61 protein-coding genes and 3 pseudogenes are annotated in these 51,455 nt (G+C 40.0%); 51 read left to right on the top strand and 13 right to left on the bottom strand.

Annotation, left to right across the window (positions count from 1 at the left end):
• The first annotated feature begins 85 nt into the window (after positions 1-85).
• The 7 genes from A2003_RS13115 to A2003_RS13145 all read left to right on the top strand — a co-directional run bounded on the left by A2003_RS13115 (position 86) and on the right by A2003_RS13145 (position 6,900).
• Complete coding sequence (locus A2003_RS13115; RefSeq protein WP_286687479.1) at positions 86-916, top strand: inositol monophosphatase family protein; 831 nt, start codon at positions 86-88, stop codon at positions 914-916.
• A 449-nt stretch (positions 917-1,365) separates the two neighbouring features.
• Complete coding sequence (locus A2003_RS13120) at positions 1,366-3,261, top strand: DEAD/DEAH box helicase (protein WP_286687480.1); 1,896 nt, start codon at positions 1,366-1,368, stop codon at positions 3,259-3,261.
• Between the two features lie 422 nt (positions 3,262-3,683).
• Positions 3,684-4,502, top strand: a complete 819-nt coding sequence (locus tag A2003_RS13125) for an ABC transporter ATP-binding protein (protein WP_004909426.1) — start codon at positions 3,684-3,686, stop codon at positions 4,500-4,502.
• Positions 4,499-5,275, top strand: coding sequence for a lipid asymmetry maintenance ABC transporter permease subunit MlaE (mlaE, locus tag A2003_RS13130; RefSeq protein ID WP_004909424.1), 777 nt, complete (start codon positions 4,499-4,501; stop codon positions 5,273-5,275). The genes A2003_RS13125 and mlaE overlap by 4 nt, the downstream gene beginning before the upstream one ends.
• On the top strand, positions 5,275-5,949 hold the full coding sequence (gene mlaD / locus A2003_RS13135; protein ID WP_004909422.1) for an outer membrane lipid asymmetry maintenance protein MlaD: 675 nt from the start codon (positions 5,275-5,277) through the stop codon (positions 5,947-5,949). The genes mlaE and mlaD overlap by 1 nt, the downstream gene beginning before the upstream one ends.
• 19 nt (positions 5,950-5,968) lie before the next feature.
• Positions 5,969-6,601 carry an MlaC/ttg2D family ABC transporter substrate-binding protein gene (locus tag A2003_RS13140; RefSeq protein WP_004909421.1) on the top strand — a complete coding sequence of 211 codons (633 nt, stop codon included), beginning with the start codon at positions 5,969-5,971 and terminating at the stop codon, positions 6,599-6,601.
• 11 nt (positions 6,602-6,612) lie between these two features.
• Entirely contained in the window at positions 6,613-6,900 is a 288-nt protein-coding gene (locus tag A2003_RS13145) for an STAS domain-containing protein (RefSeq protein ID WP_004964385.1), read from the top strand.
• 54 nt (positions 6,901-6,954) lie between these two features.
• Here A2003_RS13145 and A2003_RS13150 read toward each other — a convergent pair whose 3' ends face one another.
• Complete coding sequence (locus tag A2003_RS13150) at positions 6,955-7,482, bottom strand: hypothetical protein (protein WP_112987459.1); 528 nt, start codon at positions 7,480-7,482, stop codon at positions 6,955-6,957.
• A 1-nt stretch (position 7,483) separates the two neighbouring features.
• Positions 7,484-8,497: a magnesium and cobalt transport protein CorA gene (locus tag A2003_RS13155; protein ID WP_112987458.1), complete on the bottom strand. Its 1,014-nt coding sequence runs from the start codon at positions 8,495-8,497 to the stop codon at positions 7,484-7,486.
• 150 nt (positions 8,498-8,647) lie between these two features.
• Between A2003_RS13155 and A2003_RS13160 the strand changes: the two genes are divergently transcribed.
• Together A2003_RS13160 and A2003_RS13165 are read left to right on the top strand one after the other, a co-directional pair.
• Positions 8,648-9,232 (top strand): LOG family protein, encoded by a 585-nt coding sequence (locus A2003_RS13160; protein WP_004964372.1) that lies wholly within the window; start codon positions 8,648-8,650, stop codon positions 9,230-9,232.
• Positions 9,233-9,241: 9 nt separating this feature from the next.
• Positions 9,242-9,628 (top strand): NUDIX hydrolase, encoded by a 387-nt coding sequence (locus A2003_RS13165; RefSeq protein WP_005403262.1) that lies wholly within the window; start codon positions 9,242-9,244, stop codon positions 9,626-9,628.
• Here the strand turns inward: A2003_RS13165 and A2003_RS13170 are convergent.
• Together A2003_RS13170 and recG are read right to left on the bottom strand one after the other, a co-directional pair.
• On the bottom strand, positions 9,618-10,277 hold the full coding sequence (locus A2003_RS13170) for a ComF family protein (protein WP_112987457.1): 660 nt from the start codon (positions 10,275-10,277) through the stop codon (positions 9,618-9,620). The two genes, A2003_RS13165 and A2003_RS13170, sit on opposite strands and share 11 nt — an antisense overlap.
• Entirely contained in the window at positions 10,270-12,315 is a 2,046-nt protein-coding gene (recG, locus tag A2003_RS13175) for an ATP-dependent DNA helicase RecG (RefSeq protein WP_112987456.1), read from the bottom strand. The genes A2003_RS13170 and recG overlap by 8 nt, the downstream gene beginning before the upstream one ends.
• A 19-nt stretch (positions 12,316-12,334) precedes the next feature.
• On the opposite strand from recG, the gene A2003_RS13180 reads away from it, so the two are divergent.
• Together A2003_RS13180 and A2003_RS13185 are read left to right on the top strand one after the other, a co-directional pair.
• Entirely contained in the window at positions 12,335-13,153 is an 819-nt protein-coding gene (locus A2003_RS13180) for an NAD-dependent epimerase/dehydratase family protein (RefSeq protein ID WP_112987455.1), read from the top strand.
• A 124-nt stretch (positions 13,154-13,277) separates the two neighbouring features.
• Positions 13,278-14,258 carry a putative solute-binding protein gene (locus A2003_RS13185; protein ID WP_112987454.1) on the top strand — a complete coding sequence of 327 codons (981 nt, stop codon included), beginning with the start codon at positions 13,278-13,280 and terminating at the stop codon, positions 14,256-14,258.
• Between the two features lie 59 nt (positions 14,259-14,317).
• On the opposite strand, the gene plsB is transcribed toward A2003_RS13185, so the two are convergent.
• Entirely contained in the window at positions 14,318-16,873 is a 2,556-nt protein-coding gene (gene plsB, locus A2003_RS13190) for a glycerol-3-phosphate 1-O-acyltransferase PlsB (RefSeq protein WP_112987453.1), read from the bottom strand.
• Positions 16,874-17,152: 279 nt separating this feature from the next.
• Between plsB and A2003_RS13195 the strand changes: the two genes are divergently transcribed.
• Both A2003_RS13195 and A2003_RS13200 read left to right on the top strand, forming a co-directional pair.
• The gene (locus A2003_RS13195) at positions 17,153-18,025 is read left to right on the top strand and encodes an acyl-CoA thioesterase (RefSeq protein WP_004909395.1); all 873 of its coding nucleotides are present in this window, start codon (positions 17,153-17,155) and stop codon (positions 18,023-18,025) included.
• A gap of 141 nt (positions 18,026-18,166) precedes the next feature.
• Entirely contained in the window at positions 18,167-19,408 is a 1,242-nt protein-coding gene (locus A2003_RS13200; protein WP_112987452.1) for a dicarboxylate/amino acid:cation symporter, read from the top strand.
• A gap of 59 nt (positions 19,409-19,467) precedes the next feature.
• On the opposite strand, the pseudogene A2003_RS13205 reads toward A2003_RS13200, so the two are convergent.
• From A2003_RS13205 to A2003_RS13230, 6 genes and pseudogenes are all read right to left on the bottom strand, one after another.
• Positions 19,468-20,411, bottom strand: a pseudogene (locus tag A2003_RS13205) (metal-dependent hydrolase).
• Positions 20,412-20,539: 128 nt separating this feature from the next.
• Positions 20,540-21,316 carry a ribosome biogenesis GTP-binding protein YihA/YsxC gene (gene yihA, locus A2003_RS13210; protein WP_112987451.1) on the bottom strand — a complete coding sequence of 259 codons (777 nt, stop codon included), beginning with the start codon at positions 21,314-21,316 and terminating at the stop codon, positions 20,540-20,542.
• A 78-nt stretch (positions 21,317-21,394) separates the two neighbouring features.
• Positions 21,395-21,847, bottom strand: coding sequence for an RrF2 family transcriptional regulator (locus A2003_RS13215; RefSeq protein WP_004964344.1), 453 nt, complete (start codon positions 21,845-21,847; stop codon positions 21,395-21,397).
• Between the two features lie 77 nt (positions 21,848-21,924).
• Complete coding sequence (gene hmpA, locus A2003_RS13220; RefSeq protein WP_112987450.1) at positions 21,925-23,136, bottom strand: NO-inducible flavohemoprotein; 1,212 nt, start codon at positions 23,134-23,136, stop codon at positions 21,925-21,927.
• A 136-nt stretch (positions 23,137-23,272) separates the two neighbouring features.
• A complete protein-coding gene (locus tag A2003_RS13225) occupies positions 23,273-24,820 on the bottom strand; it encodes a helicase HerA-like domain-containing protein (protein ID WP_112987449.1) in 1,548 nt (515 codons plus the stop codon).
• A 19-nt stretch (positions 24,821-24,839) separates the two neighbouring features.
• On the bottom strand, positions 24,840-26,033 hold the full coding sequence (locus A2003_RS13230; protein ID WP_112987448.1) for a PLP-dependent transferase: 1,194 nt from the start codon (positions 26,031-26,033) through the stop codon (positions 24,840-24,842).
• Between the two features lie 167 nt (positions 26,034-26,200).
• Here A2003_RS13230 and A2003_RS13235 point away from each other — a divergent pair, with 167 nt between their 5' ends.
• The 29 genes and pseudogenes from A2003_RS13235 to rplQ all read left to right on the top strand — a co-directional run bounded on the left by A2003_RS13235 (position 26,201) and on the right by rplQ (position 40,705).
• Complete coding sequence (locus A2003_RS13235) at positions 26,201-26,929, top strand: type 1 glutamine amidotransferase (RefSeq protein ID WP_112987447.1); 729 nt, start codon at positions 26,201-26,203, stop codon at positions 26,927-26,929.
• A 227-nt stretch (positions 26,930-27,156) separates the two neighbouring features.
• Positions 27,157-27,468 (top strand): 30S ribosomal protein S10, encoded by a 312-nt coding sequence (gene rpsJ, locus A2003_RS13240; RefSeq protein ID WP_000070912.1) that lies wholly within the window; start codon positions 27,157-27,159, stop codon positions 27,466-27,468.
• Positions 27,469-27,525: 57 nt separating this feature from the next.
• On the top strand, positions 27,526-28,164 hold the full coding sequence (gene rplC, locus A2003_RS13245) for a 50S ribosomal protein L3 (protein WP_004909372.1): 639 nt from the start codon (positions 27,526-27,528) through the stop codon (positions 28,162-28,164).
• A gap of 11 nt (positions 28,165-28,175) precedes the next feature.
• Entirely contained in the window at positions 28,176-28,778 is a 603-nt protein-coding gene (gene rplD, locus A2003_RS13250) for a 50S ribosomal protein L4 (RefSeq protein WP_004909368.1), read from the top strand.
• Positions 28,775-29,095, top strand: a complete 321-nt coding sequence (rplW, locus tag A2003_RS13255) for a 50S ribosomal protein L23 (RefSeq protein ID WP_004877633.1) — start codon at positions 28,775-28,777, stop codon at positions 29,093-29,095. Before rplD ends, rplW begins: the two co-directional genes overlap by 4 nt.
• An 11-nt stretch (positions 29,096-29,106) precedes the next feature.
• Positions 29,107-29,931, top strand: a complete 825-nt coding sequence (gene rplB / locus A2003_RS13260) for a 50S ribosomal protein L2 (RefSeq protein WP_004909365.1) — start codon at positions 29,107-29,109, stop codon at positions 29,929-29,931.
• A 13-nt stretch (positions 29,932-29,944) separates the two neighbouring features.
• Positions 29,945-30,220, top strand: a complete 276-nt coding sequence (rpsS, locus tag A2003_RS13265; protein WP_004641066.1) for a 30S ribosomal protein S19 — start codon at positions 29,945-29,947, stop codon at positions 30,218-30,220.
• A gap of 11 nt (positions 30,221-30,231) precedes the next feature.
• Positions 30,232-30,561, top strand: a complete 330-nt coding sequence (gene rplV, locus A2003_RS13270; protein WP_004683272.1) for a 50S ribosomal protein L22 — start codon at positions 30,232-30,234, stop codon at positions 30,559-30,561.
• 1 nt (position 30,562) lies between these two features.
• Positions 30,563-31,379 (top strand): annotated as a pseudogene (rpsC, locus tag A2003_RS13275) (30S ribosomal protein S3).
• A complete protein-coding gene (gene rplP / locus A2003_RS13280; protein ID WP_004641059.1) occupies positions 31,319-31,732 on the top strand; it encodes a 50S ribosomal protein L16 in 414 nt (137 codons plus the stop codon). The pseudogene rpsC and the gene rplP overlap by 61 nt, the downstream one beginning before the upstream one ends.
• Positions 31,732-31,929 carry a 50S ribosomal protein L29 gene (rpmC, locus tag A2003_RS13285; protein ID WP_004909358.1) on the top strand — a complete coding sequence of 66 codons (198 nt, stop codon included), beginning with the start codon at positions 31,732-31,734 and terminating at the stop codon, positions 31,927-31,929. The genes rplP and rpmC overlap by 1 nt, the downstream gene beginning before the upstream one ends.
• Positions 31,926-32,183 carry a 30S ribosomal protein S17 gene (gene rpsQ / locus A2003_RS13290; protein ID WP_004657679.1) on the top strand — a complete coding sequence of 86 codons (258 nt, stop codon included), beginning with the start codon at positions 31,926-31,928 and terminating at the stop codon, positions 32,181-32,183. Before rpmC ends, rpsQ begins: the two co-directional genes overlap by 4 nt.
• 92 nt (positions 32,184-32,275) lie before the next feature.
• Positions 32,276-32,644 carry a 50S ribosomal protein L14 gene (gene rplN / locus A2003_RS13295; RefSeq protein WP_004657680.1) on the top strand — a complete coding sequence of 123 codons (369 nt, stop codon included), beginning with the start codon at positions 32,276-32,278 and terminating at the stop codon, positions 32,642-32,644.
• A 9-nt stretch (positions 32,645-32,653) separates the two neighbouring features.
• A complete protein-coding gene (rplX, locus tag A2003_RS13300; protein WP_004909354.1) occupies positions 32,654-32,971 on the top strand; it encodes a 50S ribosomal protein L24 in 318 nt (105 codons plus the stop codon).
• Between the two features lie 15 nt (positions 32,972-32,986).
• Positions 32,987-33,523, top strand: a complete 537-nt coding sequence (gene rplE, locus A2003_RS13305) for a 50S ribosomal protein L5 (protein WP_004909351.1) — start codon at positions 32,987-32,989, stop codon at positions 33,521-33,523.
• Positions 33,524-33,532: 9 nt separating this feature from the next.
• A complete protein-coding gene (gene rpsN, locus A2003_RS13310) occupies positions 33,533-33,838 on the top strand; it encodes a 30S ribosomal protein S14 (protein WP_001074624.1) in 306 nt (101 codons plus the stop codon).
• Between the two features lie 11 nt (positions 33,839-33,849).
• On the top strand, positions 33,850-34,245 hold the full coding sequence (rpsH, locus tag A2003_RS13315; RefSeq protein ID WP_004909347.1) for a 30S ribosomal protein S8: 396 nt from the start codon (positions 33,850-33,852) through the stop codon (positions 34,243-34,245).
• 13 nt (positions 34,246-34,258) lie between these two features.
• Complete coding sequence (gene rplF / locus A2003_RS13320; RefSeq protein ID WP_005403248.1) at positions 34,259-34,792, top strand: 50S ribosomal protein L6; 534 nt, start codon at positions 34,259-34,261, stop codon at positions 34,790-34,792.
• 14 nt (positions 34,793-34,806) lie between these two features.
• A complete protein-coding gene (rplR, locus tag A2003_RS13325) occupies positions 34,807-35,157 on the top strand; it encodes a 50S ribosomal protein L18 (RefSeq protein ID WP_004641044.1) in 351 nt (116 codons plus the stop codon).
• A gap of 2 nt (positions 35,158-35,159) precedes the next feature.
• The gene (gene rpsE, locus A2003_RS13330) at positions 35,160-35,657 is read left to right on the top strand and encodes a 30S ribosomal protein S5 (protein WP_004657688.1); all 498 of its coding nucleotides are present in this window, start codon (positions 35,160-35,162) and stop codon (positions 35,655-35,657) included.
• A gap of 6 nt (positions 35,658-35,663) precedes the next feature.
• Positions 35,664-35,840, top strand: coding sequence for a 50S ribosomal protein L30 (gene rpmD, locus A2003_RS13335; protein ID WP_000849088.1), 177 nt, complete (start codon positions 35,664-35,666; stop codon positions 35,838-35,840).
• Positions 35,841-35,843: 3 nt separating this feature from the next.
• The gene (gene rplO, locus A2003_RS13340; protein WP_004909340.1) at positions 35,844-36,284 is read left to right on the top strand and encodes a 50S ribosomal protein L15; all 441 of its coding nucleotides are present in this window, start codon (positions 35,844-35,846) and stop codon (positions 36,282-36,284) included.
• Positions 36,285-36,329: 45 nt separating this feature from the next.
• Positions 36,330-37,649, top strand: coding sequence for a preprotein translocase subunit SecY (secY, locus tag A2003_RS13345; RefSeq protein ID WP_171053828.1), 1,320 nt, complete (start codon positions 36,330-36,332; stop codon positions 37,647-37,649).
• Between the two features lie 20 nt (positions 37,650-37,669).
• Positions 37,670-37,786 (top strand): 50S ribosomal protein L36, encoded by a 117-nt coding sequence (gene rpmJ, locus A2003_RS13350; RefSeq protein ID WP_000867907.1) that lies wholly within the window; start codon positions 37,670-37,672, stop codon positions 37,784-37,786.
• A gap of 107 nt (positions 37,787-37,893) precedes the next feature.
• Positions 37,894-38,250, top strand: coding sequence for a 30S ribosomal protein S13 (gene rpsM / locus A2003_RS13355; protein WP_000090815.1), 357 nt, complete (start codon positions 37,894-37,896; stop codon positions 38,248-38,250).
• Between the two features lie 19 nt (positions 38,251-38,269).
• Positions 38,270-38,656, top strand: a complete 387-nt coding sequence (rpsK, locus tag A2003_RS13360; protein WP_001040166.1) for a 30S ribosomal protein S11 — start codon at positions 38,270-38,272, stop codon at positions 38,654-38,656.
• Between the two features lie 12 nt (positions 38,657-38,668).
• Positions 38,669-39,295: a 30S ribosomal protein S4 gene (rpsD, locus tag A2003_RS13365; RefSeq protein ID WP_004909337.1), complete on the top strand. Its 627-nt coding sequence runs from the start codon at positions 38,669-38,671 to the stop codon at positions 39,293-39,295.
• A gap of 18 nt (positions 39,296-39,313) precedes the next feature.
• On the top strand, positions 39,314-40,321 hold the full coding sequence (locus tag A2003_RS13370) for a DNA-directed RNA polymerase subunit alpha (protein WP_004660372.1): 1,008 nt from the start codon (positions 39,314-39,316) through the stop codon (positions 40,319-40,321).
• A gap of 18 nt (positions 40,322-40,339) precedes the next feature.
• A complete protein-coding gene (rplQ, locus tag A2003_RS13375) occupies positions 40,340-40,705 on the top strand; it encodes a 50S ribosomal protein L17 (RefSeq protein ID WP_004641032.1) in 366 nt (121 codons plus the stop codon).
• Between the two features lie 114 nt (positions 40,706-40,819).
• Here the strand turns inward: rplQ and A2003_RS13380 are convergent, their stop codons facing one another.
• Positions 40,820-41,371: a hypothetical protein gene (locus tag A2003_RS13380; protein WP_112987446.1), complete on the bottom strand. Its 552-nt coding sequence runs from the start codon at positions 41,369-41,371 to the stop codon at positions 40,820-40,822.
• Positions 41,372-41,743: 372 nt separating this feature from the next.
• On the opposite strand from A2003_RS13380, the gene A2003_RS13385 reads away from it, so the two are divergent.
• Both A2003_RS13385 and A2003_RS13390 read left to right on the top strand, forming a co-directional pair.
• Positions 41,744-43,234 carry a flavin-containing monooxygenase gene (locus tag A2003_RS13385; RefSeq protein WP_112987445.1) on the top strand — a complete coding sequence of 497 codons (1,491 nt, stop codon included), beginning with the start codon at positions 41,744-41,746 and terminating at the stop codon, positions 43,232-43,234.
• Between the two features lie 120 nt (positions 43,235-43,354).
• The gene (locus tag A2003_RS13390) at positions 43,355-43,855 is read left to right on the top strand and encodes a DUF2059 domain-containing protein (protein WP_112987444.1); all 501 of its coding nucleotides are present in this window, start codon (positions 43,355-43,357) and stop codon (positions 43,853-43,855) included.
• A gap of 47 nt (positions 43,856-43,902) precedes the next feature.
• Here A2003_RS13390 and A2003_RS13395 read toward each other — a convergent pair whose 3' ends face one another.
• Entirely contained in the window at positions 43,903-45,075 is a 1,173-nt protein-coding gene (locus A2003_RS13395; protein ID WP_004909327.1) for an acyl-CoA dehydrogenase family protein, read from the bottom strand.
• A gap of 184 nt (positions 45,076-45,259) precedes the next feature.
• Between A2003_RS13395 and A2003_RS13400 the strand changes: the two genes are divergently transcribed.
• The 7 genes and pseudogenes from A2003_RS13400 to A2003_RS13430 all read left to right on the top strand — a co-directional run.
• A complete protein-coding gene (locus A2003_RS13400; RefSeq protein ID WP_004909323.1) occupies positions 45,260-45,517 on the top strand; it encodes an FAD assembly factor SdhE in 258 nt (85 codons plus the stop codon).
• Positions 45,504-45,899: a hypothetical protein gene (locus tag A2003_RS13405; RefSeq protein WP_129261603.1), complete on the top strand. Its 396-nt coding sequence runs from the start codon at positions 45,504-45,506 to the stop codon at positions 45,897-45,899. The genes A2003_RS13400 and A2003_RS13405 overlap by 14 nt, the downstream gene beginning before the upstream one ends.
• Positions 45,900-46,110: 211 nt before the next feature.
• Positions 46,111-46,317 (top strand): hypothetical protein, encoded by a 207-nt coding sequence (locus tag A2003_RS13410; protein ID WP_171053826.1) that lies wholly within the window; start codon positions 46,111-46,113, stop codon positions 46,315-46,317.
• 360 nt (positions 46,318-46,677) lie between these two features.
• Positions 46,678-47,760 carry a hypothetical protein gene (locus A2003_RS13415; RefSeq protein WP_286687481.1) on the top strand — a complete coding sequence of 361 codons (1,083 nt, stop codon included), beginning with the start codon at positions 46,678-46,680 and terminating at the stop codon, positions 47,758-47,760.
• A gap of 88 nt (positions 47,761-47,848) precedes the next feature.
• Entirely contained in the window at positions 47,849-48,418 is a 570-nt protein-coding gene (gene rrtA / locus A2003_RS13420; RefSeq protein WP_004951830.1) for a rhombosortase, read from the top strand.
• A 153-nt stretch (positions 48,419-48,571) separates the two neighbouring features.
• A complete protein-coding gene (locus A2003_RS13425; protein WP_099948049.1) occupies positions 48,572-50,782 on the top strand; it encodes a TRAP transporter large permease subunit in 2,211 nt (736 codons plus the stop codon).
• 405 nt (positions 50,783-51,187) lie between these two features.
• Positions 51,188-51,455, top strand: a pseudogene (locus A2003_RS13430) (TRAP transporter large permease subunit); the annotation flags it as partial.

The raw sequence follows: 51,455 nt of genomic DNA on the forward strand, positions 1-51,455 counted from the left end.
CCTAAAAGCCCTTATATTTGATAGAATGTAAGGGCTTTTATGCATTATTCTTTGTCAAAATCTTCAAATTTGTAGTGGGTGTTCAATGGAACCTATGGTGGTTATGGCTGCGCGTGCGGCTCAAACAGTTGGTCAAGAGCTTTTAAAGGCACATCAAAATCGTCATAAACTCGATTTACAAGTTGAAGAAAAAGGCATTGATGGTCCAGTAACACGTGTTGATCGTTATTTGGAACAACTTACAATAGATACACTTCGCAAAAGCTATAAAAATCATAGCTTCCTTGGTGAAGAGTTTGGTATGCAAGAAGGTAAAGGTCACGACGCTGATTGGTGTTGGGTGATTGATCCTTTAGATGGTACTCAAAACTTTATCAATGGTTTCCCTCACTTTTGTATTTCTATCGCTGTACAACACAAAGGCGTGACACAACACGGTGTGATCTATGATCCAGTACGTGATGAGTTATTTTCAGCTAGTCGTGGTCGCGGTGCAGTGATGAATCAACGCCGTATTCGTGCAAATGTCAAAGATACTTTAGATAAAACATTCCTAGCAGTCGGTCATCCTTATCACGCGAAGCGTAATGGTGAAATTGTTTCTTATGCAGAACAACACTTTGCTTCGTTATTGGCAGTCACAAAATCTGGTGCTCAAATTCGTCGTGCAGGTTCAGCCGCTTTAGATTTGGCATATGTTGCTGCGGGTCGTTTTGATGGTTTCTTTGAATTAGGTTTAAAACCATGGGATATCGCTGCAGGCGAATTAATTGTTAAAGAAGCGGGCGGTGTGGTTGTGGATGCTCGTGGTGGTAATGATTCAATGGAAAATGGTCAAGTCATTGCTTGCTCAATGAAAATGTTAAAACCACTAATGCAAGCAGTAGTTCCAGCATGGAGCGAAGCTGCAAAATAAATTTTAGATTAAAAAACCCTCAATAATTTGAGGGTTTTTTATTATGATCTGATCATAATGAAGGAGTTATTTTTATAATTTCATCTTCTTTAATCGGTCAGATACAAATAATAAAGGTGATCCAGTAGAAAAACCTATTAAAAAGGGTGACTTTTAAAATTATTCTGCTATAATCCGCCCACGCACTTAAATTCCAGTTCATTACCTGAACATTCAGTTCTATTCATATTATGCGCACGCTGTCCATAGAGAGGACCACATCTTGCGCCCAAATCGCTTAGCGATTCTTCAGGTTGAGGCAGTAATCAAGCGTGCGTTAGTCCACATCGTCGTTATTCGGATTGCCGCTGAATTTCATATATTTTCAGCTTGAGTCGCTTTGCCGCTTTTTGCCGATGTCTATTTTTTGTATTTATTAAAATGGAGCACCCATTAGGGTGAAACTCTCTATGAGCAAAACTTTTGCCGAATTTTCTTTGCACGAAACCTTACAACAAGCCCTAGAAGGTTTAGGTTTTACTAGTCCAACTCCTGTGCAAGAACAAGCGATTCCAGCTGCGTTAGAAGGAAAAGATCTATTAGTTTCTAGCCAGACTGGTTCTGGTAAGACAGCAGCATTTTTACTCCCAACATTAAACGCTTTAACTGGTCAAGAAACTTTCGTGCCATTTAAAGAGCGCATGAAAGCGATTACCCAACCAAGCATTTTAGTTTTATGCCCAACGCGTGAATTGGCTCAACAAGTAAGCCAAGATGCGATTGCATTTGTACGTCATATGAAAGGTGTTCGTATTGCTGCAATTATGGGTGGTATGCCTTTTGGTAAGCAAATTCAACAGCTTAAAGGCGCGCAAGTTATTGTTGCTACTCCAGGTCGTTTACTTGACTTGGTTAATCGTCGTCAATTGAAACTTGATAAAGTTGAATCTTTAATCGTCGATGAAGCTGACCGTATGCTTGATCTAGGTTTCTCTGAAGATCTAGAAGCAATTGGTGAGTTAGCTGCAAACCGTAATCAAACATTAATGTTCTCTGCTACTTTTGCTGATCGTATTATTCGTCTTGCTGAACGTATGATGAATGATCCACAACGTATCGCAATCGAAACAGGCCACAGTACTAATACTGATGTAACTCAAACATTACATTGGACTGATGGTTTTGAGCATAAGAAAAAATTACTTACACACTGGTTATCTGACGAGTCAGTAGATCAAGCTGTTGTATTTGCAAGCACGCAAGAAGATACAGACATGCTTGCTGAAGAATTGGCTGAAGCAGGCCACTCAGTTGTTGCATTGCATGGTGCTATGCCACAAACAGTTCGTAACCGTCGTTTACGTAGTATTCGTGAAGGTCGTGCAAAAATCTTAGTTGCAACTGATGTTGCGGCACGTGGTTTAGACGTACCAACCATTTCTCACGTAATTAACTTCGGTTTACCGATGAAAAATGAAGACTATGTACACCGTATTGGTCGTACAGGTCGTGCGGGTCGTACAGGTCAGGCGATTACACTTGCGACTTATCGTGAGCGTGGCAAAATCCGTGCTTTAGAAGATTATTTAGATGCACGTTTAAATGTGTCTGAAATTGAAGGTTTAGAGCCATCTCCACCTCCTGCACGTTCAGGTCGTGATGGCGGCGGTCGTGGTCGCGGTGGTCGTGATGGCGGCGGTCGTGGTCGTGGTGGTTTTGGTGGCGGTCGTCGTTTTGAAGGCGAAAGCAATTTCAAACGTCGTGAAGGTGGTGATGATCGTCCACGTCGTAGCTTCGATGATAAACCACGTGGTGAACGTCCATCATTTGGTGGTGAAGATCGTCCACGTCGCGAATTCAATTCTGATCGTCCACGCCGCGAAGGTGGTTTTGATGATCGTCCAAAGCGTACATTTGGTGGTGAAGATCGTCCACGTCGCGAATTCAATTCTGATCGTCCACGCCGCGAAGGTGGTTTTGATGATCGTCCAAAGCGTACATTTGGTGGTGAAGATCGCCCACGTCGTGAATTCAATTCTGATCGTCCACGTCGTGAAGGTGGCTACAACGATAAACCACGTTTTGACTCGAATGATGACAACCGTGGTAATCGTGTAGATTATAAACCACGTCGTGAAGGTAGCTTCGGTGATCGTCCAAAACGTGATTTTGGTGATCGTCCAGCACCTCAACGTGAAGGTGGCTTCGGTGACCGTCCAAAGCGTAGCTTTGGTGGTGAAGATCGTCCAAAACGTACATTCGGTGGTGAAGACCGTCCTAAGCGTAAATTTGGTGAAGATCGTCCAGTACGCGGTACACGTGAAGAAACTTTCGGTGGCGACCGTCGTCGTAAAAACGACTTCTAATCGTTAAAAAACGATAAAATGAAGAAGCCAGTTGAAAAACTGGCTTTTTTATTACTTGATATTCATGTAGAATCTGGAAAAATGTGTTTTAGTTCAAATTTTATATAAAAAATGAATAATATTAAGCAAAATAACAGTTTTGTTGCTCAAGCATGGTCTTTCGTTTGCAATGAAGGGCTACCGTGTCTATTTGTCATTCTCATGTTATGTAATGGATTATTCTTTGCATATGCATTGTTTGATGAAAACAATTCTGACAGTTTTAATGCCAATAATACGATGCATGTTGCGAGTGAATCCGCGTCTAAGAATAACTACATAAATTAAATAATCTTGATACATCCCTTATCAAAATAAAAACAAGTGCTTAATCTTTCAGTGTATAGTATGCGTGCATAAAAAGTGCAGGAATGAATGCCCTTATGAATAATAAAACTCCTCGCGATACTGAAGCCTTAATTGAAGTTAAACACTTGAGCTTTAATCGAGGGGAACGTGTCATTTATGATGATGTTTGTCTCAAAATTCGACGTGGTCAGATTACTGCAATCATGGGGCCGTCAGGTACAGGTAAGACAACATTATTAAGACTCATTGGTGGACAATTAACTCCTGATCGGGGTGAGGTTTTAATCGATGGTAAAAATATAGCAGCAATGTCTCGTCCTGAGCTATTTACAGCTCGTGCGCGTATGGGAATGTTATTTCAAAGTGGTGCGCTGTTTACTGATATGTCGGTATATGAAAATGTTGCATTTCCGATACGAGCTCATACGAAGTTACCTGAACATATCATTGCAGAGCTTGTTGCCTTAAAGCTTGAATCTGTTGGTTTACGCGGTGCAGAACAATTAATGCCATCAGAACTTTCTGGAGGTATGAATCGTCGTGTTGCTTTAGCACGTGCGATTGCACTTGATCCAGAATTGATTATGTATGATGAACCTTTTGCTGGGCAAGACCCGATTGTGAAAGGTGTTTTAACTCGATTAATTCGTTCTTTACGTGAAGCATTAGATTTAACAACGATTATCGTATCGCACGATGTGGCAGAGACCTTATCGATTGCTGATTATATTTATGTTGTTGCTGAAGGTAAAATTCAGGGTGAAGGTACACCTGAACAATTAGAAAATCATGCTTCACCATTTGTGCGCCAATTTTTAACAGGATCAGCTGAAGGACCTGTCGAATATCAATTTACTCATCAAGCTTATTTAGATAACGAGGTTCGTCCATGAATACGATTGCCTGGTTAGGTAGACTCGTTATTGAGCGGGTGAAAGGCATTGGTGCAGCGTCACTAATGTTGATTCAGATTTTATTTTCAATGCCATCCAAAGGCGGATTTCAGCGTTTTATCTACCAAATGTACCGTGTCGGAGTGATGTCATTATTGATTATCTCTGTCTCTGGTTTATTCATTGGTTTGGTACTGGGTTTACAAGGCTATTCGATTTTGGTGAATGTCGGTAGTGAAGCAATGTTAGGGACGATGGTGTCTTTGACATTACTTCGTGAGCTTGCACCTGTAGTCGCTGCATTATTATTTGCAGGACGTGCTGGTTCGGCGCTTACTGCTGAAATCGGTTCGATGAAACAGAGCGAACAGCTTGCCAGTATGGAAATGATTGGTGTTGATCCGTTAAAGCAAATCGTTTCACCACGTTTATGGGCAGGTATTGTAAGTTTACCGATGCTGACTGTCATTTTTGCTGCAATTGGTATTGTCGGTGGAAAATTAGTTGGTGTTGATTTCCTCGGAGTGGACGAAGGTTCATTTTGGGGTGGAATGCAAAGTAGTGTGCAATTTGGACATGATGTTGTTAATGGCATTATCAAAAGCGTAGTGTTCGCATTGATTTGTACATGGGTAGCGGTATATCAAGGTTATGCCTGCGATCCAACTCCAGAAGGTATTGCGACGTCGATGACGAGAACGGTCGTGTATTCTTCACTTTGTGTATTAGGTTTTGATTTCGTGTTGACTGCGGTCATGTTCGGAGGGATTTAATGAAATCACGTACTAGTGAGCTGGCCGTAGGTATTTTTGTCATTATCTTCGGTATCGCTCTATTTTTTCTTGCAATGAAAGTCAGTGGTTTAGTTGGCACAAATTTACGTGATAGCTACAGCATGACAGCGCAGTTTGACAATGTGAATGGTTTAAAACCACGTGCAAAAGTTACGATGAGTGGTGTAACGATTGGTCGTGTTGAATCTATTACATTAGATCCAATCACACGTTTAGCGACTGTGAAATTCGAATTAGATGGTAAGTTAACGAGCTTTAATGCTGAGCAGTTAAAAGAAGTTCAGAAGAATGCACTTGAGGAATTACGCTATAGCTCTGATTATCAACAAGCTGATGCTGCGAAACAAAAAGAAATGGAACAGCAACTGATCGGTAACATGACCTCCATCACGAGTCTGGACGAAGATGCTTATATAATGGTAGCAACCAATGGCTTATTGGGTGAAAAATATTTGAAAGTCGTACCAGGTGGTGGTGTCAACTACTTGAAACGTGGTGACGTCGTTTCAAACACTCAAGGCACAATGGATTTAGAAGATTTAATCAGTAAATTTATTACTGGTGGTGCGGGTAAATCCACATCAAGCTCATCAACAGAAAGTTCAGCTTCTCAACCTGCTACGGATGATGCAGAACCTTCGTTTGTTGAGTAATTCAGGTTAGGAGATTGAAGTGAATACATTATTGAAACAGACACTGACAGCAAGCGTATTATCGACAATGCTTGCGAGTGCCGCTTTTGCAGCGCCAAAAGAGACCCCACCTGATTTCGTAAAACGTGTTGCAGATGGTTTAATTACTCGTTTGAAAGCTGATAAACCGAAGTTGCAAAACAATCCAGCTTTGGTCAGAACGATTATCCGTCAAAATCTTGATCCATATGTAGATTCGCAAGCATTTACTCGTATCGTATTGGGTACTTATGCAAATAACCAATACACGAATGCTGCACAACGTGCTCAATTTGAGAAAAACTTCCGTGAAGTGATTATCGAAAACTATGGTGGTGCTTTCGCGAAATATACTAATGAAAGTTATACAATGCGTCCGTTTAAGTCGACTAACAGCAAAAATCCTGTGGTGACTTTAGACTTTATGCATAATGGTGAGAAGATCCCTGTGTCATTCCAATTAACGGACAAAGGAGATCAATGGAAAGTGCGTAATATCAATGTTTCTGGTATTGATCTAGGCTTACAATTCCGTAACCAGTTTGCTGCTACAGTTCAGCGCAATGGTGGAAATATTGATAAAGCGATTGCGACCTTTAAACCAGATGCTGATGCAGCTGTAAATAAAAAATAAGTAGGTGACGGGTGATTCAATATATCGACCAACAACTCGTCGTTCCTAAGACGATTGATTTTGAAAATGCAGAGCAAGTTTATCAATCAGGTTTAGCATATATTCAGCAACATCAAAGTTTTCCTTTAGTTGTTGACCTTGCTCAGCTTGAAAATGGTAATACTTTATCTTTGGCTGTTTTGGTGCAATGGTTACGTCAAACTCCAGAGAGTAAAGGATTACATTTTAAAAATGTTTCTGAAAAGATGTTAAAGATCATCCAAGCTTGCCATCTACAAGATGACTTGAAGTTAATTTAATTGATTTTGTGGATTAGAAAAAGAGAGCTATTTTAGCTCTCTTTTTTATTGGTATTATTTGGGATAAGCTGAAAAAAGAGCTTCGCAAGTTGGATATTTTTGATGTAGTTTTTTTAAATAAAAGCTTTCGTCATGTTCTAAAAAACCATCTAGTAATCTGATAGATGATTCATTATTACAGCCTTTAATTCTTCTATTCCATGCGGTAAATGGTGCAATAGGAAGATCAATCGATATGGTATTTTCTTTGCAATCTAATAATGCTAAAGAAACAATTTGATATTTTTGGGATGTATTATGATTTGATGGGTATGCTAAGCCCATAATTAAGTCATTCGTTTTTATCGTTTTAATTGGAAAATCACTCATCCATTCTTTAGGTCTTGGTGAAATGATTTTAGATAACAAATTTTTAAATACAAAGTCAGGGTGCTGTAATTTAAATTTAGTATGATTAATTGAATTGATCTTCTGAACAGACTTAACGCGGGCAATAAACACATCATTAGGGGAAAGCGGTGCGCAGGCAAAAGTTGTGGGTATCGAAAGAGTTATGCCTATACAAAGGAATAACCCTTTCATTTTATATCCATTTCTTCCATCTGAAGTAGACCATTGGTAGTACTAAGAAAGCCATTAATATGCCAGCGACGATGAGAAAGCTTAAACTTCCGTGAGCAAATGGTAATTCATCTGTATTCATCCCATAAATACTTGCAATCAGCATAGGTGGTGCAAGCATACTTGGTAAAATAGAGAATCGACGAATCGTGTCATTCTGTTCAGTGTTAATGAACCCAGAAGTGGTATCGAGTAAGAATCGTACTTTTTGGAATAAGAAAGCATCGTGCTCGACCAGTGAGCGTACATCCTCGCTTAATTCTCGAATATCTGCATCATAGATATGACTGCCTAATGCACGCGGGCGAGATAAAAAGGTAAGAACTCGACGCAAATCAATCAAACATAATTGTGCTTTTCCAAGCATATCTTCTTGTTGTGCTAGGCGTGTAATCATGTCATCTAGATCTAAGATCTTTTCACGATGATGATTATTGAGTACTTCTGTGGAGTATCTTTCTAAGTCTTTGTGGATATCTTCTAAGATATCCGCAAGTTCATCAAGCTTTGCTTCTAGTAACCCTAATAAGATCCACGTCGGATCTTTATAGTCCATATCATAGTCATTGCGACGCGCACGGGCACGGAATGCACGGAAAGCGACGAGCTTCTCACCACGCATGGTAAATAAACGATCTTTATGCAAAATAAATGCGACGGTTTGTACCATTGCAAGCATATGTAATGAGTCGTCAGTATCACCATCTACCTGATAATTTTTATTCTTTGTTAAAAAATATGTGCTGATATGCAAAATACCATCATCATCACGGTAAAATCGTGCGGATGAGGAAATGTCTTCAAGTGATTTAAGAGTAGGTAAGTTGCGCTCATAAGCATCAAGTACCCATTGTTGTTCTTCTTGTGATGGAGCGATTAAATCAATCCAAACTAATTCAGGATGCAGATCAAAACTCCCATTGATCGTTGCATCTTCTAGACTACCGCGCTCTGTGGCATAAAAGGCTTCAAGCATGTCTTTTTTCCTCGCGCAGTTTATGAAAGTCAGCGTGTATTTTAGACAAGGATTGAACTAAAAACACTTGCCTAAACGCTATTTTGTCAAAAATCTTGTTTCATAGCCTACTTTATCAGCATGACAGTTATATAAAACGGTTTTAATTGTATGAATTCTATATGTGTTTTTTGCGGTTCTTCTCTCGGTAATGATGTGGTTTATGAACAAATCACTCAAGCAACAGGTCAAATAATTGCTGAACAAGGTTTGACCCTTGTTTATGGTGGTGGTCGTTCTGGCTTAATGGGTGTGGTTGCCAATAGTGCGCTTGAAGCAGGTGGCAAAGTGATTGGTGTTATTCCTGAAGCTTTGGTTGATCGTGAGCTTGCGCATGCTGAACTTAGCGAACTATATGTTGTGAAAGATATGCATGAACGAAAAACCAAGATGGCTGAATTGGCAGATGGTTTTATTGCATTACCTGGCGGTGCAGGGACTTTGGAAGAAATTTTCGAGCAGTGGACATGGAATCAATTAGGGATTCACCAAAAGCCTTGTGCATTTTTAAATATTAATGGCTTTTATGATGATCTGATTAAAATGTTACAAACTTCAGTTGAGCATGGTTTTAGCCAAGCTCGATTTGTAGATACCTTGATTGTGTCTGATAATATTCATGATATTTTAGCGGCATTTCAGAAATATCAACCCGCAGTTCCGAAATGGACGTCTCGCAATGAAATTCAAGCTTGAGGATAACCTTTGAAAACAATCACTGTCGCTGCTGCCATTATCATGAATGACAAAAATGAGTTGTTATTGGTAAGAAAAAAGAACACGCGTGTGTTTATGCAAGTTGGCGGAAAGCTTGAACCCAATGAAGCGCCTGAAATAGCAATTCAGCGCGAAATTTTAGAAGAGATTGGGTCTACTTGTGACATCAAGCAGTATTTGGGGCGATATGAGACAGCAACAGCAAATGAACCTGATCATCAATTAATTAGCCATCTGTTTGTTGTCGAACTCCATCAACAACCTGAAATTGCGGCTGAAATCGCGGAAATGAAATGGATTGATTTACATGAAGAGTCTATTTTGCTTGCACCATTAACTACCGAGGTTGTCATTCCTTGGTGTCTTAAGCAATAACATCATGATTTGCCTGTTTAACACCACCAGCGGCTAAACAGGCTGAGTATATATGTTGGCACCCCAACTGTTTTAATACTAGACTGAGGGCATTGATAGAGCTGCCTGTGGTCACGACATCATCAATAATCAGCACTTTTCTATAAATCAATTGAAGATGTGTTTTAGCGACAAATTGATCTTCTATATTTTCCAGTCGCTCTAAGCGGCTTAAACCTTTTTGAGAATGTTGGGCTAGTCGTTGCACGGGCTGCCATACTGGAATATTCAATACTTTGCTCAGTTCCTTAGCGATTAAAAGTGATTGATTGAAACCTCTTTCCATCAGTCGATCATTTGAAATAGGCATTGGTACGATGGCATGTACTTTTGGCAGCTTAAGTTCCAGTAATAGTCCGCTAAGTAATCGAAGATGATGTAACTGTTGCTCGTATTTAAATTGTTGAATGAGTTGGCTGATCGGATATTCATAATGACAGGCAACAAGTATATCTTGCTGATGTCGTTCGATTTTATGTTTTAACCATGGTAATTGTTGCCAGCAACTTTGACAAACACCATGGTGTGCTCTGACACCAATATCGCATAAGTGACATGCTGTGAAATAATCAGCAACTTGTTGTGCTCCTCGGCTCAATAATTTAAACATAAGCGTATCGAGGTGCTTCAGGTAGCCAGCGTTTTAATAGTCCTTCAGCATGTTGTGGATAATCTTTGAGTAATTGTTCAGCAACATAATGTGCTTGGGTGAGCAAATGGTCATCACGTTCTAAGCGTGCGACACGAAACCCCATATCACCAGTTTGCTTGGTACCTAGTAATTCACCTGGACCACGTATTTCCAAATCTTTTTCAGCGATCACAAAGCCATCGTTGCTTTCACGCAAGATGGAAAGACGTTCTTGTCCATTTTGTGATAGTGGCGTTTTGTAGAGTAGGGCACAAAAACTAGCTGTTGCACCGCGACCAACTCGACCACGTAACTGATGTAATTGAGAAAGTCCAAGTCGTTCCGCATTTTCAATCACCATAATGGATGCATTGGGCACATCGACACCCACTTCAATCACTGTGGTGGCAATCAAAAGTTGTGACTGGTTGTCTTTAAAGGCTTGCATGACAGCTTGCTTTTCATCAGCTTTCATTTTGCCGTGTACTAATCCCACATTTAGATCAGGGAAGCGTTCTTTAATTTCTTGAAAAGTTGCTTCTGCTGCTTGGGCATCCAAGGTTTCAGATTGTTCAACTAAAGTGCAAACCCAGTAGGCTTGTTTACCTTCACGACAGTTGCTGGCGATACGTTGTAAAACCTCTTCTCGACGATCAAGAGGAATCGTGACAGTTTGAATCGGGGTTCGTCCAGGTGGTAGCTCGTCAATGATTGAGGTATCTAAATCACCATAAGCACTCATTGCGAGTGTGCGTGGAATAGGGGTCGCTGTCATCACTAATTGATGTGGTGTAAATTGATCAACGCCTTTATTGCGTAATGCAAGTCGTTGATCTACCCCAAAGCGGTGTTGTTCATCAATAATCACTAAGCCTAACTTCGAGAATTCTACATTGTCTTGGAATAGGGCATGCGTTCCGACAACGAGTTGTGAGTGACCTTCTTTAATTTCCTGCTCTGCTAAAGTTCGTGCTTTACCTTTTTGTTTACCTGAGAGCCAAGCTACTTTTATGCCTAAAGGCTCAAACCAACGTTTGAAATTTAAATAGTGTTGTTCAGCCAAGATTTCGGTGGGTGCCATCAGCGCCACTTGCCATTCAGCTTCTAAAGCATGGCATGCTGCAACGGCTGCAACCAATGTCTTACCTGCACCCACATCTCCTTGAACTAAACGCAGCATGGGTTGTTCTTGCTTCAGATCATGTAGAATTTCTTTAGAAACCCTTTTTTGTGCGTTGGTCATCTGGAAAGGCAGGGCATCTAAAAGGCGCTTTGCTAAAACTTTGCTGCTGCTAAAGCGAGGTGCTGCTATTTGTCGAATATAAGCACGACGTGTAAGTAAGCTGATTTGATGCGCGACCAGTTCTTCAAAAATCAATCGTTGCTGTGCAGGATGTGAGCCTTGATTGAGTTGTACCATATTGGCATCAATCGGTGGTTCGTGAATATAGTGCAGAGCTTCTTTTAATTCGTAGCCATTACTGTATTTGGCGGGCAGTAATTCAGGTAAAGCATCGCTATGATGTTCCAGTGCTTGGCGAACATATTCACGCAACTTAGGTTGTGTTAGACCTTCAGTGCTTGGATATATCGCTGTTAACTGAGTTTTGGGTAATGCGGTATGTTGTTGAATAACTTGTATTTCAGGATGATAAAGTTCTAAGCCTCGTGCACCGATACGCACTTCACCAAAGATTCTTAAACGAGCACCTGGTTTTATACGATCCGTTAAACCTTTATAAATATGATAAAAGCGTAAGGTGACTTTGCCAAAATCATCTTGTAGCAATGCAGCAAAGGATTTCTTTTTTCCTGGTGGGAAATCAATAGATTTAACTTCCCCCTCAAGCAAATAACTACGTCCAACAACCAGCTGATTCATTGGAATAATAGTGCTACGATCTTCATAGTCACGCGGAAGATGAAACAGTAGATCATCCGTGCTAAAAATATGGAGCTTTTCTAGTAGGCTTGCTGCGGCAGCACCAACGCCTTGTAATTGCTGGACTGAAGTCATTTTTTGGTCAAGGATCGGTATGCATATTTTATTTATTGGTTATGGTAAAACATCTCAGCGTGTCGCTAAACATTTATTTGAGCAAGGTCACCACATTAGCACAATTAGCCGTACTGAAAAAACAGATCATTACGCAACACACCATATTCAAGATGCCCATCATCTTGATTTAAGTGAATTTGAACCAATTGATGTGGTGTATGTGATTCTTTCACCAAGTGAAAGTGGAATTGATGCTTATCAACATATCTATGTCGATAGTGTGGAACCAATTGCTAAAGCTTTACAACATCATCCTGTCAAACGGATCATTATCGTCTCTTCAACACGCGTTTATGGTGAAAACTCAGGAGAGCTTGTGGATGATGAGTCTGATATACGTCCAATAGATGAACAAGGTAAGCTATTACGAAAAATGGAGTTATTATGGCAATCCTACTATCCACAACAGGCTGTGATTGTTCGTCCAACAGGTATTTATGGTGTATCCGTTGAGCGTTTAAAAAAGCTTGCCCAGCGTACACAGAGCTATCCGACGATTCACTTTAGTAATCGTATTCATATAAATGATTTAGCTCGATTTTTAGCTTTGTTGGCGACTTTGGAAAGTCCTGAATCAAGTTATATTCTCAGTAATAATAGACCTATAGCGATGCATGAAATTTTGCTTTGGTTTCAGCGAAAATTAGGTTTGACAGCATTGAAATTGGAGTCTGAACAGCACACTGGAAAGCGTATTTATGCGACTCGAATTGCTAAAACTGGTTTTGAATTTGACCATTTGATTTGCTTTAATGACTATGAAGCCGCGCTGTTCGTACATATTAATGAAAAATAATTAGATTAAACTGCGATCATGATTGAAGAGTTGGTATGAATCTTGATAGATACTTACCAACACATTCCGTTAAGGAACTGCCTAAGTTTGCACGTAGTTTACAGTGAGGCGTTGAAGGTTGTATATGAGAAAAATAATTTATTTAATTTTGCTGTTATTTATGGGAACAACAAGCTGGGCTGGTGAGCAGGTTTGGTGTGTGTTTGAGCCATTGAGTTCCAAAGGCGATATCAGCCGTCGTCTGCAAGATATACGTTTGCATGCCATGCAAAGCCAAGTTCAATTAAAATTCAGTTATTTTAAAATTGAAAAAGATGCGATTCAGGCTTTTGAGCAAAATAAATGTACAGGTTTAGTCGCATCAAACTTTAATACCTACCGCTACAACTCATTTATGGGAAGCACTGGTGGAATTGGCTTAATTTCGAATAATCGTGTTGCACGAATGTTTTTGCAACTCATGAATAATTCGAATGTTGCAAAAAGAATGATCAGTTCGAAGTATGAAGTGGTTGGTATGATTCCAATCGGAACGGCATATATGATCATGAATACTCAACAGATCAGTAAAGTATCCCAACTCAAAAACAAGCGCATAGGGATTCTAGAAGATAACCCACCACAACAAGCTTTAGTCCAAAGTGTTGCTGCTAAAGCGACTTATGTTGATTTTTCAAATGCAATTGATTTATTTAAACAACATAAGATTGATATTCTAGCAGCGCCTGCTTATGGAATTTTGCCTTACAATCTCAAGAAAGAGTTTGGTGAAGCAACACAGGTTGTGAATTTCCCAGTTGCTTATTTTGCAAGGAATATTGTGATTAAACCAAAATCATATCCTGCAAATTTTGGGCATCATGTTCGTACATGGTTTGTCAAAAATAGTAATGTATTGGCCGCACAGGCGATTCAATGGGAAAATCACTTGCCTGCTTATTACTGGGCGGATATTTCAGACTTTGAGAAACAAGGTTATGAAGCATTGGTTGCGAAAATCCGTAATCGATATGTTGAACAAGGATACTACGATGCTTTTTTTGTAGAATTGATTAAACGACTTCGATGTATCGATGACCCAAAATATCTTGAATGTCGCAAATGACACAGATAAAAAAGCCAAATCTTAGATTTGGCTTTTTTGTTTCGAGATGAACGTTGAGATTATGATTTCTTACGTTTTAGACGGCGTTTCGCTTGCTGAGAAGCCATTGCTTCCAAGGCGGCAGCTAATTCTTCATCACTAAACGTAGTAATATGTTGCAGCATCTGTAAAGTGGTTTCATCTAGAACCAGCTGAGCACCTGCAGCCATTTCACTAAAGTTATCATCATATTCGATGAAGCCTTGCTCGTTGTTGCGAATATAGTTTTGCTGAGTCAGAACTTTAATAAAGCTTTGGAATAGTGCCTTATCAAAGAATTCTGGCGAATTGAATTCATATAACACCGATAAGCGCTGACCTAATAAGTGGCTTAACTCCTCAACTTGTTTGGTTGAGATATTGCCTGAACCTCGCTGTGTGATCAGTGCCAACGTCATATAATAACGTTCAAGACTTTGTTTTACTGGCATTGCCAAGGTCAGTAATTTTTGGTGCTCTTCACTGTTTGGAGTAGGGCTAAATAAGTTACCGTCATGGTCTTGGAAAATTAAACCAATTTGAACCAAAGCATTTACATAGCTGTCGATATGTTGTTGCAACTCAGAAGCTTGCCACTTCATAAACAATTCAGCTTTTAAGAATGGATACAAAGTACGAATTACATTACTTAAATCTAATTTATTGATCTTTCCGTTGTGTTCCACTAAAGATGCAACAAGTGAAGGTAAAACAAAAGCATGCAAAATGTTATTACGGAAGTAAGTCAACAATACCGCTTGATTGTCTTCAATCGCGATAATATCACCAAGCACATGGTGAACACGTTTGATCAGTTTTAATTTCAAGCCATAGGCAATAATTTCTTTGCCAGATAATGAAGTCACTTGAGTGCGTTCATCATAAGGATGTTGAGTCGCTAAATCACGATAAATATCAAGTTGCTTAGCACAAATTTCTTCATCAAGCGTATGCTTCGGCGTTGCCAATAAGATCAGAGATAATAATGAAACAGGGTTAATGACAACCGCACGGTTAATATTTTCTAAGATTAGATTTGCTGAGCTAGAAACGACTTTCGAAATTTCAGCTGGAATAGGTGCATCATTTTTCTCGATTTGGATATTTTCTGCTTGATGCTGCTTCAAAATATCATCTAAGAAAACAGGCTCACCAAAATTCACATGTACCTTACCAAAAATACGTTCGATTTTGCGTAAGGTTTTTAAGATACCAAAAATAGATTCTGCTTCTTTAGGCTTACCTTGCATCTCGCCAACGTAAGTTGAACCTTCCATCAAGCGTTCGTAACCGATATAGGTTGGCACGAATACAATTGGTTTGGCACGTCCACGTAGATGACCATGAATCGTCATGGCTAACATACCTGTTTTAGGTGGCAATAGGCGTCCCGTTCGTGAACGTCCACCTTCAATAAAGTATTCAATCGGGGTGTTGCGCGACAAAATGCTGTAAAGATATTCTTTAAATACAGATGTATATAGTGCATTACCGCGGAAAGAACGACGAATAAAGAATGCACCACCGCCACGAAGTAATTGACCTACAAATGGAAGATTGAGGTTGTCGCCAGCAGCAATATACGGGATCATCAAGCCACGTTTATAAATCACGTATGACAATAATAAGTAGTCGATATGACTGCGGTGACACGGTGTGTAAATGATTTCATAGTCTTTTGCGAGTTCACGAACTGTACTGAAGTTATGAACTTCGACACCATCGTAAAGTTGTGTCCACAAACGGGTTAATGCCATATCAGCAAAACGAACGGCTGAAGCTGAGTAGTCGGATACGATTTCATTAACGTATCCGATAGCACGTCGTTCAGCTTCGAGCATACTGATTTTGTGTTGAATACTTTCACGACGGATTGCATCTTGAACATCACGAGATTTGACCACTGACTGCATGACGTTACGACGATCCGACAAGTCAGGGCCCAAAACAACTTCACGTTGCTGATCTAAATAAGTATCTAATGAGCTAGCGATATAAGTCGCAGGAGAGAGATTTGGGTGGTTGGTCTTGGCATAATCTACCAACTCTCTCAATGATTGAGGCTCATGGAATTCCAAATAAGACTGGCGACCATGTAAGCCGATATTCATAAGTTGTTTAACAGTACCTGGTGTTGCCCAAGTATCTGAAAATAGTAATTTGAACCAAGAATCTTCTTTATCAGGCGCACGTCCCCATAATACCGTAACAGGCACGAGTTCTATTTCAGTTTCAGGATGTTTTTCGAGGGCTTCAATGAGATGTAAAAGTTTGCTAGGAAAAGTTTGAGTATTAAAGTAATTATTTTCGTTATGATGAAGGAATAATACTGAGTTCTTTTCCTGATATGATCCAAAACTCAATGGGTCTAGTGCAGGTTTCAGATGAAGGCGACGAGTTTCACCATCGACAACAAGCGCATTACTGCGTGAATAGTTTTGTAAAACATAGCATACAATTTTATTTGAATCGGTTGTATCCTGCTCTGTTTTGGTGGATTCTGTAGGAACTTCACCAAGAACATGTGGGGTAACCACAAGGTCAAGTAACTTACTCGAAAGTTGACGATACATTTGACCAAATCCAGTCTTGGACATTACAGACTCCTAAATAATAATCCTGACATATAGCCATGATGAACACGACATTCTGCGATATTCTTACATAAAACGATATGCTATTTTCTGACAAAATATAGCGTATTTGGTAGATTTTATCGTTAAAAATCGTATTTTTAGCGGTTATAAATAAGGATTAATGTGACGGACAAATCATTTTATCCTGAGCATCTTTATTGGAATTTGTGGCACAATCAAAATCATCAACTAATATAACAATTCGTTGATCTCTCCTGATTGATGTTGGAAGGTTATTACATGAATGCTTTGACTCAAGAACTTGTTGAACTTTTGACCTTAGAAAGAATAGAAGATCATATCTTTCGGGGTAACAGCCGCAATTTGGTTGGTAAACGAGTATTCGGTGGACAGGTTCTTGGTCAAGCATTAAGAGCTGCTTCGTATACTACAGATCGTCCTGCACATTCGTTGCATGCTTACTTTTTATATGGTGGGGATGTAAATGCACCCATTATTTATGAAGTTGATCCATTGCGTGATGGAAAAAGTTTTGCAAGTCGTCAAGTGCGAGCAATTCAACATGGGCGTACAATTTTTTCAGCGATGGTATCTTTTGCCAATCCTGAAGAAGGTTTGAACTATCAACATAAAGAGCCTGAGTATCCAGCTCCAGAAGCACTGAAATCAGAAAAAGAACTGAAAGAAAGTATGTTGAATTTCGTGCCTGAAAATGTTCGCGCCAGCTTTATGCGCGAACGTCATGTTGAAATTAAACCAATTCAGCCTATGAATCCGTTTCAACCTCAGCCAGAAGCTCCTTTTTACGCACACTATATTCGTACTCATGATCGAATCCCATCGAACATTGATGAAATTTCACTTCATCAAGCGATTGTTGCGTTTTATTCTGACTTTACCTTGATGACAACAGCATTGCGTCCTCATGGTCTGTCTTGGATTTCCCCAAATCTACAATGTGCCAGTATTGATCATACGATTTATTTCCATCGACCTCTGCGTGCAGATGATTGGATGTTGTATGACATGGAGGCAACGATTAGTGCAAGTTCTCGTGGCTTGAACTTTGGAAAAATGTGGCAAAACGGACAATTAGTCTGTAGTACAGTACAAGAAGGTTTGATTCGGCTCAGAGAAATAGAAACGCAATAATGTGAAATTATTCTGCATGAAATCGTATTAAAGCCATCATTATGATGGCTTTTTTGTCATAAGCTTGTGACAAAAAATTGCTCGATTCTTAGATTTGAGCATGCCATAGTAGCTGTACTGCATTCATTTTTAATACGCACAATGAATTTAAATACCCAAATTTTAATTGCAGCTATCGCGGGAGTAGGGTTAGGACTTTTATTGACTAGCTATCCTCAGGCTGATTTTGCTCAAACAACGTTATATGTTTTAGGTATTTTAAGTAGCATTTTTATTGGTTTGTTAAAGATGTTGCTGATCCCTTTGATATTTAGTTCTATCGTTGTAGGGGTTTCAAATTTACAAGCTGGAGGGGAGTTTGGTCGAGTTTGGAAGATTACCGCCTTGAGTTGTATGACTACTACAACGCTTGCATTGATCTTAGGGATTGGCTGTGCACATCTTTTTGATGTTGGGAAGGGGGTTGATATCACACTTTTTCAGTCAGCAATGCAAAATCATCAAACGCCTGATACGCTTACACCTTCTAGTTTTCTTACCAATTTTATTCAAAATACCTTAATCAATCCTTTTAAAGCATTTAGTGAAGGGAATGTACTCGCTGTTGTGGTTTTTGCACTTTTCTTAGGCGTTGCTCTCGTTAAAGGTGGTGAGCGTTTTAATACAGTTCGTCAACTCAGCCAACAATTCTTTGAAATGATGATGATGCTTGTCAGTTGGGTAATGAAACTCGCGCCACTTGGGATTTTTGCATTATTGGCGAAGTTGATTGCGACTGAGGATTTATCTGTATTAAGTCGTCTTGCTGAGTTTGCATTCGTGGTGACTGGGACAACGATTTTTCATGGCTTGGTGGTTCTACCTACACTGCTTTGGATTTTTGGAAAAATGAATCCTCTGACGTTCTTCAGAGGTGCGCGAGCTGCATTGGTGACGGCATTTGCAACAAGCTCTAGTTCAGCGACCATGCCACTGAGTATGCGTTGCGCACAAGAGAATTTAGGGGTAAGACCGCAAACGGCAGGCTTTGTAATTCCTTTGGGTACGCAGTTAAATATGGACGGTACCGCACTTTATGAGGCTGCAGCTGCACTTTTTATTGCCAATTTAATGGGTTTGGATTTAACCCTAACCCAACAGTTTATTGTCTGTCTCACCGCAATGATTGCATCATTAGGTGCGCCAGGGATTCCAAGTGCGGGCATGGTAACGATGATAATGGTGTTGCAATCAGTTGGTTTACCTGCGGAAGCGATTGCAATTTTACTGCCGATAGATCGGTTGCTGGATACCGTTCGAACGGTAGTTAATGTACAGGGAGATATGATGATCAGTGTGGTTGTCGATCGTTATGCAAAGCAAACGGAAATAGAGCCAAGTTAATCGAGTTGTACGGACATAAAAAAAGCAGGAGAAAACTCCTGCTTTTTCTTTCTCTTCACTTATGCAGCATGTTGTAGTGCACGCTTAGCAGCAGGTGAATTATTTAAATAATTCACAGCATCTTGGGTACTTCCTTCTTTCACAGGATCATACCAAGGCATCAAATAATCAATTTGTTGTGATACTAGCCAGATTGGATTTGGAAGAATTTGATTGTCTTTACGACCAATCTTATACCATTCTAACCATATCCATGGTTTGAATATACTTGGTTTTTTATCTGCAAAACGAGGGTCTTGGCTCATGATGTGAGCAGCACCATCTACCCACAAACCAAGTACCAGAACGATTACCGCAACGCTGAGGTAGTAACGTGCAATATAGCTACCACCTAAATGACGATAAAGATCAAATGCAACGGTACGGTGCTCGATTTCTTCAGAACCATGCCATTTAATTAAATCGATCATCTCAGGATCAGCACCAAGTTCTTCCCAACGTTTGTTGTAGAGTGCGTATTTACCAAGAACACACGTCATGTTCTCAACGGTTGCAATCACACCTAGACGGAATAAATCCCATTGATGATCTAATATTTTAGGAACTTCTTTACCAAAAGGCTTATCAGCTAAAGCTTTGGTAAATAAGAAATCCATGATGCCTAAGTTGCGTTGAATATCGATGTTGCGTTGGTTGAGATATTCTTTATTCGCAGAGGTATGAGCAACAGCATGCATCGCTTCTTGACGAATAAAAGCTTGTACATCTTCTTTTAATTTTTCATCAGTGATTTCGGGAAGTACTTTGTTGTACAAACGGCAAAACCAGAACTCACCAGCAGGCAAAATATTATTAATTTCGTTAATAAAATAGCTAGCAAAAGGTTGATTTGGAATCCAATCTACAGGGGTTTTTCCCAATCAAATTTTACTTTTCGAGGGAGAATTTTATAGTCAATCGAAGAACCAAGAACTTTGTTCTTCACAAATGATAGTAATTTCATCTTTAGTCCTAATCGATAGTGCAATGAACCAACACTAAGCAGTATATGAAAACTACCTAGTGTTTGTGTTTAGCAATTCAGGACAATTAAAAATTATTTTATGCATCAAGTTGCATGAAATGCATAATTTATTCTTTATCGTCAATTTCTGATGCTTCTGGGATTTGATCGAGGTCAAATTCCACCGTTTGATCAAGTGTGTAATTTAAACGACCACCCATAACGCTCGCTAATTCCTCTAGACCAATTCGGTTAAGAGAAGAGAATAGTTGTATTGAGAAGTCGAGCTTCATTTTTTTCAATTGTTGTTTAACGTCGAGCAAGGTTTTATTTGCTGGACCTCGATTCAGTTTATCCGCTTTAGTGAGAAGAATATGAACAAATAAATGACGAGAATGCGCCCATTCCAACATCATTAAATCAAAGTGTTGTAAAGGATGGCGGATATCCATCAATAAAACTAAGCCTTGTAAGCTTTTGCGATGAATCAAATAATTTTCTAGTTCTTTTTGCCAAACAATTTTCATTGCTTCTGGTACAGCGGCATAGCCATAACCAGGTAAGTCTACCAAACGTTGATCAGGGTTACCCAAGCTAAAAAAGTTGATCATTTGGGTACGACCTGGTCTTTTTGAAGCACGTGCCAATTGCTTTTTATTAGTTAAGGCATTAATCGCACTCGATTTTCCCGCATTTGAACGACCTGCAAATGCAATCTCATAGCCTGTATCTTCAACGCACAAAGCAAGTTTTGGTGCACTCATTAAAAATTCAGCTTGGCGTAACCAATTCAAAGACTGTACTGCATAAGCGGTTAATGCAGGATCAGTCTTTTTCTCATAACTGATTTTTTCTTTAGGTGCGAGTCTAGCTTTGGTGTCTTTCGATTTTTCACTACGGTGCATAGAAGCTTACTTTTGAATTTGAATAGCAATAAGCATTATAAAGGATGTATTGGATTCGTGCGAATCTTCATCCTAAATCTAAGCTTTTTGGACCAGTTCTAAGAATGTAATATCTGATCGAGTGGAAGATGGGAGTATGCCGTGTTGAACCACTTCACCCAAAGTATATTGATCTAAGCTATGATAAAAGCTTTCAAGTGCTTGATCGAGAATGCCTTTCAGACCACATTGAGAGCGCAAGACGCAAGGGGGGCTATTGCATTCCACAATTTGCTGATGACCTTGTAAAACACGGACAATTTCACCAAGTCGAAGTGTCCGTGCTGAGGGATTTAATCGAATTCCACCGCCTTTGCCTCGTGTAGTAACAATCCATTGTTGTTTACCCATGAAATGTACAATTTTAACGAGGTGGTTTTGTGAAACATGCAAATCTTTTGCAATATCAGCAATAGTGTAAGGTATCTCGCTCGGGCGAGCGACATACATCAGGATTCTGAGTGCATAATCTGTAAATTTATTGAGTTGCATTGTTTCACTCAATCTATTGCGATAAATAGAAAAGGCTAGTCTATCATAGGCTAGCCTTATACAAAACGCAGCATCAATTAGCTAAGTTTTACACCACCTGTGCCAAATGCTTCGCTATGAATATTTTCAGCAGGAATGCCTCGTGCAACAAGTGCTTTGTGTTGTTCAGCCATAAATGGCATCGGACCACATAAATAATAATCAGCAGTTGTTGGCAATAGTGCTGCATCCATAGATGCTAAATCTAAACGACCAGCTGCTTCATAATCCACACCGAATACATCCCCATCATGTGGAAATTCATACGCCGTAAATGTGCTTAGACGAGGGAATTTAGCTTTAAGATCATGAATATGTTGTTTCATAGCATGAACTTGACTGCTACGACATGCATGTATAAACGTTACTGGTTGTGGCATATCTAAAGTAACCAATTGATTCAGCATAGCAATCATTGGGGTTAAACCTACACCACCACTGATAAATACATTACGTTTTTTACTATCTATCAGATAAAAGTTACCTGTAGGAGCAGAAACTTCGATTTCAGAACCTTCCGCTAAACTATGTAATGTATTTGATACCCAGCCTTCGGCAAGCTCACCTTTCGCATCTTCACGTTTCACTGAAATACGTAAATAATCTGCTTGTGGGCTTGTTGATAAAGTGTATTGGCGAGGTTGTCTCAGATTGAGTTCTGGGACAAAAACACGTACTGAAATATATTGGCCAGCTTCGTAGTTTGGTAAATCACCGCCATCGACAGGTGCTAAATAAAACGACGTAATTTCATCACTTTCAACCACTTTTTTAGCGATTTTAAAATTACGCCATCCTAACCAACTGCCTTTAGTTTGTTGATGTTGGTCGTAGATCGCTTTTTCAGTGCTGATAAACAAATCTGCTAGTTGTCCATAAGCAGCGGCCCATGCCGCAATCAAAGGATCTTCCATTGAGATATTCAGTACTTCACTGATCGAATGTAATAAATTTTCACCCACAATACTGTAATCAGGCGCTTGGATATTGAGGCTGACATGTTTATGAGCGATCAGTTCCACCACAGGCAAAAGCACAGATGGATCTTCAATATTTTCTGCGTACGCTAAAACAGCTCCTGCGAGTGCTTGAGCTTGAGCACCACTGCGTTGATGACCCATGTTAAAGGTTTCTTTGAGTGCAGGATTATTTCCTAACATACGATTATAGAAATAACCTGTTAATGCGACACCATTTTCACGTAAGACAGGAACAGTTGCTTTTACGAGTTCAATTTGCTGTGGAGTCATGAGTGATCTCTCTGGACTATCATTTTATAAGATATATTTAAAATACACCTTATAAAATGTATTTGCAATACATCTTATAATAAAAACCATAAAAAAGATAAGGGATAATTAATTATCCCTTATTTTTGAGATTTTTTTATTTTCCGAATAATGAGCCGAGTAATCCACGCACTATTTTTTGTCCAGTGCTACCACCTAAGCTTCGGGCAGCACTTTTTGCAAATGTACCGACAATGTCTTGTGTGAGCTTTTCACGATCACGTTGCGCTTTTTCTGCCGCTTTTTGTTGCTCTTTGGCAAATCGCTCTTGTTCTTTTGCTTGTTGCTTTGCGAGGGTTTCTTGTTCCTTTACTTGCTGCTTAGCGAGTTCGTCAGCTTGCTTTTGCTGAGACTGTTGTAATACTTTTTTCTGTAAAAGTTCGTAAGCGCTGTCACGATCTAAGGCTTGATCATAAACCCCAGCAACAATACTTTGCCCCATCATCACCTGTCGTTCTTCAGGGGTGATTGGGCTAAAAGAGGAATATGGGGGCATCACCCAACCACGCTCAACAATCTGAGGGGTGCCTTGTTCATCCAAACAACTAATCAAAGCCTCACCTACAGCTAGTTCAGTAATCGCTTGATCAACCTTAAAATCAGGATTGGCTCGGAAAGTGTCGGCTGCGGTTTTGACCGCTTTTTGATCTTTAGGTGTAAAAGCACGTAAAGCATGTTGTACTCGATTCCCGAGTTGACCTAGAACACTTTCTGGTAAATCAAGTGGGTTTTGAGTGATAAAGTAGATTCCTACACCCTTCGAGCGAATTAAACGAACCACTTGTTCAATTTTCTCTTGCAAAGCTGGACTAGCATTGGAAAACAATAAATGTGCTTCATCAAAGAAGAAGACAAGTTTAGGCTTATCCATATCGCCAACTTCGGGTAGTTGCTCAAATAATTCTGAGAGCATCCAAAGCAAGAATGTTGCATAAAGTTTTGGGGTATTCATCAACTTATCTGCAGCGAGAAGGTTGATATAACCATGACCTTGAGTATCTGTTTGAATAAAATCTAGAATATTCAAACTTGGTTCACCAAAAAACTGATCTCCACCTTGATCTGCTAACGCAAGCAGATTGCGTTGTATCGCACCAATACTGGCAGGAGAGAGATTGCCATACTCATTTTTCAGTTCAGCAGCATTTTCACTGACATAAGTTAGCATCGCCTTTAGATCTTTAAAGTCGATGAGGAGAAGGCCTTGATCATCTGCGATTCTAAATACTGCGGACAATACACCTTCTTGTGTATCGTTTAAATTTAGCATCTGCGCTAATAATAAAGGGCCTATTTCAGAAATAGTGGTTCGAATAGGATGTCCTTGTTGGCCAAATAGATCCCAGAAAATAACAGGTGAAGCTGCAAATGGAACAGAATCCAGATGCAGACTTTTAATGCGTTCATCAAATTTGGGGCTGCTTGAACCTGCTTTGGCTAGGCTTGAAACATCACCTTTCGCATCTGCTAGAAAAACAGGGACGCCGATACGAGAAAAACTCTCAGCAAGTACTTTTAGAGTTACTGTTTTTCCTGTACCGGTTGCACCAGCAATCAGACCATGGCGGTTAGCAAATTGAGAATGTAGAACAATATCTTGTGTTGTATCTGTGGTTTTTTTTGCAATTACGATGGGTGTACTCATTCTTCACCTATTATAAGAGTTATTCCAGTTGTTTTAATGCGTTTTGAATATCTTGAATTAAATCCGCAGGATCTTCTAGTCCTATACAGAAACGAACCAATAAACCTTGTTGTAAATGTGTATTTTCCAATGCACGCATCTGTTTTAAATCATAGAGCATCACCAAACTTACAGGGCCACCCCAACTAAAACCAAGTTTGAATAGTTTTAAGTTATCGCAAAATCTACGCACTGCATGCATATCATATCTTGAATCAAAGATTACACTTGCCAAGCCAGCACTCTTGCCTGTGGTGCAAACCTCTTTCCAAAATTGATGTCCAGCTGAATCAGAAAGACTTGGGTGTAAAACTTGAATAAATTGGGGCTGTTGTTTTAGCCAATCTAATAATCTTAGTGTGCTTTGAGATTGCTGTTCATAACGCAGCGACATATGCGCCAAACTACGTTGAATTTGCGCAGTATCATCACCTGAAACAGATATGCCTTGGGTTGCATGCATGCGATAAAGTTTATGATGTAAATGTTGATCGCGCGTTACAACCGAGCCCATGAGGATGTCTCCGCCACCACTTGGATATTTGGTAAGGGCGTGTACTGTTACATCAACCGATAAATGTTCATCAGAGAAATCAAATGCATTAAATGCCAGACCAGCCCCCCAAGTGTTATCGAGGGCGATGAGAAGATTAAATTGCTTGGCTTTTTTGACTAGTTTTTTTAAATCAGGAAATTCTAAACTGACAGAACCAGCAGCTTCGAGCCAAATTAACTTTGCTTTTTCTGAAGGTGTGAAACTATCAATATCAATCGGATTATAAACTTTAACTTGAATGCCATAACGAGTTTGAAGGTTGTTGAGGTGCTCTAAATTTGGACCATAAATATTATCTGCAACCCATACCTCATCGCCTGAATTTAAAAGAGTACTGTTAACTAAATTGATCGCAGATAAACCACTCGGTGCCAGTAAGCTAAACAAACCGCCTTCAATATGCGCGATGTTATCGCCAAGCGTAAATGTTGTTGGTGTGCCATGTGTGCCGTAGCTATAGTCATAGGGATCTGTCCAATGACGATCAAAAAGGTGCGATGTGCTTTTAAAAATAATGGTAGATGCACGATATAGGGGAGGTTGAATAGTTTCTATATATTGAGGGGCTTTTCTTGGTGCGTGAATAAGGTTGGTTTGTGCATTTTGGTGCTTAGTCATGGTGCTAAATCAAATCAATAGATGGATTTAGGTTAAGAGAAAAACAACAATTCTGCTAGTTGTTCAGGTGTTTTGTACACAATCGTTACAGATCAAATAGATTGAATGAAACTGGCTTTATTTTTGCTAAGACTTAGTATCATTCTAACGATAATAGGTTTTAGCGCATGAAGTCGCATTTAAGAGTGCATTATTTTCAGCACATCGCAGGTGAAGGTTTTGGTAGTTGTTACAATTTCTTGAAAGCACATAAAGCAAAAATCACGGCAACAGAGTTTTTTGCTTTGCCTGTCGACCTGCCATTGGAATTGGAAGCATTGCCACATGTAGATGAGGTGGATTTGTTAATTATCATGGGTGGGACGATGAGTGTGAATGATGAAGCAAATTACCCATGGTTAAAATTGGAAAAAAGATGGTTGCGTCGTTATTTGGCATCAGGAAAGCCTGCTATAGGCTTATGTCTCGGTGGGCAGTTAATTGCAAATGCACTTGGTGCTGTGGTTAGCCGTAATCAATATCAAGAGTTGGGGTGGATGGATGTTGGTCGAGCTTCACACATACCTGAAAATTGTTTTCAAATTCCAGAGAAAATTAACATTATGCAATGGCATAGCGAGACCTTTGAAATACCTAGAGGTGGTATCCGTTTAGCAGAAAATGAAGTATGTAGAAATCAACTTTATCAAATTGGACGTAATGTTTTAGGTTTTCAATTTCATCCTGAAATGACGCCACATGCATTGCAATTGTTGATTGAAAATGAAGAAGACATGGCTGTATTTAATGGGGAATTTGTTCAATCAATCGCTGAGCTCAAAAAAACAAACCAAAATAAATTTCAACAAGGCAACGATTTGCTTAATCAAGCAATTGAATATGTTGTAAGCGCTTAAATTGATTTTTTAACGGTAAAAAATAAAAGAAGAATTGCATAAGACTTAAACAATCGCTATAATGGGCGACCCTCAAATGGAGGGCGTTTTCTACGAAGAAAGTAGTTAACGCATTACAGTCGTGGCATCGATCACGACCATAGTGATTTTCACTGCCCTTGACACTTGCCAAAAGGTGAGGTGCGTCATGGGTGATTCTTTATATATTTGGCTTGGAGTTTACTGGTATGTCTAACCAGAGAATTCGTATCCGTTTGAAGTCTTTTGATCATCGTCTGATTGATCAATCTGCTCAAGAGATCGTAGAAACCGCTAAGCGTACTGGCGCACAAGTGTGTGGTCCAATTCCGATGCCTACTCGCATCGAACGCTTCAACGTTCTTACTTCACCACACGTCAATAAAGACGCTCGTGATCAGTACGAAATCCGCACTTATAAGCGTTTGATCGACATCGTTCAACCTACAGATAAAACTGTTGATGCATTGATGAAGTTGGATCTTGCTGCTGGTGTTGATGTTCAGATCGCTTTGGGTTAAGGCTTTCGGTTAATTAACTCTAAGTTAATTAAGCCGCTTTTTTAGAGGTTTATGCACATGGCTATTGGTTTAGTCGGTCGCAAATGTGGTATGACTCGCATCTTTACAGATGCTGGTGTATCTGTACCTGTTACAGTTATCGAAGTCGATCCAAACCGCATTACGCAAATCAAAACACTTGAAACTGATGGTTATCAAGCAATTCAAGTAACTACTGGTGAACGTCGCGAATCGCGCGTAACTAGCGCTCAGAAAGGTCACTTTGCGAAAGCTGGTGTTGCTGCTGGTCGTTTAGTTAAAGAGTTCCGTGTTACTGAAGCCGAGCTTGAAGGTCGTGAAGTTGGTGGTTCTATCGGTGTTGACTTGTTCACAGTTGGTCAAATTGTTGACGTAACTGGTCAGTCTAAAGGTAAAGGCTTCCAAGGTGGTGTTAAGCGTTGGAACTTCCGTACGCAAGATGCTACACATGGTAACTCTGTATCTCACCGTGTTTTAGGTTCTACAGGTCAAAACCAAACACCTGGTCGCGTGTTCAAAGGCAAGAAAATGGCTGGTCACTTAGGTGATGAACGCGTAACAGTTCAAGGTCTTGAAATTGTATCTATTGACGCTGAACGTTCAGTTTTAGTTGTTAAGGGTGCTATTCCTGGTTCAACTGGCGGCGACGTTATCGTGCGTCCTACCATCAAGGCCTGAGGGGAAATACTGTGAATTTAAAAACTGTTTCCGGCTCTGCTGTTGAATTGTCTGAAGTTGCTTTCGGACGTGAATTTAACGAAGCTCTTGTACACCAAGTTGTTACAGCTTACTTAGCTGGTGGTCGTCAAGGTACTCGTGCTCACAAATCACGTGCAGATGTTTCTGGCGGTGGTAAAAAGCCATTCCGTCAAAAAGGTACTGGTCGCGCTCGTGCTGGTTCTATTCGTAGCCCAATCTGGGTAGGTGGTGGTAAAACTTTTGCTGCTCGTCCACAAGATTGGTCTCAAAAAGTTAACCGCAAAATGTACCGCGGTGCAATGCAATGTATCTTAGCTGAACTTGTTCGCCAAGATCGTCTTGTATTAGTTGAAGAGTTTGCTGTTGCGGCTCCAAAAACTAAAGAATTGCTTGCAAAACTTAACGACTTAAATGCAACTCGTGCATTGATCGTTACAGATGCTGTAGATGAGAACTTGTATCTTGCAGCTCGCAACCTCCCACATGTAGATGTGGTGGATGCAACTGCAATTGATCCTGTTAGCTTGATCGCATTCGATAAAGTTGTCATGTCTGTAGCTGCTGCTAAGAAAATTGAGGTAGAACTCGGATGAACAACGAACGTTTATATCAAGTCCTACAAGGACCAGTATTCTCAGAAAAAGCACAAGTTTTAGGTGATACTGCTGGTGTTCAAGTATTTAAAGTTGCATTAAATGCAAACAAGCTTGAAATCAAGAAAGCAGTTGAGCAGCTCTTTGGTGTTGAAGTTGTGAAAGTAAATACAACGATCACTAAAGGTAAAACAAAACGCTTTGGTCGTACATTAGGACGTCGTTCTGATGTTAAAAAAGCATACGTCACCCTGAAAGCTGGCCAAGATGTAGAAATGGCTGACTTGGGCGATACCGCTGAAAACGCAGCGGAGTAAGGACGAAAATTATGCCGATTCAAAAATGTAAGCCAACGTCTCCAGGACGTCGCTTTGTAGAGAAAGTGGTTCATGACCATCTTCACAAAGGCGCACCTTATGCACCGTTGGTTGAAGCTAAAAAACGTACTGGTGGTCGTAACAACAACGGTCACATTACGACTCGTCACGTTGGTGGTGGACACAAACAACACTATCGTCTCGTTGACTTTAAACGTAACAAAGATGGTATTCCAGCGACTGTAGAGCGTATTGAATACGATCCTAACCGTACTGCACACATTGCATTAGTTTTGTATGCTGATGGTGAGCGTCGTTACATCATCGCACCTAAAGGTTTGCGTGCTGGCGATAAAGTACAATCTGGTAACGATGCTCCAATTCGTCCAGGTAACTGCTTACCGCTTCGTAATATGCCTATCGGTTCTACACTTCACAACGTTGAACTTAAAATCGGTAAAGGTGCTCAATTAGCACGTTCTGCTGGTACTTCAGTTCAGTTGTTAGGTCGTGATGGTTCTTACGCAATCGTTCGTTTACGTTCTGGTGAAATGCGTAAAATCCACGTTGAATGTCGTGCTGTAATTGGTGAAGTTTCTAACCAAGAAAGCAACCTTCGTTCATTGGGTAAAGCTGGTGCTTCACGCTGGCGCGGTGTTCGTCCTACTGTTCGTGGTATGGCGATGAACCCGGTTGACCATCCACACGGTGGTGGTGAAGGGCGTAGCAAAGGTATTCAACCTGTAAGTCCATGGGGTCAAAAAGCTAAAGGGTACAAGACACGTACCAATAAGCGTACGACTAAGATGATTATTCGCGACCGTCGCGTCAAGTAAAGGAATCTGAATAATGCCTCGTTCATTAAAAAAAGGTCCATTCGTCGACGCACACTTGTTCGCTAAAGTTGAAGCAGCAATTGCAGCTAACAACCGTAAGCCGATCAAGACTTGGTCACGTCGTTCAATGATCCTTCCAGATTTTGTTGGTTTAACAATTTCTGTTCACAATGGTCGTAACCATGTTCCAGTAATTGTTACTGAGCATATGGTTGGTCATAAGCTTGGTGAATTCGCACCAACTCGTACCTATCGTGGTCACGGTGTTGATAAGAAGTCTAAACGTTAATAGGTGCTATGATGGAAGTAACTGCAAAATTACGCGGTGCCGCTATCTCGGCACAAAAAGCACGTTTAGTTGCTGATTTGATCCGTGGTAAATCGGTTGCGCGCGCGCTAGATATTTTGAACTTCAGCAACAAAAAAGCAGCTGTGCTTGTTAAAAAAGCGCTTGAATCTGCAATTGCAAATGCTGAACACAACAACAGCTTAGATGTTGACGATCTTAAAGTAACTACGATTTACGTTGATGAAGGTATGAGCCTTAAACGTATTTTGCCACGTGCTAAAGGCCGTGCGGATCGTATTACAAAGCGTACTTGTCACATCACCGTTAAGGTAGGGGTTTGATATGGGTCAGAAGGTTCATCCAATCGGTATCCGCCTAGGTGTTGTGAAACGCCATAACGCTAACTGGTATGCGAGTCCGAAACAATACGCTGAATACTTGCTTAAAGATCTTCAAGTTCGTGAGTTTTTAACTAAAAAACTTAAGAATGCGATGGTAAGCAATATTCTTATCGAACGTCCTACAGGCGCTGCTAAAGTAACTATTAGCACTGCTCGTCCTGGTATCGTTATCGGTAAAAAAGGCGAAGATATTGAGAAATTACAGCGCGAACTCACCAACATTATGGGTGTTCCAGCGCAAGTTAGCATCAACGAAATTGATCGCCCAGACTTAGATGCTCGTTTAGTTGCTGAAGCAATCGCTTCTCAATTAGAAAAGCGTGTAATGTTCCGTCGTGCTATGAAGCGTGCGGTTCAAAACACTATGCGTGCTGGCGCGAAAGGTATCAAAGTTGAAGTTTCTGGCCGTTTAGGTGGTGCAGAGATTGCTCGTACTGAATGGTATCGTGAAGGTCGTGTTCCTTTGCATACTCTTCGTGCTGATATCGACTATGCAACTATGCGTGCTGAAACAACTTACGGTACGATCGGTGTTAAAGTTTGGATTTTCCGTGGCGAGATCTTAGGTGGCATGAAACAAGTCATGAACCCTGCTCCTGCTGAAGAGCGTCCAGCTAAACGTGGTCGTGGTCGTGGTGAAGGTCAAGAGCGTCGTGGTCGTCGCGGTGACCGTGCTGCTGACAAGGGAGAATAATCCATGTTGCAACCTAAACGTACCAAATTCCGTAAAGTGCACAAAGGCCGTAACACTGGTCTAGCGCATCGTGGTAGTACAGTATCATTTGGTTCGATTGCGATTAAAGCGACTGAACGTGGTCGTATGACTGCGCGTCAAATCGAAGCTTGCCGTCGTACCATTAGCCGTCGTATTAAACGTGGTGGTAAAATCTTCATCCGTGTGTTCCCGGATAAACCAATTACCGAAAAACCATTAGAAGTTCGTATGGGTAAAGGTAAGGGTAGCGTGGAATACTGGGTTTGCCAGATTCAGCCAGGTAAGATCCTGTACGAAATTGAAGGTGTGAACGATGAATTAGCGCGTGAAGCTTTTGCTTTAGCTGCTGCTAAACTTCCGTTTAAAACCACTATCGTGACTCGGACGGTAATGTAATGAAAACTAAAGATCTACGTGAAAAATCGGTAGAAGAGTTGAAAGCGATGCTTGATGAGCAACAGCTTAACCAATTCCGTCTTCGTATGGCGAAAGCAACTGGTCAGTTGGGCAAATCGCACGAAGTGCAAATTGCTCGTAAGACAATTGCTCGTATCAAGACACTCCTTACCGAAAAACAGGGGAACGGACAATGAGTGAAAAAACAGTCCGCACGTTAACCGGCAAAGTCGTAAGCGACAAAATGGACAAATCTATTGTTGTGCTTATTGAACGCCGCGTTCAACACCCGTTGTATGGCAAATCAATCCGCCGTTCAACTAAATTACACGCTCATGATGAGAACAATGTTGCTAAATTAGGCGACTTGGTAACCATCAAAGAAAGCCGCCCAATTTCTAAAACTAAAGCTTGGACTTTAGTGGAAGTAGTTGAAGCTGCTGCTGAGTAATTAGACGTTCTTGTTGCATCATCGGACAATTTCGAGTACTCTTTGAGCCTTTCGAAATTGTGACCGGTGATGCTCGGTTTTGGAGTAGGGCAATGATTCAAACCGAAAGTATGCTCGACGTAGCAGACAACAGTGGTGCACGCCGCGTACAATGTATTAAAGTACTAGGTGGTTCACATCGTCGTTATGCTTCTGTTGGCGACATTATTAAAGTTACTGTAAAAGAAGCAATCCCACGCGCACGTGTTAAAAAAGGTGACGTGATGAATGCTGTAGTTGTTCGTACAAAATTCGGCATCCGTCGTCCAGATGGTTCAGTTATTCGTTTCGACGATAACGCAGCTGTTATTTTGAATAACAACAAAGCTCCGATTGCTACTCGTATCTTCGGACCAGTGACTCGTGAACTTCGTACTGAACAGTTCATGAAAATCATTTCATTGGCTCCTGAAGTTCTATAAGAGGCAATCATGGCTAAGATTAAAAAAGGCGATCAAGTAATTGTGATCGCAGGTAAAGAAAAAGGCAAACAAGGTGTTGTTTTGTCTGTTTCTGAAGATCGAGTTAAGGTCGAAGGTCTTAACTTGGTGAAGAAGCATCAAAAGCCAAACCGTGTAACAGGCGCTGAAGGCGGTATCGTTACTCAAGAGGCAACGCTTCATATCTCTAACGTGGCAATTTTTAATGCTACAACCCAAAAGGCTGACCGTGTTGGTTACCAAGTGATTGATGGCACGAAAACTCGTGTTTATAAATCAAATGGTGAATCAGTGGCGGCAGCGAAGTAATAGGTTGAAAAGGCAATGGCCAGACTTAAAGCACGTTACAATGACGAACTTAAAGCAAAGTTAAAAGAAGAACTTGGCATTAAGAATGTGATGGAAATTCCACGCATCACAAAAATCACTCTTAACATGGGTGTAGGCGCAGCTGCAACTGATAAGAAATTATTAGATGGTGCTGTTGCTGATATGCAACTCATTGCTGGTCAAAAACCAGTTGTGACACTTGCTCGTAAATCAATCGCTGGTTTCAAAATCCGTGATGGTTGGCCAATTGGTTGTAAAGTTACTTTACGTGGCGACCAAATGTACGAATTCTTGGACCGTTTGATCTCTATCGCGATTCCTCGTATCCGTGACTTCCGTGGTTTTTCTTCAAAATCATTTGATGGTCGTGGTAACTACTCTATGGGTTTAAAAGAGCAAATCGTTTTCCCTGAAATCGATTTTGACAAGATTGATCGTATTCGTGGTTTAGATATCACAATTACGACAACTGCTCGTAGCGATGACGAAGGCCGTGCGCTTATGCGTGCATTCGGCTTCCCGTTCAAATAAGAGGTCGATATGGCTAAGAAAGGTATGATTAATCGCGAATTGAAACGCGAAAAGACAGTTGCTAAATACGCTGCAAAACGTGCTGAATTAAAAGCAACGATTGCAAATGTAAACGCAAGTGACGAAGAACGTTTCGAAGCGATGTTAAAGTTACAAGCATTGCCACGTAATGCATCTCCAGTACGTCTTCGTAACCGCTGTGGTTTAACTGGTCGTCCTCATGGTTACTTCCGTAAGTTCGGTTTAAGCCGTAACAAATTACGTGACACAGTAATGCAGGGTGATGTACCAGGCGTTGTTAAGGCAAGCTGGTAAGGAGCGACTAAATGAGTATGCAAGATACCGTTGCCGACATGTTAACACGTGTTCGTAACGCACAAATGGCGAAGAAACAAGTTGTTTCTATGCCTTCTTCTAAGTTGAAAGTTGCAATTGCAAACGTACTTCAACAAGAAGGTTATATTTCAAATGTAGAAGTTGCTCAAGAAGATGCAAAATCTACTTTGACTATTACGCTAAAATATTTCGAAGGCAAACCAGTTATCGAAACGGTTAAGCGCGTAAGCCGTCCAGGTCTACGTCAATACCGTGGTAAAGATAAACTTCCTAGCGTTAAGCAAGGTTTGGGTATTGCAATTGTTTCTACAAGCAAAGGCATCATGACTGATCGCGCTGCACGTGCTGCGGGTGTTGGTGGTGAAGTTATTGCTTTTGTTTCTTAATAGGTGATTCCTCATGTCTCGTGTGGCTAAAGCCCCAGTAACTGTACCTAATGGTGTAACAGTTACTCAGAACGGCCGGCAGGTCGAAGTGAAAGGCAGCAAAGGTACATTGTCTTTCAACCTGCATGCGCTGGTCGAGCTAAAACAGGAAGAAGGTAAACTTCAACTTGCTCCAGTAAAAGAATCGAAAGATGCTTGGATGCAAGCTGGTACTGCTCGCGCTGTATTGAACAACCTTGTAAAAGGTGTTAGTGAAGGCTTCGAACGTAAACTACAACTTGTTGGTGTAGGTTACAAAGCTGCTGTTAAAGGTAGTGTTGTTAACCTAGCATTAGGTTATTCACACCCGATTGACTACGCTTTACCTGAAGGTGTAACAGCGGAAACTCCAACTGCAACTGAAATCATTTTGAAATCAGCAAACAAGCAGTTGTTAGGTCAAGTGGCAGCGGAAATCCGTGCATACCGTTCTCCTGAACCATATAAAGGTAAAGGTGTTCGTTATTCGGATGAAGTTATTCTTCGTAAAGAAGCTAAGAAGAAATAAGGCGCGAGGTTCTTATGAACGAAAAGAAACAAACCCGTTTGCGTCGTGCGAAAAGCACACGCTTGCACATCCGTGCATTGGGTGCGACTCGTTTGTGTGTAAACCGCACTCCGCGTCACATCTATGCTCAGGTTATTTCAGCAGATGGTGGCAAAGTTTTAGCGCAAGCTTCAACTTTAGATGCATCTTTACGTAGTGGTACTACTGGTAACGTTGAAGCGGCTACTAAAGTAGGTGCTTTGATCGCAGAACGTGCTAAAGCAGCTGGTGTTACTAAAGTTGCATTTGACCGTTCTGGTTTTAAATATCATGGTCGTATCAAAGCCTTGGCTGATGCTGCTCGTGAAGGCGGCTTGGAGTTCTAATCATGGCGAAAGTTGAACAAAACGAAGGTCTCGTTGAAAAGCTGGTTGCCGTTGATCGTGTAGCCAAGGTTGTTAAAGGTGGTCGTATCTTCTCTTTCACAGCATTAACTGTTGTGGGCGATGGTAATGGTCGTGTAGGTTTTGGTCGTGGTAAAGCACGTGAAGTTCCAGCTGCTATTTCTAAAGCACTTGAAGCTGCTCGTCGCAACATGATTACTGTAGACCTTGCTGGTACTACTTTACAACACCCTGTGAATGCTCGTCATGGTGCAAGCCGTGTATACATGCAACCTGCTTCTGAAGGTACTGGCGTAATTGCTGGTGGTGCTATGCGTGCCGTTTTAGAAGCTGCAGGTGTACATAACGTACTTGCTAAATGTTATGGCTCTACTAATGCTGCTAACGTAGTAAACGCAACTTTCAAAGGTTTGCGTGATATGACTTCTCCTGAGAAAGTCGCTGCGAAACGTGGTCTTTCAGTAGAACAAATTCAAGGGTAATCAATCATGAAAACGATTAAAGTTACCCAGACTAAATCTTCTTCGCATCGTTTAAAAAATCATAAACTTTGCCTACAAGGTCTAGGTCTGCGTCGTATTGGTCATACTGTAGAAGTGCAAGATACGCCTTCTAACCGTGGTATGATCAACAAAGTTTACTATATGGTTAGTGTAGAGGAATAAGCCATGACTCTGCGTTTAAATGAACTTTCACCTGCTGAAGGTGCAAAGCGTGAACACCGTCGTTTAGGCCGTGGTATCGGTTCTGGCGTTGGTAAAACTGGTGGTCGTGGTATCAAGGGTCAAAACTCACGTAAAAGTGGTGGTACTCGTCCAGGCTTTGAAGGCGGTCAAACTGCGTTATATCGTCGTTTACCTAAATTCGGTTTCACTAGCCAAATCGCTTTGAAAACTGCTGAAGTGCGTTTGTCTGAGTTGAATAAAGTGGAAGGCGACATCGTTAGCCTTGAAACTTTAAAAGCTGCGAATGTTGTTCGTCGTGACCAGATTCGTGCTCGCATCGTGCTTTCTGGTGAAATCACTCGCGCGTTCACTGTACAAGGTGTTGCGTTGACTAAAGGCGCTAAAGCTGCTGTTGAAGCTGCTGGCGGTAAAGTCGAGGAGTAATCTCGAGTGTCTATGACTCCTAGTTCTACTGGTCATGTTAACATGATGAAAGGCCAGCCATTTCATGTGAAATATCGTGAAATTATCCGCCGATTAATGTTTTTAATTGGCGCGTTATTGGTCTTTCGACTAGGAGCGCATATTCCGTTGCCGGGTATTGATAATGTAGCGCTGGCACGTTTTTTTAAAGCTAATGAAGGTACCTTCTTAGGTTTATTTAACATGTTTTCTGGCGGTGCATTAGAACGCATGTCGATTCTAGCGTTAGGTATCATGCCGTATATTTCTGCTTCGATTATCGTGCAGTTAATGTCGACAGTGATCCCTTCGTTAGAGGCTTTGAAAAAAGAAGGCGAGCAAGGCAAACGCAAGATTAATCAATATACACGTTACGGAACTTTATTCCTTGCACTAGTGCAAGGGGTGGGGATGTGTGCTGGTCTCATTAGTCAGGGTATTACTTTGACTTCGGGATTGGCATTTTATGTTCCAGCGGTAACTTCATTGGTTGCTGGAACAATGTTCTTGATGTGGTTAGGGGAGCAAATTACTGAACGTGGTGTCGGTAATGGTATCTCAATGATCATTTTCGCAGGTATTGTGGCAGGCTTACCAAACTTGGTAATTCAGTCATTTACAACAGTACAAAATGGTCAAGGTAGTTTAATTGGTTTAGCTGTATTTGGATTATTATCTTTAGCAGTTTTAGCTGCGATTGTGTTTATTGAAAAAGCACAACGTCGTATTCCAGTGAACTATGCTCAAAAACAGCAAGGGCGTCGTGTATTTACTGCACAGCAAACACATTTGCCATTGAAAATTAATATGGCAGGTGTAATCCCAGCAATTTTCGCAAGCTCATTGTTATTATTTCCAGCGAGTTTGGGGCAATGGCTAGGTAGTGCTGATCCTAATGCAGGGATTATTAAGCGTAGTCTGCAAGACTTGGCATTGGTGTTATCGCCTGGACAGCCGTTATATTTAATGCTCTTTGGTGCGTTAATTATTTTCTTCTGTTATTTCTATACCGCGCTTGTTTTTAGCCCGAAAGAAGTTTCAGAGAATTTGAAACGTAGCGGAGCGTATGTGCCTGGTATCCGCCCAGGTGAGCAAACGGCTCGTTATTTAGATCATATCCTTAATCGTTTGACGTTTATTGGTGCAATCTACATCACCGTTGTGTGCTTAATGCCGATGGTTTTACAAAGTTCATTTGGTATTCCATTCCATTTGGGTGGAACATCATTGCTTATTGTAGTTGTTGTAGTGATGGATTTTATGGCGCAACTTCAAGCGCATCTAACTTCGCATCAATATGATAATCAAACGTTAATGAGAAAAACGACTGCTCATCCTCAGGGATAAGCGCACTTAGAGGTTTCATCATGAAAGTACAAGCTTCTGTAAAGAAAATCTGTGGTAGCTGTAAAGTTATCCGTCGTAATGGGGTTATTCGCGTGATTTGTAGCGCAGAACCTCGTCATAAGCAGCGTCAAGGTTAATTTAATTAAGACCTGTTGATTTCAGTAGGCTAATTAGGTTATTATCCGCCCCTCAAGATTTTTGTGGGGCGGTTGATTATCTTGACTGCCTTTTTGGAGAAAATTGAATGGCTCGTATTGCCGGTGTAAACATTCCGGATAACAAGCATGCTGTTATCTCTCTCACGTATATTTTTGGTATCGGCCGCCACACTGCTAAGAATATCTTAGCTGCTGTAGGTATCACTGAGACTACAAAAATTCGTGAATTAGATGATGCTCAGCTTGATGCGATTCGTGCAGAAGTTGCTAAGGTTCCGACCGAAGGTGATTTACGTCGCGAAATTTCCATGAACATTAAACGTTTAATGGATTTAGGCTGCTACCGCGGTCTTCGTCATCGTCGCAGCTTGCCTGTTCGCGGACAACGCACCAAAACTAACGCACGTACCCGTAAAGGTCCGCGCAAACCGATTAAAAAGTAAGATTTCTGGAAGCTAAAAGATGGCTAAAGATACTCGCACACGCAAGAAGGTCACTCGTACCGTCTCTGAAGGTGTTGCACACATTCACGCGTCTTTTAATAACACCATTGTAACGATTACCGATCGTCAAGGTAATGCATTGGCTTGGGCTACCTCAGGTGGACAAGGCTTCCGTGGTTCACGTAAATCAACTCCGTTCGCTGCTCAGGTAGCTGCTGAAGTTGCTGGTAAAGCAGCTTTAGATTACGGTTTGAAAAACCTAGACGTCCTTGTAAAAGGTCCTGGTCCAGGTCGTGAGTCTGCGGTTCGTGCATTAGGCGCAGTGGGTTATAAGATTAACAGCATTACCGATGTGACTCCAATTCCTCACAACGGTTGCCGTCCACCTAAAAAACGTCGCGTGTAAGGAGAAACATTCATGGCTCGTTATATTGGTCCAAAATGCAAACTCTCTCGCCGCGAAGGGACAGACCTGCAACTTAAATCTGGCGTTAAACCATTTGACGTCAAAACAAAAAAAGCTAACAAAGCACCTGGTCAACATGGTCAGGCACGCGGTGGAAAGCAATCTGAGTACTCACTACAATTACGTGAAAAACAAAAAGTACGTCGTATGTACGGTGTGTTAGAGCGTCAATTTAGTAATTACTATAAAGAAGCAGCTCGTGTTAAAGGCGCAACAGGTGAAAACTTGTTGAAATTGCTTGAAAGCCGTCTTGATAACGTAGTTTATCGCATGGGTTTTGGTTCTACACGTGCAGAAGCTCGTCAGTTAGTAAGTCACCGTTCTATTACTTTAAATGGTCGTCGTGTAAACATTGCGTCTATTCAAGTTAAAGCGGGCGATGTAATTGCAGTGCATGAAGGCGCTAAACAACAATTGCGTATTAAAAACGCGATTGAATTAGCTGCTCAACGTGGTATCCCTGCTTGGATGGAAGTTGACCATTCTAAGTTAGAAGGTACGTTCAAAGCTGCTCCAGATCGTTCTGATTTACCTGCTGAAATCAACGAAAGCTTGATTGTAGAATTGTATTCTAAATAATCCTTGAGGTAGCAATAAATGACGCGTACTGCAAACGAGTTTCTAACTCCGCAAGCGATCAAGGTCGAAGCGGTGAGCGGGACCTCGGCAAAAGTGATTCTGGAACCTTTAGAGCGTGGCTTTGGTCATACTCTAGGTAATGCTTTACGTCGCATTCTATTGTCTTCTTTACCTGGCGCTGCTGTGGTTGAAGTAGAAATAGAAGGTGTCGAGCACGAGTACAGTACTTTAGAAGGCTTGCAGCAGGACATCGTCGAGCTCTTGCTGAACCTAAAAGGATTGTCTATTAAACTGTTCGATCAAAACGAAGCATATTTAACATTAGAGAAACAAGGTGCAGGTGACGTAACAGCAGCTGATCTTCGTTTACCTCATAATGTTGAAGTGGTTAACCCTGATCATTTAATTGGTACTTTGAGTTCTAGCGGTTCATTAAAAATGCGCCTTAAAGTTGCTCAAGGTCGTGGCTACGAAACTTCTGATTCACGCTTCCCAGAAGGCGAAACTCGCCCTGTAGGTCGTTTACAATTAGATGCTTCATATAGCCCGATTAAACGTGTTTCTTATACCGTTGAAAATGCGCGTGTAGAACAACGTACTGATCTTGACAAGCTAGTGATCGATCTTGAAACAAACGGTACTGTTGATCCAGAAGAAGCAATCCGCAAAGCGGCAACAATCTTGCAACAACAAATTGCAATTTTTGTTGATCTTCAGAAAGATCAAACTCCAGTTGCTCAAGAACCTCGCGAAGAAGTTGATCCAATTTTGCTTCGTCCAGTAGATGATCTCGAGCTAACTGTTCGTTCTGCTAACTGTTTGAAGGCAGAAAATATTTACTACATTGGTGATCTTGTTCAACGTACCGAAGTTGAGTTGTTAAAAACTCCTAACTTAGGTAAAAAATCGTTAACTGAGATCAAAGATGTTTTGGCATCGAAAGGTTTACAACTCGGCATGCGTTTAGAGAACTGGCCACCTGCTAGTCTCCGTATGGATGACCGTTTTGCCTATCGTAGCCGTTAATTAAGTAGGACTATCACCATGCGTCATCGTAATAGTGGTGTGAAATTAGGCCGTACAAGCAGCCACCGTAAGGCGTTGTTCCAAAACTTAACAAATGCTTTAGTTGAGCATGAGTTAATTAAAACAACTTTGCCTAAAGCGAAAGAACTTCGCCGCGTTGCTGAGCCTTTAATCACTTTAGCTAAAAACGATACAGTAGCAAACCGTCGTTTAGCGTTTGCTCGTACTCGTTCTGCAGCAACTGTTGGTAAATTATTTACCGTTCTTGGCCCTCGTTACAAAGAGCGTAACGGCGGTTATCTACGTGTTCTTAAAGCGGGCTTCCGTGCAGGTGATGCTGCACCGATGGCTTACGTTGAACTCGTTGACCGTGAAGTAAAATAATACTTCTACGTGTAGAACAGTCAGTTGTTCCAAAAAAGGTCGGTGTAATAACCGACCTTTTTTATTGTTTAAGGTTAAGGACATTGTATTCAAATGTATTGATGGAGCATTAAGTTAAGCAATTATTTTTAAATTATTCCTTTCAATTGGCGGCAAGTAGATCAAGAAACCTTGAATAATTTGGTCTGAATATTCTTCTGAGTACGCTATTCTGTAGTTTGTTTCTATCTCAACAGGAATAATTTCTCCAGCCAGGCTACTATCTTCCGTATATTCAAGATAATGTCTATCACCTTCAAAATGAAAGTTATATTGTATTTTGACTGAATCTAACAGATCTCCTATTCCTAACAAACCTAATAATTTTCCTTGATATCCTTCGCCTACATAGATGAATTCTAGTCTATTTGTATCTGCATTGAATGTTAGCGTAATGCTTTTATTCCAATAACAACATATTTCACTAATAGGATGTCCACTTGGCTGTACTAAATTTCGGTGTAAAACTAGCCATTTATTTTGCTCATAAGATAAGTTGTCTGATTCTTCATAATCATGAATGATTTGAAAATCTGAAACTGCTTTAAAGGTGTTGAAATTTAACCCTAATGCAATTCCTGCAGCAGATTGAGCTGGTATAATTTCAGCAAATAAATTCGGAATCAATGGTACACACTCTTCACGGTTTGTTTATAGGATTATTCGTTTTCAAAACAAGGTATATGAATTATTTAAGGTTCCTATTTACATTAAAATTTCATTATAAATTGCCTCTACATTTGATGTCCTTAATCTATTTTATGTTCTATAAATATTAATTAGTTAAATTAATTTTTTTGTAATAAAGTAAGGATGTATTCTTAATTTCCAGTTTCAGAAATTAGCAAATCCAAGCAAAAATCTCAGGATTTTTTACCCTCTTTTTTTTCAAAATGTCCCGAACTGATATAAAAAAACCTATGAATGACTAAACTTGACATTGTGTATTGTCAAATTTGTGCTTTAATAAAGACATGGTTTATACAGGGTATAAAAAAAATGGAAAAGCAAGTTGATGTATTAATTATTGGTGCAGGTATCTCTGGGATTGGGTTAGCTGTGCATCTTTCTAAGAACTGTCCGCAACGCCAATTTGAAATTTTAGAGCGTCGTGATAGCTTTGGTGGGACTTGGGATTTATTCCGTTATCCTGGTATTCGTTCTGATTCAGACATGTCTACTTTTGGTTTTAACTTTAAACCATGGGCAAAAGAAAAAGTTTTAGCAAGCGGTTCTGAAATTAAAGGTTATTTAGGTGAAGTCATCTCTGAAAATAAATTAAAAGAGAAAATTCACTTTGGTCATCGTGTACTTTCTGCAAACTATGATTCTGCTAAGAAAAAGTGGTTGGTTGAAATTGAAGACAACAACAAGAAGAAGCAGACTTGGTCAGCTAATTTTGTGATGGGATGTACTGGTTACTATAATTATGACCAAGGTTATGCACCACAATTCCAAGATCAAGATAAATTTAAAGGGCAATTTATCCATCCACAACACTGGCCTGAGAATTTAGATTATAAAGGCAAAAAAGTTGTAATTATCGGTAGTGGTGCAACTGCAATTACACTTGTTCCTTCAATGGTAAAAGGTGGGGCAGGTCATGTAACCATGTTGCAACGTTCTCCAACTTATATCGCAACAGTGCCTTCAATTGACTTTATTTATGAAAAGACACGTCGATTCATGTCTGAAGAAACAGCATATAAATTTACTCGTGCTCGTAACATTGGCATGCAGCGTGCAATTTATGCATTAGCACAAAAGCATCCTAAAACTGTTCGTCGTTTGCTGTTGAAAGGAATCGAGTTGCAGTTAAAAGGTAAAGTGGATATGAAACACTTTACTCCAAGCTATAACCCATGGGATCAGCGTTTGTGTGTCGTTCCTGATGGTGATTTATTCAAAGCTTTACGCGAAGGTCAAGCAAGTATTGAAACAGATCAAATTGAAAAATTCACCGCAAATGGTATTCAGTTAAAATCTGGTAAACACTTAGAAGCAGATATTGTGATCTCAGCAACTGGTTTAGAGATCCAAATCTTGGGTGGTGTACAAGGTTCAATCGATGGTAAGCCACTTAATACCTCTAAACACATGTTGTATCAAGGTGTGATGGTGAGTGATGTGCCGAATATGGCAATGATTATTGGTTATATCAATGCTTCTTGGACATTAAAAGTTGATATCGCAGCTGATTATATTTGCCGCTTGATTAATCATATGGATAAGAATGGCTATGATGAAGTGATTGCTCATGCTGACCCAAGTCAGTTTGAACAGGATACCATTATGGGTAAATTGTCTTCTGGTTATATCGCACGTGCAGCTGATGTTATGCCAAAACAAGGTAAGCAAGCGCCTTGGAAAATTACCAATAACTATCTTGCAGATCGTAAAGATCTAAAAGATGCTAAGTTTAACGATGGCGTATTGCAATTCCATAAACGTGGTGAGCAAGCGGATCGTAAGCCTAAATTAGTTTCATAAATTTTTTGTTTGATAAAAAACCTATGTTAATACATAGGTTTTTTTATTTCTAAATTTTAATTTCTGTTAAGAATTCGAGTATATTGATTCAAAATTTAAATAACGATCAAGGAAGAAATCATGAGGATAGGCTTGCTTTTAATAACTTTAATGTTAAGCACAGCGACTTTTGCAGAAGATATTAAAAAGAAAGAGACCGTTGCACAGAAGCTCGTATCAATGGACGGAACTGAACAAGGTTTACAGAACACTGATAAAATGATTATCGAGCAAATTCGTATGCGACTGCCTAAAGATATTCCTGAGCAGTTTTATGTTGATTTGAGCAAGAATTTGAATAGCGAAAAACGAAAGCAGTTTATCGTTCAACGTTATGTGGAAACTTTTAATCAAAAAGAATTAGAAGCAGCGTTGAAATTCTATGAATCCGCTGAGGGAAAGGCTTGGGCGAAGAAAGCAAGTGGTATTGGTGGCGAGATTGCTCATTTCACAACACAAGATGCTCGAGCAGCACTGAATACTACGATGCAACAACATGCTGATCATGCCACAATAAAGAAAATCATGATGCGTATGAATGCTCAAGATGCACAACACACAGAAAAAACACAACAGAAGTGATTTAAAAAGGGATAGCATTATCGATAGTGCTATCCCTTTAGATCTTATTATAGGGTGCGAGAAATCAGCTCTTTCATGATTTCATTGGTTCCAGCATAAATACGGTTTGCACGGTTGTCGATGTAGGCACGTGCGATTGGGTATTCAAGCATATAACCGTATCCGCCATGCAATTGTAAGCATTCATCTACAACTTTAGAGAACATATCAGAAATTTTGTATTTGGCAGCCGCAGCAGCATCGACACCTAGACTTTCTTCTAACTGTAATTCCATGCAACGATCTAAATAGGTACGACAGAAATCAATTTCAGTTCTTAGTTCAGCTAGTTTAAAGCGAGTATTTTGGAAAGTCCCAATTGGTTTTCCAAATGCTTTACGGTCCTTAGTATATTGAACTGTATGTGCAAAAGCTGCTTCAGCACCTGCTTGGCAAATAATCGCAACTAACATACGTTCCCATGCTAATTCTTTCATGAGCATGATAAAGCCCATGCCTTCCATACCTAGTAAATTTTCTTTTGGTACGCGGACGTTGTCAAAGAAGAGTTCGCATGTATCTTGTCCTTTCATACCAATTTTGTTTAAAGGTTTACCTTTACTAAAACCTGCACGATCTGCTTCGACAATAATTAATGAAAGATTGGCTGAACCTTTGTCGCTGTTACCTGTTTTACAAACTACAATTGCCATGTCGCAAAGATAGCCATTGGTAATGAAAATTTTAGAACCATTGATAACGTATTCATCACCATCAAGTACAGCCGTTGTACGAACAGCTTGCAAATCTGAACCTGTGCCTGGTTCTGTCATAGCAATAGCTGTAACCGTTTCGCCTGATGCCATTTTTGGCAACCATTTTTGCTTCTGATCTTCATTACCAAAATTATTAATGTAATTAGCAACGATATCTGAATGTAAAGAAAAACCTGTGCTTGAATCCATCGCATATGCTTGTTCTTCTATCAGAATCATACTGTAGAGTCGATCAACACCTGAGCCACCATATTCTTCAGGCATCGTTGTGCATAACAAACCTAGCGCACCAGCTTTGTTCCATAAATCGCGATCTACGTGCTGCTGTTTCTCATACTTTTCGATATTGGGAACAACTTCTTTTTCGTAGAACTTACGAACAGTTTCACGGAATGCTTCATGGTCTGGAGTAAAAAGTTTACGTGGAAGCATGTTTGGAATTGGACGAATGGCACCTGATTGCATTTGTTATTTTTTCCCTAGTTCATTGGATTAAATGATCATCATGAAGATACAAGAAAGCTGAATTATTCAACAATGTGATCAATGCTCATTTTGATTGATGTATTTGGTCACCTTATAAAAATCTATGCGCAGATAAAACTGGATCAGGTACACTATGCTGTCTTTGTTGCAAGTGGAATAAGTAATGTCTGATGAAATGACACTGGAAGAGCGCAAGGTGATTTATCGTGCACGTCGTGGGTTAAAAGAAATTGATGTGTACTTTGACCCTTATGTTAAACAATATTATTTGACTGCAGACCCAACAGAAAAAGCATTATTTGCAGAGTTGGTGGATCAAGAAGATCCTGATTTGTTGGATTGGTTCATGGAGGTGGGTGAGCCACCACGTGAAGAGTTAAAAGCGTTTATTTTAAAATTAAAAAAATATGTACACGGCTAAACGTATTTTTGAGCTGCAATCTAGTCGATTTTCGCTAGGATTGCAGCTGTTTTGTTTTTTGGGTATCAATATCCTACTTTATCAATTATTGTCAGCTTTTTTATGGTTAGTGTGCTTGTTGATTATGGGATGGGCGGGCTGGTCGGCATTAAACAAGCCGAAAATAAATCAAATTGAGTATCTCTGTGACGATGATTGGTCGATTCGTTTTGATGGAGTAGAGCTTAATATCGAGCAAGGAAAATTACTCAAAATTATTGATCATCATTTATATATTGTGCTGCATTTTTCTAATATTGAATCAAAAACATGTGTGATTTGGTGGGATCAATTGTCTTTAAATCAATGGAAAATGCTTAAATTACTCTCAAAACTTGCATAATTGTTAGACAAGTCTACATTTGTATAATTTAATTAATTTAATATAAATCATTTAGATAGTGTTTTTTTACTCAACTTTAAAAACAATTGTTAGATTAAATACTCTAAAAAATAATGAAAATGATGATTGTCAGACAATCTGAGCATCAAGATCGCTACCTTTTCGCTAAAGTACAAACACCAACGTAAAGTGTGGTGGAGGTCCTAAAATGATGGAAATTCCAACATGGTCGTTTCTGGTGATTGCAATCGTTTTTGCAATTGTAATAGGAAGAGCAGGAACTTTACTCAGGGAACTTCTTGAATCACATCAACGTAATGTTGCAGTGACCAAGAGAAAGAGATTGAAGGTGTCATCAATATATCACAATCCCGTGAATGCTGATGTCGAACGTCGATCTAGTATCTATCAAAAGTAGATACAAAAAGTGTAGGAGGTCTCTATGGAGATTTCAATGTGGATGTTTCTAGTAATTGCAGTCGTTATGGCGATTGTTATAGGAAGAGCTGGAACATTACTCAAGGATTATTTGCAACAAAACTAAAATATAAAAGAGTTTCACGTTTTAACCAGTTAATAAGTAGCATGTGCTGAACCGTCGCAATGCTACTTTTTTTTGCCTGAAATTTTTAGATCTTCAATTCTCTGTCAATTCTCTTTTCTGTGACTTGTGTCAAAATGTCCACGTTAAAATTAGAGCAATTACTCTTTAATTCAAGTATTGCATCTGATAAGGTACATCTAAAAGGAAAAACAAATTAATTAGAGGACAGGAAGAATGTCTAAACTCCAAAAAATGGGACAGGGTGTGGCGGTTGCTTTGGTTACAACTTCAATGTTATCAGGGTGTTCATATGTCATTAAAACTGGTGCAAATGTCGCGTTAGGATTCAGTGAAAAACATATCGTACCACCAATTTTAGCAATGGAAGATGCTGAAATGGTATGTAATTCAGGAAATGCATTAACTCCTGCAATTATGTCAACCAAAGATATGGGTGCCGACCCGACTCGAATGGCTGTTTTATTGTATACTGCCGCGGGTATTTGTGCCGAAAATCAAGCGCTTGAGGCTGAATTACGTTATTTGCGTGCTTCTAAAGCGGGTCAAGTGACTGAAGCTCAAGATGCTCGTATTGAGCAAAAACGTTGGGCTGGTATTGCAGCAGAACGTCAATATGCAAGCTACAAGCTTTTCGCAAATCGTTGGGAAACTAAATATAAGTATAAATTAGGCGATTCATGTCCAACTATGCGTAATGATTTAGATCAAACCGTATATTTATTGGGTATGGTGAATGGTCTACAAGCGATGACCAATGATATTAACTCTGGTGGTGCAATCAATGTACCGAAAGATATTGCGGGTATTGTAGAACGTGGTATGGCATGTCTAGATAATGAAAAGTTCTGGGGCGCTCCAATGGCGACTCGTGCTGTGATTTGGACATTATTACCAGGTGCTGGTGATGGTAAACCTGAACCTTATGCAACGATGAAAGAATCGATGCAAATTGGTGAGAAAAAAGGTGTTCGCTTAGCACATGCACTTTATGCTGTTGCTGCACAAGCAAGTGGTGATGATGCAAAACTTAGAGATGCATTCCGTTCATATGCTGCTGCAACAGGGGAAGATAAACCTGCAAACCCTCAATTTAGATTAATTGACAAAATGGCAGGTCTAATGGTTCGTGGAATTGCGGATCGTTACTGGACAGAAAATACTGGCATACGTGCTACCGATGAAGGTCTATCAACATTCTGGGATGATAAACAAGAAAGTTCTTCAGAATTAGATGAGCTATTTGATGGTGGTGGGGATGGGGCGTCTGCTCCTGCAGAAGAGACCCCAGCTCAGTAACCTAGATTAAACGACCTTTTACATTATTTAAGTACATTACTGATTAATGTTGAATGTAAAAGGTTCGTTTTAAAAGAGGGGTACGTAAATGAAAGATCAAATATGGATACGGAAAGTCATATTGATCGCAGTATGTATTTCGATCTCTGCAAGTCTGCAAGTTTTTGCTGATCATTTCATCTATTGGAAGCCTAGTGTACTGGTCGAAGTCTGGCGTTTATGGACAGCCCATTGGGTACATGTTGGATGGATGCATTTCTTTTTGAATATGCTTGCATTTGCTTGCTTACCTTTTATTTTTCCACATGCGCGTAATAGACATCTAGTTTGGTTGTTATTACTGTTACCACCATTTATCAGCCTCATTTTTTATTTTTACTTTCCTTATATTGAAGCTTATGCAGGTTTGTCAGGCGTATTGCATGGTCTTTATACAGCGGTAAGTTTGGTTTATCTAAAATATCCAAAGGAAAGAACATTCGCAATTTTAGTTTTAGTGCTCATATTTGCCAAACTTGTTTGGGAAAATACCTTTGGTCAAACAGGTACAGCACAATTAATAGGAAGTCCTGTACTAACAGAAGCACATTTGATTGGAGCAATTGGAGGTGTATTTTGTGGACTTGGTTATTTGCTATTAAAAAGGATTAAGAAATAAAAACATTAAGTCACTTTCATACAAACTTATCAACAACTTAGACGGTTTAAATAGGGATTGGTTATCAAGAGGGTGTTATTTCTCTATCAACCATATACATCGCATGATTCAACATCTTTGGATGGATGTTGGGAACAATAAAGTGGAATAGACATGCAACATGATCAAGAGAAAAAATCTGGATTAGGTCTGCTCAGCCATATATGGACAGAGTGGATTTCGACCTTTGTCATACTTTTCTTGCTTCTAATGACATTGGTTATTGGAACAGGTGAGATGATTCATGGTCAGCTTTTACGTATGGGGGAGCGCCTTTATGGTGATCCTGATACAGGAATGCAATATTCATTTCTACGTGCTGAACCAGAGAAACCAACCTGTGACAGAAATCCAAATATAGATGCACAAGTTCAAGAGCAGATGAAAATCAATGCTGCTGATGAGTTTGCGAGTATGTTTGGTGTGGCTTCTGAGGCAGATGTTCGAGCTTCGCTGATAGCGGCTCAGCAACAATGTGATGAGAAATACCAATTCTATGATAAGGCAATGAAGCATATCGAAGCCAATCCTGGTGTTCGTACTTATCGTAAAATTGAAACTAGTTTCTTTGGTATCTTTAAATTTGGTACAGAGAACCGTGCGTTATTCCTCGTTATTATGGTTGTATTTGCTGCAATCAGTGCATCATTAAAGACACATCATATTGGTTTACGTAGTCCTGCCACCAAGATTGATTATCGTGTTTATAGTATTGCAATGTTGCTGGGTAATGCTTTACTTACTTCATCTGTGATTAGCCAATATAAATCGGTCATGAATTCAGGTGTTCCAATCACCCCTGAAATGAATGTGATTTATTGGTTATGGATGATTTTGTTTGGTGTGCTGACACTTATCAGCTTATTCCAACTGATAAAATCTCCAACCCCAACTCGTGAAGGTGGAAGTGTTGGTTTAGCTTTCCTTAGCGTTCCTTTGTATGCCTATATGGCGATTATCACCGGGGTTGCATTTACTTTCTTCATGGACTATCCAATGGGGCAAGGTATTTATCTGGGGCAGTTGGTTGAATTTTCTAATATTTTCTTGAATCTAGCATTGTTTATTTGGGCAGGTATGTTGCTTAAGCAAACACGTATTGTTGATTTATTCCTCAATATCTTGCGTCCATGGAATTTGGCTCCAGAGACTCTAACGTGGTTAATCCTGATTGCAGCAGCATTACCAACAGCTTATACAGGTGCATCTGGTATTTTCGTTATCGCTGCGGGTGCGATTATTTATAAAGAAGTGTGGAATGCGGGTGGACGCCGTCAGTTTGCTTTAGCAGCAACGGCGCTGTCGGGTTCAATGGGTGTAGTTCTACGTCCATGTTTATTGATCGTAGTAGTCGCTTCACTGAACAAAGAAGTGACAACTGATTTGCTTTATAAATACGGGATGTACACATTCCTATTGACCTCAACATTATTCTTGATAATTGCCTTAATCTTTGCAGAACAAAAATTCCGCATTGCACCATTTAAAGTTGCATTGCCTAAATCATTGCGTGCATTCGTACCTGTATCACCATATATCGTGATCTTTGTTTTGATTTGGTTATTCTACAAACATGCATTAGCAACTGATCTCAATGAATTTACTGCACCTGTAATGATGCCTGTGATTTTATTGATGATGGTATTGTTTGATAAGTTACGTAAAGAACCTGCACCGTTGGCGCCTGTTGGTCATTGGGACAGTACTTTGAATAGCTACACATTGCCTGCGGATGGTAGTCAACCTGCACCAAAAATTAATCCAGAAGATGATCCACGCAAACCAGAGCGTAACATCTCATTTGCTAAAGCATTGCATGCTTCTTCAAGTGAAACTGTAGGGCATATAGGTGCACTTGTGATTCTAATGGCACTTTCAGTGAGTGTTGGTGGTTTTCTTGAGCAAATTCATATCATGGAAACATTCCCGCAAAACATTAATAGTCTATTTGTGGTGATTACGCTGATTGTATTATTGATGATCTTCGTAGGTATGATCATGGATCCATTTGGTGCTGTGATTCTCATCACGGCTACAGTCGCACCTGTTGCATATCAATATGGTATTGATCCTGTTCATTTCTGGATGATTGCGCTTATTGGTTTTGAGTTGGGTTATGTCACACCTCCAGTTGCGTTAAACCATCTCTTGGCTCGACAATCGATTGGTGATGCGGAAGTGGCTGAAGCAGATGCAGAAGTGCGTCATTTGTCTTTCTACTATCGATATGAACGTTGGATATTGCCTTTATTGGTGATGGTACCTGCAATCTTAATTATTGCTTACGTTCCATATTTCTTTAAATTGTTTGGTTGGTATAACTAAATTAACAATAAAAAAAGCACCTTCGGGTGCTTTTTTTATTTCTCGAAATAGCTCATCAATTTTCTCTAAATAAGAAATTTGAATAAATTTAAGATAGTTAATCGTTTTAAATATTTTTGTGAAATATTTTGCAAATCCAAGTAAAGCAGTATGCTTTAATACCATTTAAGTGGTTTTTTATTTAATATACTTGCAAGAGTTAAAATTATTCATTGTTTACATTGATAAAAAAAACTCACAAAAAAGTGATTGCAGTCATTATTTTTTAGAAAAGTTTGCTGCAAATTTAGGCGGTTTAAAAAGGGATTGGTTCCGAAGTGGGTAATTCATTTATCTATCAACCAAGGACAACGCATGATTCAACATCTTTGGATGGATGTTGAGAAAAAATAAACTGGAATACACATGCAAAATGATCAAGACAAAAAGTCTGGATTAGCTCGTTTGGGTTATATCTGGAATGATTGGATATCTACATTTATCATTCTTGCTTTGTTGCTAATGACTTTGCTTATTGGTACTGGCGAAATGATTCACGGTCAGATGCTCCGTATGGGTGAGCGTCTTTACGGTGATCAAACTACAGGAATGCAGTACTCGTATTTACGAGCTGAACCTGAAAAACCTTCTTGTGATCGACATCCTGACATCGAAGCACAAGTTCAAGCGCAAA

This window comes from Acinetobacter sp. GWC1_38_13, assembly GCF_001767535.1.
Taxonomy (GTDB): Bacteria; Pseudomonadota; Gammaproteobacteria; order Pseudomonadales; family Moraxellaceae; genus Acinetobacter; species Acinetobacter junii.

Excerpts from the sequence above, each read along its gene's own strand:
- rplN (WP_004657680.1), top strand. The coding sequence starts at position 32,276 with ATGATTCAAACCGAAAGTATGCTCGACGTAGCAGACAACAGTGGTGCA.
- rpsH (WP_004909347.1), top strand. The coding sequence starts at position 33,850 with ATGAGTATGCAAGATACCGTTGCCGACATGTTAACACGTGTTCGTAAC.
- rplV (WP_004683272.1), top strand. The coding sequence starts at position 30,232 with ATGGAAGTAACTGCAAAATTACGCGGTGCCGCTATCTCGGCACAAAAA.
- secY (WP_171053828.1), top strand. The coding sequence starts at position 36,330 with ATGAAAGGCCAGCCATTTCATGTGAAATATCGTGAAATTATCCGCCGA.
- A2003_RS13410 (WP_171053826.1), top strand. The coding sequence starts at position 46,111 with ATGGAAATTCCAACATGGTCGTTTCTGGTGATTGCAATCGTTTTTGCA.
- A2003_RS13235 (WP_112987447.1), top strand. The coding sequence starts at position 26,201 with ATGAAGTCGCATTTAAGAGTGCATTATTTTCAGCACATCGCAGGTGAA.
- plsB (WP_112987453.1), bottom strand. The coding sequence starts at position 16,873 with ATGTCCAAGACTGGATTTGGTCAAATGTATCGTCAACTTTCGAGTAAG.
- A2003_RS13370 (WP_004660372.1), top strand. The coding sequence starts at position 39,314 with ATGACGCGTACTGCAAACGAGTTTCTAACTCCGCAAGCGATCAAGGTC.
- rpsS (WP_004641066.1), top strand. The coding sequence starts at position 29,945 with ATGCCTCGTTCATTAAAAAAAGGTCCATTCGTCGACGCACACTTGTTC.
- rplO (WP_004909340.1), top strand. The coding sequence starts at position 35,844 with ATGACTCTGCGTTTAAATGAACTTTCACCTGCTGAAGGTGCAAAGCGT.
- A2003_RS13150 (WP_112987459.1), bottom strand. The coding sequence starts at position 7,482 with ATGAAAGGGTTATTCCTTTGTATAGGCATAACTCTTTCGATACCCACA.
- A2003_RS13390 (WP_112987444.1), top strand. The coding sequence starts at position 43,355 with ATGAGGATAGGCTTGCTTTTAATAACTTTAATGTTAAGCACAGCGACT.
- rpsN (WP_001074624.1), top strand. The coding sequence starts at position 33,533 with ATGGCTAAGAAAGGTATGATTAATCGCGAATTGAAACGCGAAAAGACA.
- A2003_RS13155 (WP_112987458.1), bottom strand. The coding sequence starts at position 8,497 with ATGCTTGAAGCCTTTTATGCCACAGAGCGCGGTAGTCTAGAAGATGCA.
- A2003_RS13200 (WP_112987452.1), top strand. The coding sequence starts at position 18,167 with ATGAATTTAAATACCCAAATTTTAATTGCAGCTATCGCGGGAGTAGGG.
- mlaE (WP_004909424.1), top strand. The coding sequence starts at position 4,499 with ATGAATACGATTGCCTGGTTAGGTAGACTCGTTATTGAGCGGGTGAAA.
- rplW (WP_004877633.1), top strand. The coding sequence starts at position 28,775 with ATGAACAACGAACGTTTATATCAAGTCCTACAAGGACCAGTATTCTCA.
- rplE (WP_004909351.1), top strand. The coding sequence starts at position 32,987 with ATGGCCAGACTTAAAGCACGTTACAATGACGAACTTAAAGCAAAGTTA.
- A2003_RS13405 (WP_129261603.1), top strand. The coding sequence starts at position 45,504 with ATGTACACGGCTAAACGTATTTTTGAGCTGCAATCTAGTCGATTTTCG.
- rpmJ (WP_000867907.1), top strand. The coding sequence starts at position 37,670 with ATGAAAGTACAAGCTTCTGTAAAGAAAATCTGTGGTAGCTGTAAAGTT.
- A2003_RS13385 (WP_112987445.1), top strand. The coding sequence starts at position 41,744 with ATGGAAAAGCAAGTTGATGTATTAATTATTGGTGCAGGTATCTCTGGG.
- A2003_RS13215 (WP_004964344.1), bottom strand. The coding sequence starts at position 21,847 with ATGCAACTCAATAAATTTACAGATTATGCACTCAGAATCCTGATGTAT.
- rpsE (WP_004657688.1), top strand. The coding sequence starts at position 35,160 with ATGGCGAAAGTTGAACAAAACGAAGGTCTCGTTGAAAAGCTGGTTGCC.
- mlaD (WP_004909422.1), top strand. The coding sequence starts at position 5,275 with ATGAAATCACGTACTAGTGAGCTGGCCGTAGGTATTTTTGTCATTATC.
- rplF (WP_005403248.1), top strand. The coding sequence starts at position 34,259 with ATGTCTCGTGTGGCTAAAGCCCCAGTAACTGTACCTAATGGTGTAACA.
- rplC (WP_004909372.1), top strand. The coding sequence starts at position 27,526 with ATGGCTATTGGTTTAGTCGGTCGCAAATGTGGTATGACTCGCATCTTT.
- A2003_RS13415 (WP_286687481.1), top strand. The coding sequence starts at position 46,678 with ATGTCTAAACTCCAAAAAATGGGACAGGGTGTGGCGGTTGCTTTGGTT.
- A2003_RS13230 (WP_112987448.1), bottom strand. The coding sequence starts at position 26,033 with ATGACTAAGCACCAAAATGCACAAACCAACCTTATTCACGCACCAAGA.
- rrtA (WP_004951830.1), top strand. The coding sequence starts at position 47,849 with ATGAAAGATCAAATATGGATACGGAAAGTCATATTGATCGCAGTATGT.
- hmpA (WP_112987450.1), bottom strand. The coding sequence starts at position 23,136 with ATGACTCCACAGCAAATTGAACTCGTAAAAGCAACTGTTCCTGTCTTA.
- A2003_RS13115 (WP_286687479.1), top strand. The coding sequence starts at position 86 with ATGGAACCTATGGTGGTTATGGCTGCGCGTGCGGCTCAAACAGTTGGT.
- A2003_RS13180 (WP_112987455.1), top strand. The coding sequence starts at position 12,335 with ATGCATATTTTATTTATTGGTTATGGTAAAACATCTCAGCGTGTCGCT.
- A2003_RS13160 (WP_004964372.1), top strand. The coding sequence starts at position 8,648 with ATGAATTCTATATGTGTTTTTTGCGGTTCTTCTCTCGGTAATGATGTG.
- rplX (WP_004909354.1), top strand. The coding sequence starts at position 32,654 with ATGGCTAAGATTAAAAAAGGCGATCAAGTAATTGTGATCGCAGGTAAA.
- recG (WP_112987456.1), bottom strand. The coding sequence starts at position 12,315 with ATGACTTCAGTCCAGCAATTACAAGGCGTTGGTGCTGCCGCAGCAAGC.
- A2003_RS13185 (WP_112987454.1), top strand. The coding sequence starts at position 13,278 with ATGAGAAAAATAATTTATTTAATTTTGCTGTTATTTATGGGAACAACA.
- yihA (WP_112987451.1), bottom strand. The coding sequence starts at position 21,316 with ATGCACCGTAGTGAAAAATCGAAAGACACCAAAGCTAGACTCGCACCT.
- rpsJ (WP_000070912.1), top strand. The coding sequence starts at position 27,157 with ATGTCTAACCAGAGAATTCGTATCCGTTTGAAGTCTTTTGATCATCGT.
- rplR (WP_004641044.1), top strand. The coding sequence starts at position 34,807 with ATGAACGAAAAGAAACAAACCCGTTTGCGTCGTGCGAAAAGCACACGC.
- rplP (WP_004641059.1), top strand. The coding sequence starts at position 31,319 with ATGTTGCAACCTAAACGTACCAAATTCCGTAAAGTGCACAAAGGCCGT.
- A2003_RS13400 (WP_004909323.1), top strand. The coding sequence starts at position 45,260 with ATGTCTGATGAAATGACACTGGAAGAGCGCAAGGTGATTTATCGTGCA.
- rpsD (WP_004909337.1), top strand. The coding sequence starts at position 38,669 with ATGGCTCGTTATATTGGTCCAAAATGCAAACTCTCTCGCCGCGAAGGG.
- A2003_RS13395 (WP_004909327.1), bottom strand. The coding sequence starts at position 45,075 with ATGCAATCAGGTGCCATTCGTCCAATTCCAAACATGCTTCCACGTAAA.
- rpsQ (WP_004657679.1), top strand. The coding sequence starts at position 31,926 with ATGAGTGAAAAAACAGTCCGCACGTTAACCGGCAAAGTCGTAAGCGAC.
- rplQ (WP_004641032.1), top strand. The coding sequence starts at position 40,340 with ATGCGTCATCGTAATAGTGGTGTGAAATTAGGCCGTACAAGCAGCCAC.
- rpmD (WP_000849088.1), top strand. The coding sequence starts at position 35,664 with ATGAAAACGATTAAAGTTACCCAGACTAAATCTTCTTCGCATCGTTTA.
- A2003_RS13195 (WP_004909395.1), top strand. The coding sequence starts at position 17,153 with ATGAATGCTTTGACTCAAGAACTTGTTGAACTTTTGACCTTAGAAAGA.
- rpmC (WP_004909358.1), top strand. The coding sequence starts at position 31,732 with ATGAAAACTAAAGATCTACGTGAAAAATCGGTAGAAGAGTTGAAAGCG.
- A2003_RS13120 (WP_286687480.1), top strand. The coding sequence starts at position 1,366 with ATGAGCAAAACTTTTGCCGAATTTTCTTTGCACGAAACCTTACAACAA.
- A2003_RS13425 (WP_099948049.1), top strand. The coding sequence starts at position 48,572 with ATGCAACATGATCAAGAGAAAAAATCTGGATTAGGTCTGCTCAGCCAT.
- rplB (WP_004909365.1), top strand. The coding sequence starts at position 29,107 with ATGCCGATTCAAAAATGTAAGCCAACGTCTCCAGGACGTCGCTTTGTA.
- rpsK (WP_001040166.1), top strand. The coding sequence starts at position 38,270 with ATGGCTAAAGATACTCGCACACGCAAGAAGGTCACTCGTACCGTCTCT.
- A2003_RS13170 (WP_112987457.1), bottom strand. The coding sequence starts at position 10,277 with ATGTTTAAATTATTGAGCCGAGGAGCACAACAAGTTGCTGATTATTTC.
- rpsM (WP_000090815.1), top strand. The coding sequence starts at position 37,894 with ATGGCTCGTATTGCCGGTGTAAACATTCCGGATAACAAGCATGCTGTT.
- A2003_RS13225 (WP_112987449.1), bottom strand. The coding sequence starts at position 24,820 with ATGAGTACACCCATCGTAATTGCAAAAAAAACCACAGATACAACACAA.
- A2003_RS13125 (WP_004909426.1), top strand. The coding sequence starts at position 3,684 with ATGAATAATAAAACTCCTCGCGATACTGAAGCCTTAATTGAAGTTAAA.